This is a genomic window from Jiangella aurantiaca (genome assembly GCF_004349105.1).
GTDB lineage: Bacteria > Actinomycetota > Actinomycetes > Jiangellales > Jiangellaceae > Jiangella > Jiangella aurantiaca.
The window spans coordinates 113,660-169,300 of sequence record NZ_SMLB01000004.1 but is presented as its reverse complement, the minus strand read 5'-3'; the positions used below and the strand labels follow the sequence as shown (position 1 = coordinate 169,300).

General features: G+C 72.7%; 56 protein-coding genes (2 of these 56 only partly in view). 24 read left to right on the top strand and 32 right to left on the bottom strand.

What is annotated here, in order from left to right:
* Both guaB and E1262_RS04610 read right to left on the bottom strand, forming a co-directional pair.
* On the bottom strand, positions 1-1,271 hold the 5' portion of the coding sequence (gene guaB, locus E1262_RS04615) for an IMP dehydrogenase (protein ID WP_203453533.1). 244 nt of this gene lie to the left of the window's left edge; the window shows 1,271 of its 1,515 coding nt (coding positions 1-1,271); it begins with the start codon at positions 1,269-1,271; its stop codon lies beyond the left edge, outside the window.
* A 98-nt stretch (positions 1,272-1,369) separates the two neighbouring features.
* Positions 1,370-2,758 (bottom strand): FAD-binding oxidoreductase, encoded by a 1,389-nt coding sequence (locus tag E1262_RS04610; RefSeq protein ID WP_132101840.1) that lies wholly within the window; start codon positions 2,756-2,758, stop codon positions 1,370-1,372.
* Positions 2,759-3,029: 271 nt separating this feature from the next.
* On the opposite strand from E1262_RS04610, the gene E1262_RS04605 reads away from it, so the two are divergent.
* Positions 3,030-3,980: a hypothetical protein gene (locus tag E1262_RS04605; RefSeq protein WP_132101839.1), complete on the top strand. Its 951-nt coding sequence runs from the start codon at positions 3,030-3,032 to the stop codon at positions 3,978-3,980.
* Between the two features lie 73 nt (positions 3,981-4,053).
* Here E1262_RS04605 and E1262_RS04600 read toward each other — a convergent pair whose 3' ends face one another.
* Positions 4,054-4,596: an AMIN-like domain-containing (lipo)protein gene (locus E1262_RS04600; protein WP_132101838.1), complete on the bottom strand. Its 543-nt coding sequence runs from the start codon at positions 4,594-4,596 to the stop codon at positions 4,054-4,056.
* 264 nt (positions 4,597-4,860) lie between these two features.
* On the opposite strand from E1262_RS04600, the gene E1262_RS04595 reads away from it, so the two are divergent.
* Positions 4,861-5,400 (top strand): DUF2269 family protein, encoded by a 540-nt coding sequence (locus E1262_RS04595; protein WP_132101837.1) that lies wholly within the window; start codon positions 4,861-4,863, stop codon positions 5,398-5,400.
* Here E1262_RS04595 and E1262_RS04590 read toward each other — a convergent pair whose 3' ends face one another.
* The gene (locus tag E1262_RS04590; RefSeq protein ID WP_132101836.1) at positions 5,401-5,748 is read right to left on the bottom strand and encodes a VOC family protein; all 348 of its coding nucleotides are present in this window, start codon (positions 5,746-5,748) and stop codon (positions 5,401-5,403) included.
* A 54-nt stretch (positions 5,749-5,802) separates the two neighbouring features.
* On the opposite strand from E1262_RS04590, the gene E1262_RS04585 reads away from it, so the two are divergent.
* Positions 5,803-6,309 carry a TetR/AcrR family transcriptional regulator gene (locus E1262_RS04585; protein ID WP_132101835.1) on the top strand — a complete coding sequence of 169 codons (507 nt, stop codon included), beginning with the start codon at positions 5,803-5,805 and terminating at the stop codon, positions 6,307-6,309.
* A 10-nt stretch (positions 6,310-6,319) separates the two neighbouring features.
* Here E1262_RS04585 and E1262_RS04580 read toward each other — a convergent pair whose 3' ends face one another.
* Positions 6,320-7,462: a pyridoxal phosphate-dependent aminotransferase gene (locus tag E1262_RS04580; RefSeq protein ID WP_420810505.1), complete on the bottom strand. Its 1,143-nt coding sequence runs from the start codon at positions 7,460-7,462 to the stop codon at positions 6,320-6,322.
* Between E1262_RS04580 and E1262_RS31245 the strand changes: the two genes are divergently transcribed.
* The 4 genes from E1262_RS31245 (at position 7,449) to E1262_RS04560 (ending at position 11,464) form a co-directional block, all read left to right on the top strand.
* A complete protein-coding gene (locus tag E1262_RS31245) occupies positions 7,449-8,420 on the top strand; it encodes a nucleoside hydrolase (protein WP_162605770.1) in 972 nt (323 codons plus the stop codon). The two genes, E1262_RS04580 and E1262_RS31245, sit on opposite strands and share 14 nt — an antisense overlap.
* Before the next feature lie 160 nt (positions 8,421-8,580).
* Positions 8,581-9,594: a putative F420-0 ABC transporter substrate-binding protein gene (locus E1262_RS04570; RefSeq protein WP_203453532.1), complete on the top strand. Its 1,014-nt coding sequence runs from the start codon at positions 8,581-8,583 to the stop codon at positions 9,592-9,594.
* Positions 9,591-10,667 (top strand): putative F420-0 ABC transporter permease subunit, encoded by a 1,077-nt coding sequence (locus E1262_RS04565; RefSeq protein WP_132101832.1) that lies wholly within the window; start codon positions 9,591-9,593, stop codon positions 10,665-10,667. The genes E1262_RS04570 and E1262_RS04565 overlap by 4 nt, the downstream gene beginning before the upstream one ends.
* A complete protein-coding gene (locus E1262_RS04560) occupies positions 10,664-11,464 on the top strand; it encodes an ABC transporter ATP-binding protein (protein ID WP_132101831.1) in 801 nt (266 codons plus the stop codon). The genes E1262_RS04565 and E1262_RS04560 overlap by 4 nt, the downstream gene beginning before the upstream one ends.
* A gap of 37 nt (positions 11,465-11,501) precedes the next feature.
* On the opposite strand, the gene E1262_RS04555 is transcribed toward E1262_RS04560, so the two are convergent.
* On the bottom strand, positions 11,502-12,443 hold the full coding sequence (locus tag E1262_RS04555) for a LysR family transcriptional regulator (protein ID WP_162605769.1): 942 nt from the start codon (positions 12,441-12,443) through the stop codon (positions 11,502-11,504).
* Between the two features lie 70 nt (positions 12,444-12,513).
* Between E1262_RS04555 and E1262_RS04550 the strand changes: the two genes are divergently transcribed.
* Positions 12,514-12,978, top strand: coding sequence for a DoxX family protein (locus E1262_RS04550; RefSeq protein ID WP_203453531.1), 465 nt, complete (start codon positions 12,514-12,516; stop codon positions 12,976-12,978).
* Here the strand turns inward: E1262_RS04550 and E1262_RS04545 are convergent.
* Both E1262_RS04545 and E1262_RS04540 read right to left on the bottom strand, forming a co-directional pair.
* Complete coding sequence (locus E1262_RS04545; protein ID WP_132101830.1) at positions 12,968-13,957, bottom strand: TIGR03557 family F420-dependent LLM class oxidoreductase; 990 nt, start codon at positions 13,955-13,957, stop codon at positions 12,968-12,970. The two genes, E1262_RS04550 and E1262_RS04545, sit on opposite strands and share 11 nt — an antisense overlap.
* 61 nt (positions 13,958-14,018) lie before the next feature.
* The gene (locus E1262_RS04540; protein ID WP_132101829.1) at positions 14,019-15,863 is read right to left on the bottom strand and encodes a sialidase family protein; all 1,845 of its coding nucleotides are present in this window, start codon (positions 15,861-15,863) and stop codon (positions 14,019-14,021) included.
* A gap of 109 nt (positions 15,864-15,972) precedes the next feature.
* Here E1262_RS04540 and E1262_RS04535 point away from each other — a divergent pair, with 109 nt between their 5' ends.
* Entirely contained in the window at positions 15,973-17,199 is a 1,227-nt protein-coding gene (locus E1262_RS04535; protein ID WP_132101828.1) for a galactose oxidase, read from the top strand.
* A gap of 105 nt (positions 17,200-17,304) precedes the next feature.
* Here E1262_RS04535 and E1262_RS04530 read toward each other — a convergent pair whose 3' ends face one another.
* The 3 genes from E1262_RS04530 to groES all read right to left on the bottom strand — a co-directional run bounded on the left by E1262_RS04530 (position 17,305) and on the right by groES (position 19,976).
* Positions 17,305-17,889, bottom strand: coding sequence for a hypothetical protein (locus E1262_RS04530; RefSeq protein WP_132101827.1), 585 nt, complete (start codon positions 17,887-17,889; stop codon positions 17,305-17,307).
* 73 nt (positions 17,890-17,962) lie between these two features.
* Positions 17,963-19,576: a chaperonin GroEL gene (gene groL / locus E1262_RS04525; RefSeq protein ID WP_132101826.1), complete on the bottom strand. Its 1,614-nt coding sequence runs from the start codon at positions 19,574-19,576 to the stop codon at positions 17,963-17,965.
* A gap of 100 nt (positions 19,577-19,676) precedes the next feature.
* Entirely contained in the window at positions 19,677-19,976 is a 300-nt protein-coding gene (groES, locus tag E1262_RS04520) for a co-chaperone GroES (protein WP_046768987.1), read from the bottom strand.
* A gap of 182 nt (positions 19,977-20,158) precedes the next feature.
* Between groES and E1262_RS04515 the strand changes: the two genes are divergently transcribed.
* The gene (locus tag E1262_RS04515) at positions 20,159-21,337 is read left to right on the top strand and encodes a class I SAM-dependent methyltransferase (protein ID WP_132101825.1); all 1,179 of its coding nucleotides are present in this window, start codon (positions 20,159-20,161) and stop codon (positions 21,335-21,337) included.
* Between the two features lie 83 nt (positions 21,338-21,420).
* Positions 21,421-21,882 carry an NUDIX hydrolase gene (locus tag E1262_RS04510; protein WP_132101936.1) on the top strand — a complete coding sequence of 154 codons (462 nt, stop codon included), beginning with the start codon at positions 21,421-21,423 and terminating at the stop codon, positions 21,880-21,882.
* A gap of 239 nt (positions 21,883-22,121) precedes the next feature.
* On the opposite strand, the gene E1262_RS04505 is transcribed toward E1262_RS04510, so the two are convergent.
* Both E1262_RS04505 and E1262_RS04500 read right to left on the bottom strand, forming a co-directional pair.
* Positions 22,122-22,823: a glycerophosphodiester phosphodiesterase gene (locus E1262_RS04505; protein WP_132101824.1), complete on the bottom strand. Its 702-nt coding sequence runs from the start codon at positions 22,821-22,823 to the stop codon at positions 22,122-22,124.
* Positions 22,820-23,788 (bottom strand): NAD(P)H-dependent flavin oxidoreductase, encoded by a 969-nt coding sequence (locus tag E1262_RS04500; protein WP_275261622.1) that lies wholly within the window; start codon positions 23,786-23,788, stop codon positions 22,820-22,822. Before E1262_RS04500 ends, E1262_RS04505 begins: the two co-directional genes overlap by 4 nt.
* Before the next feature lie 322 nt (positions 23,789-24,110).
* Here E1262_RS04500 and E1262_RS04495 point away from each other — a divergent pair, with 322 nt between their 5' ends.
* The gene (locus tag E1262_RS04495; RefSeq protein ID WP_132101822.1) at positions 24,111-25,241 is read left to right on the top strand and encodes a glutamate--cysteine ligase; all 1,131 of its coding nucleotides are present in this window, start codon (positions 24,111-24,113) and stop codon (positions 25,239-25,241) included.
* A gap of 4 nt (positions 25,242-25,245) precedes the next feature.
* Positions 25,246-26,418: an amidohydrolase gene (locus tag E1262_RS04490; protein WP_238992828.1), complete on the top strand. Its 1,173-nt coding sequence runs from the start codon at positions 25,246-25,248 to the stop codon at positions 26,416-26,418.
* A 13-nt stretch (positions 26,419-26,431) separates the two neighbouring features.
* On the opposite strand, the gene E1262_RS04485 is transcribed toward E1262_RS04490, so the two are convergent.
* The gene (locus E1262_RS04485) at positions 26,432-28,069 is read right to left on the bottom strand and encodes a glycoside hydrolase family 3 protein (protein ID WP_203453529.1); all 1,638 of its coding nucleotides are present in this window, start codon (positions 28,067-28,069) and stop codon (positions 26,432-26,434) included.
* A gap of 82 nt (positions 28,070-28,151) precedes the next feature.
* On the opposite strand from E1262_RS04485, the gene E1262_RS04480 reads away from it, so the two are divergent.
* On the top strand, positions 28,152-29,444 hold the full coding sequence (locus tag E1262_RS04480) for a cytochrome P450 (protein WP_132101821.1): 1,293 nt from the start codon (positions 28,152-28,154) through the stop codon (positions 29,442-29,444).
* 10 nt (positions 29,445-29,454) lie between these two features.
* Positions 29,455-30,102: an HAD family hydrolase gene (locus tag E1262_RS04475; protein ID WP_132101820.1), complete on the top strand. Its 648-nt coding sequence runs from the start codon at positions 29,455-29,457 to the stop codon at positions 30,100-30,102.
* A gap of 116 nt (positions 30,103-30,218) precedes the next feature.
* On the opposite strand, the gene tsaD is transcribed toward E1262_RS04475, so the two are convergent.
* Genes tsaD through tsaB form a run of 3 tightly spaced genes read right to left on the bottom strand, consistent with a single transcriptional unit; the run spans position 30,219 to position 32,406 of the window.
* Positions 30,219-31,274: a tRNA (adenosine(37)-N6)-threonylcarbamoyltransferase complex transferase subunit TsaD gene (gene tsaD / locus E1262_RS04470; protein WP_132101933.1), complete on the bottom strand. Its 1,056-nt coding sequence runs from the start codon at positions 31,272-31,274 to the stop codon at positions 30,219-30,221.
* A 2-nt stretch (positions 31,275-31,276) separates the two neighbouring features.
* The gene (gene rimI, locus E1262_RS04465; RefSeq protein ID WP_238992827.1) at positions 31,277-31,759 is read right to left on the bottom strand and encodes a ribosomal protein S18-alanine N-acetyltransferase; all 483 of its coding nucleotides are present in this window, start codon (positions 31,757-31,759) and stop codon (positions 31,277-31,279) included.
* On the bottom strand, positions 31,756-32,406 hold the full coding sequence (gene tsaB, locus E1262_RS04460; RefSeq protein ID WP_132101819.1) for a tRNA (adenosine(37)-N6)-threonylcarbamoyltransferase complex dimerization subunit type 1 TsaB: 651 nt from the start codon (positions 32,404-32,406) through the stop codon (positions 31,756-31,758). Before tsaB ends, rimI begins: the two co-directional genes overlap by 4 nt.
* Before the next feature lie 82 nt (positions 32,407-32,488).
* On the opposite strand from tsaB, the gene E1262_RS04455 reads away from it, so the two are divergent.
* On the top strand, positions 32,489-32,725 hold the full coding sequence (locus E1262_RS04455) for a toxin-antitoxin system HicB family antitoxin (RefSeq protein ID WP_132101818.1): 237 nt from the start codon (positions 32,489-32,491) through the stop codon (positions 32,723-32,725).
* Positions 32,726-32,872: 147 nt separating this feature from the next.
* Positions 32,873-33,484 (top strand): Uma2 family endonuclease, encoded by a 612-nt coding sequence (locus E1262_RS04450; protein WP_132101817.1) that lies wholly within the window; start codon positions 32,873-32,875, stop codon positions 33,482-33,484.
* Between the two features lie 6 nt (positions 33,485-33,490).
* Here the strand turns inward: E1262_RS04450 and E1262_RS04445 are convergent, their stop codons facing one another.
* From E1262_RS04445 to E1262_RS04420, 6 genes are all read right to left on the bottom strand, one after another.
* A complete protein-coding gene (locus E1262_RS04445; protein ID WP_203453527.1) occupies positions 33,491-34,225 on the bottom strand; it encodes a pentapeptide repeat-containing protein in 735 nt (244 codons plus the stop codon).
* Complete coding sequence (gene tsaE, locus E1262_RS04440; protein ID WP_132101930.1) at positions 34,222-34,713, bottom strand: tRNA (adenosine(37)-N6)-threonylcarbamoyltransferase complex ATPase subunit type 1 TsaE; 492 nt, start codon at positions 34,711-34,713, stop codon at positions 34,222-34,224. The genes E1262_RS04445 and tsaE overlap by 4 nt, the downstream gene beginning before the upstream one ends.
* Positions 34,713-35,906, bottom strand: a complete 1,194-nt coding sequence (locus tag E1262_RS04435; protein WP_203453526.1) for an alpha/beta fold hydrolase — start codon at positions 35,904-35,906, stop codon at positions 34,713-34,715. Before E1262_RS04435 ends, tsaE begins: the two co-directional genes overlap by 1 nt.
* A complete protein-coding gene (gene alr / locus E1262_RS04430; RefSeq protein WP_238992825.1) occupies positions 35,903-37,084 on the bottom strand; it encodes an alanine racemase in 1,182 nt (393 codons plus the stop codon). The genes E1262_RS04435 and alr overlap by 4 nt, the downstream gene beginning before the upstream one ends.
* Positions 37,085-37,150: 66 nt before the next feature.
* Positions 37,151-38,599 carry an NAD(P)H-hydrate dehydratase gene (locus E1262_RS04425; protein ID WP_132101816.1) on the bottom strand — a complete coding sequence of 483 codons (1,449 nt, stop codon included), beginning with the start codon at positions 38,597-38,599 and terminating at the stop codon, positions 37,151-37,153.
* The gene (locus E1262_RS04420; RefSeq protein ID WP_132101927.1) at positions 38,596-38,955 is read right to left on the bottom strand and encodes a holo-ACP synthase; all 360 of its coding nucleotides are present in this window, start codon (positions 38,953-38,955) and stop codon (positions 38,596-38,598) included. Before E1262_RS04420 ends, E1262_RS04425 begins: the two co-directional genes overlap by 4 nt.
* Positions 38,956-39,089: 134 nt before the next feature.
* On the opposite strand from E1262_RS04420, the gene E1262_RS04415 reads away from it, so the two are divergent.
* The gene (locus E1262_RS04415; protein ID WP_132101815.1) at positions 39,090-39,581 is read left to right on the top strand and encodes a GNAT family N-acetyltransferase; all 492 of its coding nucleotides are present in this window, start codon (positions 39,090-39,092) and stop codon (positions 39,579-39,581) included.
* Here E1262_RS04415 and E1262_RS04410 read toward each other — a convergent pair.
* Together E1262_RS04410 and E1262_RS04405 are read right to left on the bottom strand one after the other, a co-directional pair.
* The gene (locus tag E1262_RS04410) at positions 39,494-40,381 is read right to left on the bottom strand and encodes a cytochrome c oxidase assembly protein (RefSeq protein WP_203453525.1); all 888 of its coding nucleotides are present in this window, start codon (positions 40,379-40,381) and stop codon (positions 39,494-39,496) included. The genes E1262_RS04415 and E1262_RS04410 overlap by 88 nt on opposite strands.
* Positions 40,378-40,863: a DUF2243 domain-containing protein gene (locus E1262_RS04405; protein ID WP_132101814.1), complete on the bottom strand. Its 486-nt coding sequence runs from the start codon at positions 40,861-40,863 to the stop codon at positions 40,378-40,380. Before E1262_RS04405 ends, E1262_RS04410 begins: the two co-directional genes overlap by 4 nt.
* A 109-nt stretch (positions 40,864-40,972) precedes the next feature.
* Here E1262_RS04405 and E1262_RS04400 point away from each other — a divergent pair, with 109 nt between their 5' ends.
* The 3 genes from E1262_RS04400 to ctaD all read left to right on the top strand — a co-directional run bounded on the left by E1262_RS04400 (position 40,973) and on the right by ctaD (position 44,297).
* Positions 40,973-41,578, top strand: coding sequence for a DUF2231 domain-containing protein (locus tag E1262_RS04400; protein WP_162605768.1), 606 nt, complete (start codon positions 40,973-40,975; stop codon positions 41,576-41,578).
* 188 nt (positions 41,579-41,766) lie between these two features.
* On the top strand, positions 41,767-42,555 hold the full coding sequence (gene ctaC / locus E1262_RS04395) for an aa3-type cytochrome oxidase subunit II (protein WP_203453524.1): 789 nt from the start codon (positions 41,767-41,769) through the stop codon (positions 42,553-42,555).
* Entirely contained in the window at positions 42,552-44,297 is a 1,746-nt protein-coding gene (ctaD, locus tag E1262_RS04390; protein ID WP_132101812.1) for an aa3-type cytochrome oxidase subunit I, read from the top strand. Before ctaC ends, ctaD begins: the two co-directional genes overlap by 4 nt.
* A gap of 25 nt (positions 44,298-44,322) precedes the next feature.
* Here ctaD and glmS read toward each other — a convergent pair whose 3' ends face one another.
* Positions 44,323-46,170, bottom strand: coding sequence for a glutamine--fructose-6-phosphate transaminase (isomerizing) (glmS, locus tag E1262_RS04385; protein ID WP_132101811.1), 1,848 nt, complete (start codon positions 46,168-46,170; stop codon positions 44,323-44,325).
* A 72-nt stretch (positions 46,171-46,242) separates the two neighbouring features.
* Between glmS and coaA the strand changes: the two genes are divergently transcribed.
* On the top strand, positions 46,243-47,190 hold the full coding sequence (gene coaA, locus E1262_RS04380; protein WP_238992823.1) for a type I pantothenate kinase: 948 nt from the start codon (positions 46,243-46,245) through the stop codon (positions 47,188-47,190).
* Between the two features lie 145 nt (positions 47,191-47,335).
* Here coaA and E1262_RS04375 read toward each other — a convergent pair whose 3' ends face one another.
* The 5 genes from E1262_RS04375 to E1262_RS30760 form a co-directional block, all read right to left on the bottom strand.
* Positions 47,336-48,313 (bottom strand): GNAT family N-acetyltransferase, encoded by a 978-nt coding sequence (locus tag E1262_RS04375; protein ID WP_203453523.1) that lies wholly within the window; start codon positions 48,311-48,313, stop codon positions 47,336-47,338.
* A 290-nt stretch (positions 48,314-48,603) separates the two neighbouring features.
* Positions 48,604-49,953, bottom strand: a complete 1,350-nt coding sequence (gene glmM, locus E1262_RS04370; protein WP_132101808.1) for a phosphoglucosamine mutase — start codon at positions 49,951-49,953, stop codon at positions 48,604-48,606.
* Between the two features lie 101 nt (positions 49,954-50,054).
* Positions 50,055-50,534, bottom strand: a complete 480-nt coding sequence (gene rpsI, locus E1262_RS04365; RefSeq protein WP_132101807.1) for a 30S ribosomal protein S9 — start codon at positions 50,532-50,534, stop codon at positions 50,055-50,057.
* Between the two features lie 8 nt (positions 50,535-50,542).
* On the bottom strand, positions 50,543-50,986 hold the full coding sequence (gene rplM, locus E1262_RS04360) for a 50S ribosomal protein L13 (protein WP_132101806.1): 444 nt from the start codon (positions 50,984-50,986) through the stop codon (positions 50,543-50,545).
* Between the two features lie 143 nt (positions 50,987-51,129).
* On the bottom strand, positions 51,130-52,011 hold the full coding sequence (locus E1262_RS30760; RefSeq protein ID WP_203453522.1) for a GNAT family N-acetyltransferase: 882 nt from the start codon (positions 52,009-52,011) through the stop codon (positions 51,130-51,132).
* 68 nt (positions 52,012-52,079) lie between these two features.
* Between E1262_RS30760 and E1262_RS31240 the strand changes: the two genes are divergently transcribed.
* A complete protein-coding gene (locus tag E1262_RS31240) occupies positions 52,080-53,714 on the top strand; it encodes a helix-turn-helix transcriptional regulator (RefSeq protein WP_132101805.1) in 1,635 nt (544 codons plus the stop codon).
* A 755-nt stretch (positions 53,715-54,469) separates the two neighbouring features.
* Positions 54,470-55,576 (top strand): flavin-containing monooxygenase, encoded by a 1,107-nt coding sequence (locus E1262_RS04345; RefSeq protein WP_132101804.1) that lies wholly within the window; start codon positions 54,470-54,472, stop codon positions 55,574-55,576.
* Positions 55,577-55,593: 17 nt separating this feature from the next.
* Here E1262_RS04345 and pulA read toward each other — a convergent pair whose 3' ends face one another.
* Positions 55,594-55,641: the end of a pullulanase-type alpha-1,6-glucosidase gene (pulA, locus tag E1262_RS04340; RefSeq protein ID WP_132101803.1), read on the bottom strand. 5,715 nt of this gene lie beyond the right edge of the window; 48 of the gene's 5,763 nt are visible here — the last part of the coding sequence; its start codon lies beyond the right edge, outside the window; its stop codon occupies positions 55,594-55,596.

The following is a 55,641-nucleotide window of genomic DNA, read 5'->3' as shown; positions in this document are numbered from 1 at the left end:
CTGGCGACGTCGGCCTGGAAGTACCGGTCGCGCGAGCCGGTGGTCTCGGCGCCACGCTTGCGCAGCGCGCCGAGCGAGCCCATGCCGCGGTAGGACTTGAACTGCTTGCCGTTGATGAAGATCAGCTCGCCCGGGCTCTCGGCGACGCCGGCCAGCAGCGAGCCGAGCATGACCGTGTCGGCGCCGGCCACCAGCGCCTTCGCGATGTCGCCGGAATACTGCAGGCCGCCGTCGCCGATGACCGGGATGCCGGCCGGCTTGGCCGCCAGCGACGCCTCGTGGATGGCGGTGACCTGCGGGACGCCGACGCCGGCGACGACCCGCGTGGTGCAGATGGAGCCGGGCCCGATGCCGACCTTGATGCCGTCGGCGCCGGCGTCGACCAGCGCCTGCGCACCCGCCCGCGTGGCGACGTTGCCGCCGATGACGTCGACGCCGCGGGCGGCGGGGTCGGCCTTGAGCCGGCGGACGACGTCGAGAAGCAGGCTGGTGTGCCCGTGCGCGGTGTCGACGACGAGCACGTCGACGCCGGCCTCGACCAGCGTCATGGCCCGCTCCCACGCGTCGCCGAAGAAGCCGACGGCGGCGGCCGCGACCAGCCGGCCCTCGGCGTCCTTGGTGGCGTTGGGGAACTCCTCGGACTTCACGAAGTCCTTGACGGTGATGAGCCCCTTGAGCCGGCCGGCGTCGTCGACCAGCGGCAGCTTCTCGATCTTGTGCTTGGCCAGCAGCGCGAACGCGTCGTCGGACTTGATGCCCACCGGGCCGGTGACCAGCGGCATCCGCGTCATGACCTCGCTGACCCGGCGCTCCTCGAACTCCGCCGACGGGATGAACCGGATGTCGCGGTTGGTGATGATGCCGAGCAGGACGCCGTCGTCGTCGGTGACCGGCAGCCCGGAGATGCGGTACTGCCCGCACATGCGGTCCATCTCGGCCAGCGTCGCCTCGGGGCCGATGGTGACGGGGTCGGTGACCATGCCCGACTCGGACCGCTTGACGAGGTCGACCTGGTGCGCCTGATCCTCGATGGACAGGCTGCGGTGCAGCACGCCCAGGCCGCCCTGCCGGGCCATGGCGATGGCCATGCGCGACTCGGTGACGGTGTCCATGGCGCTTGACAGCAACGGGATGCTGACGGAGACGTTCCGCGAGACCCGCGAGGTGGTGTCGACCTCGCTCGGGATGACGTCGGACTCACTCGGCAGCAGCAGGACGTCGTCGAAGGTCAGGGCGAGAGGCGCGAACGAGTCGGACAGGGCGGACTGCATGGGGTCCATCACACATTCCTGAGTCGGCGGTGGCGGTGCCTTCCATCGTATGGCCGACCGCGACCGCGGATCCACCGACTCGTTCGCTCCCGCGATCGCTACGCCGGCGGAATCGGGTGGTTGGCCACGAACAAGCCCTCCGGATCGACGGCCGACCGGACCGCTCGCAGTCGCGGCCATGCCGCCTCGTCATATCCCGTGCGAGTGTCGGTCGGGGTCTCGGTGAAGTTGAGGTACTTCGTTCTGGTCGCATACGGCGACATCGCGGTCGCCAGATTGCGCGCCTCCAGCGTGCCCTGCGCCTCCTGCTCGGGTGTCGCCGCGATGGTCACCCCGAACTGGAGGAACTGGCCGACGAGCATCGGCAGGGCACCCGCGTCCGGCTGTGGTCGAGACAGGGCGCCGCCCAGTTGCCGGAGCTCGGCCATGAGCAGCGACGAGCCGGAGTCCGGCCCCGCGGCGGCGAGGAAGGCGTCGACGCCCGCGGCGGGCAGGTCGGCCAGCAGCGAGCTGTCCGACACCGCCGGGGTGGGCCCTTCCGGGTCCATGTGCAGTCGCACCAGTGACGCGGACGGCACGGTCGCGAACGTGTCGAGTTCCGGTCCGAGATCGCGCAGCGGCTCGAGGATCGCGACCGCGCGCGCTTCGTCCGCGAGCACGGCCCCGTTGATCACGACGAGCTGCCTGCCCCTCACCGGCTCCGGGATCTCGGGGAACGGCGGCAACTGCAGAATGCGGAACGACGTCGTGACGGCGTCGGGCGCCGCGACGGCCCACTCCGCCCACCGGGGCAGCACACGCGCGGCATGCGTCCAGTCGAACACGAGCATGCCCGCGTACGCGGTGGGGATGGGATAGAGCCGGAACTCCAGCGCGGTGACGACGCCGAAGTTCCCGCCGCCGCCGCGAAGCGCCCAGAACAGCTCGGTCTCGTGGTCGGCGTCGGCGCGTACCTGTGACCCGTCCGCCGTCACCAGCTCGACCGCCGTGATGCTGTTGGCCTGCAGACCCAGTGCGCGTGCGTACCAGCCGAGCCCACCACCGAGGGAGTACCCGACGATGCCGACATCGGGCGAGGAACCGTGCAGCGTCGCCAAACCGTACGGGGCTGTGGCATCGACGGCATCGAGCCACAACGCGCCCGCACCTACCCGGACGGTCCGGGCGTCGGCGTCGACCGTCACGCCGGTCATTGCAGCCGTGCGCAGCAGGACGACGTCGTCGAGGTCATCGGCGAGCGCACCGGCGTTGTGGCCGGTGCCCTGGGGCGCGACGCGCAGGCCGGCGGCGGCCGCGGACCGGATGACGGACGCCACCTCGGACGCGTCGGCCGGGTACGCCACAGCCGCGGGCCGCTGGTCGAAGGCGACGTTCCATGGCATGCGGGCCACGTCGTAGCCGGGGTCGTCGGGCAGATGGACGGCTCCGCACGAGTCGCGCAGTGCCGACGCGTCGGCGAGCTTGGGTAGGGTCGAGTCGGAAGTCATGGAGTCCCCCCTGGTGAGTCGGGGTTCAGCCCCTCCATCGACCGCCCCCCTTGGCGACGATCCGCGACCGACGTGCCGCTGTGGTCGCGAGATCGCTCATTGGCATGCAACCGGACCGAGAGGCCGGAAGTCAATGGCGCGGATACGGCGCATGGCCGACCGCGACCACGGATCCACCGACTCCGTCGCTCCAGAATGCAACCCCACGCCCCGGCGCGGCGTCTGGGGTTCGGCGGCACACACGTGCCCCGTATACAGACAGGAGAACCACATGAGCAGGATCCGGGGGGCACTCGGTGCGCTGGGTGCCGTGGCGGCCGTCACGTCTGCGGTGCTGACGGCGGGCCCGGCCGCGGCGGGCGAGCCGACGCGGGTCGACGACGAGGTCACGTTCGCCTACCTCGAGGCGGCCGACGGCGACCGCGGCCTGGACATCTCGCTGGCCCGGTCGGCCATCGCCGGCACCGAGTCACGGGCCCGGCTCTGGGGCGGCCCGGAGGGCGAGCACCTCGCGGAGGGCAGCGCCACGAGCGATTGGACCGACTCGACGTTCCGGGCGACGATCGAGCTGTTCGACGACGCCGGCGCGCCCGCCGGCACGGTCACCGTCGCCGGCAGCTACACGCCGGCCGGTGACCCGCAGCAGGACGTGCAGAAGTTCAACGACGGCAACGTCCGCGTCCACATGGACCACACGACGACCGCTCTGGCGATCGCCGATGTCACGGTGGCGCTCGACGGCGTGCCGTGGGAGCTGCGGTTCGCCGACGGCTACCACGAGCTCGGCCACCTGTTCGTCGCCGACCCGGCGACGTACGTCGGCCGCGAGGAGTTCGTCGCCTTCGGCGAGCCGAAGACCGAGAACGCCACGGACTTCTTCCTCGACGGCACGCTGGACGATCTCGGCGTCACGTTCGCCTACGCCGATGCGCCGATCCACGCCGCCGCTGGGATCGACGTGGCCGACGGCAGCTGGGAGGGCACGATGCGGATGATGGACGAGAGCGGCGAGACGGTCGGCGAGGCAGCGGCCACGGCGACCCTCACACCGCTCGGCCGCACCACGCGGCTGTTCGACCAGGCCCACGGCGGTTTCGAGCGCTGGACCGCCACGCCGTACCTGCTGACCCTGACCGTCGCCGGCCCGGTCGCACCCGTGCGGGTGACGGTCGAGGTCACGCAGGTGCGGTACGCGCTGCACACCAGCCCGCTGGGCGGCTGATCCCTTAGAACGGCCCGCGACCGGTGCCCGCGGTGCCCGGACTCTCGCCTGTCCGGGCACCGCGGGCCGGCCGTCACCACCGGTGGGCGACGTCGATCACCAGACGGGACCCGTCGCCGGGACCGTCCAGCGTGAACGCCCGGAACGGCAGCCTCGCCCGCACGCCGAGCCCGATGGTCGTCTGACCCTCGAAGCTCCCGGCCCAGGCGACCTGTCGGAAGGTCCGCCAGCCGGACACGCTGACCAGCTCGCGCGGGTTGGCGGGACGGTAGGTGGACCTGCCGGCGTCGTCGTAGGCCGGCGCGATCGCAACCACCTCCAGGTAGGCGCCGCCACGCAGCGGCACCAGTTGCCCCGACCCGTCCATCCGGACCGCCGAGACGTAGCGGACGGAGTACCCGTCCGCGTCGCCGGCGAAGTCGAGGACCAGACGGTCGAAGCAGGTGTGCCGGCCCGCCCGGACGTCGACGAGCGGCGCGGTGTCGGTGGCGGCCGCCCGTTCGGGCAGCGACCCCCAGCGGATGCCGCAATACGGTGCGGCCGATGCGGTCGGCGCGACCGTGTAGGCCAGCACGGCGGCCAGCAGTGCGATCAGAACGGCGATGGTGCGTCTCATGACGATCCCCCTTGGTGCCCGATGGTGATGACCGTCATGACGCGCGGCCGGGCAGCCGGGTTGCCGGCACAGAAACCTTTACGAATGGTGCGACCTGCTGCTTCCGTGTACATCACCAGGATTCCTGCACCCTCGACACGATTGCAGGCGTGGTGATGCTCCAGCAAACGTCATGACGTGCCAGGCGCTACGCAGCCGGACGTAGCCGCGGATACGCAGCAGGGCCGACGACGGTGACGGCCTCGGCTCGCGAAGCTGAACGGCATGACGATCACGACGACCGCCGAGACCCGGACGACGACGCCGTGGCGGCTGTCCGGCCGTACCCGCAAGGCCGTACTGGTCACCCACATCCTGTCCGCCGGCACCTGGTTCGGCATGGACATCGTCATGGGCGTGCTCGTCTTCGCCGCGCTCGGCACGGACTCCGACGAGACGCGGGCGGTCACCTACCAGGCGCTGGAGCTGTTCGCGGTCTGGCCGATGGCGACGGCCGGGCTGGTCTGCCTGGCCAGCGGCGTGCTCCTGGGCCTGGGCAGCAAGTACGGCTTGGTGCGGTACTGGTGGGTCGCGGTGAAGCTGTTCCTCAACGTGCTGCTGTCCACCCTGGTGCTGCTGTCACTCCGGCCGGGCGTCCGCGACCTGGCCGAGCAGGGCCGGCTCCTCGGCGACGGCCTTGACGCGCTGCCGGCGCCCGGCGACCTGGTCTTCCCGCCGATCGTGTCGACCAGCCTGCTGTTGGTCGCGTTCCTCCTGTCGGTCTACAAGCCCTGGGGCCGGGTCCGCCGCCGGATCCGCCGCTGATCACTCCGGCGCGGATTGGTCGAAGACGTGCATGATGTTGCCGCCGGGGTCGCGGAACGAGGCCGACCGGCCACCGGGGATCTCGATCGGCTCACCGACCCAGGCGAAGCCGCTGTGCTGCGCCATGAACGCCGCGAGGTCGTCCACCTCGTAGAACGGGCCGGTGGACCAGTTCTCCCCGGAGTCCGGCGGCACGTCGACCATCAGCTGGATCGGCGAGTTCGGGAGCTGGAAGGCGACGGTCGACTCACCCTCGCGCCACGCTTCGTCGAGACCGAGTTCGTCCCGGTAGAAGGCGAGCGCCTCCTTCAGGTCCGGCACTGACACGTAGATGTAGGAGAGCTTCATGCGACAGACCGTAACGGCGTTATGCCGACCCGTCAACGTGTTACGGTGACGCGTATGCAGGAGTCGATCCCCGTTCCCGGGTCGGCGAAGGCCCGGCTGATCGAGGCCGCCATGCACCACTTCGAGCAGGCGGGCTTCGAGGCGGCCGCCGTCACCGAGCTGGCGTCGAAGGCCGGCGTCACCACCGGCTCGCTCTACCACCACTTCGGCTCGAAGCTCGGCCTCTACACCGTCGTCCGCGACGACCTCGAGAAGCGCATCACCGACCGCATGGAAGGAGCGGCCGAGGCGGTGGGCGGGCCGGGCCGGGCGGCCGCCCGGGCGGCGTTGCTGGTGGCGTTCGACGCGACGGTGCGGTTCGGCGTGTGCCGGCTGCTCGGCGAGACCGCACCGGACCCCGCGGCCGACCCGGTGCGCGACACGCTGGCGGCGCTGCTGCCCGCCGACGTGCGCGTCGCCGCGGTGCCGCTGGTCGCGGCCTGGCGGGCGGCGCTGCTCGAGGTCGCCGACGGCGCGCCAGCCGCCGGCGTACGGTCGGCGCTGGAGTTCGTGCTGGCGTGAGCCGACGCCGTCAGACCAGCGATGACAGCCGGCTCAGCCGCTCGACGGCGTCGTGCAGCACCTCCTCGCGCTTGCAGAACGCGAACCGGACCAGCGACGGCGCCGCCTTCGGGTCGTCGTAGAACACCGACACCGGGACGGCTGCGACGCCGACCAGCTCAGGCAGCCGCTGGCAGAGCTCCACGCCGTCGGCGAACCCGAGCCGCGCGGCGTCCGCTACGACGAAGTAGGTCCCGCGCGGCACCGACACCGCGAACCCGGCCGCACGCAGGCCGTCGACCAGCAGGTCGCGCTTGGCCTGGAGCCCGCTCGCGAGCCCGGCGTAGAAGTCGTCGCCGAGGCCGAGGCCGGTCGCGACGGCGGGCTGCAGCGGCCCGGCGCTGACGAACGTGAGGAACTGCTTGACGGCGCGCGCTGCGGCCACCAGCTCGGCCGGCCCGTGCAGCCAACCGACCTTCCAGCCGGTGACGGAGAACGTCTTGCCGGCCGACGAGACGGTGACGGTCTGGTCGGCCAGGCCCGTCAGCGTCGCGACCGGGACATGGACGGCGTCGTCGTAGACCTGGTGCTCGTAGACCTCGTCGGTGACGACGACCGCGTCGTGGTCGAGGGCCAGCGAGCCGATCAGCTCCAGCTCGGCCCGGTCGAACACCTTGCCGGTCGGGTTGTGAGGCGTGTTGACCAGCACGACGCGGGTGCGCGCCGTGAACGCCGCCCGCAGGTCCGCCTCGTCGAGCCCGAAGTCCGGCCAGCGCAGCGTGACGGTGCGCTTGACGGCACCGGCCAGCGCGATGGAGGCCGCGTAGGAGTCGTACACCGGGTCGAACGTGATCACCTCGTCGCCCGGCTCGCACAGCGCCAGGATCGTCGCCGCGATCGCCTCGGTGGCGCCGGCGGTGACCAGCACCTCGGTGTCGGGGTCGACGTCGAGGCCGTAGAACCGCCGCTGGTGCTGGGCGATCGCCTCGCGCAGCACCGGCATCCCGGGGCCGGGCGGGTACTGGTTCAGCCCACCGTGAATGGCCGCGCCGGCCGCGTCGAGGATGGCGGCCGGGCCGTCGGTGTCAGGGAAGCCCTGCCCGAGGTTGATCGCGCCGGTGCGGGTCGCGAGCGCCGTGATCTCGGCGAAGATGGTCGACGTGAACGGGCGCATCCGCTCGACGAGCGCGGGTCGGCGTGCAGGCACGAGTTCACCGTACTCGCGCGCCGACCGGCCGATCGCGGCCCGGCCACAGGGCGAGACCCGGCACGTCGTCGTCGACACCGACTGCGGCATCGATGATGCGTTGGCCCTGCTCTACCTGGCCGGACGGCGCCCGGAGTGCGAGCTGGCCGCCGTCACGACGGTGCACGGCAACGCGCCGGTCGGCGCCGTCGTGGCGAACGTCGGGCATGTGCTGGGACTGGCCGCGCGACCGGAGTGGCCGGCGGACGTGCCCGTCGCTGTCGGCGCGGCGGGGCCGCTCGACGGCGCGCCGGTGCGGGCGGCGTCTGGCACGCACGGCTCCGACGGCCTGGGCGACCTGGTCGCAGTGAAGACCCCGCCGCGGACCGTCGTCGACCTATCGGCCGCCGAGTACCTGGCCGCACTCGCCCGCGAGCGGCCCGGGCACTACGACCTGCTGACGCTCGGCCCGCTGACCAACGTCGCGCTGGCGCTGGAACTGGAGCCGTCGCTGCTGACGCTGTTCCGGTCGGTGATGGTCATGGGCGGGCTGACCGGCGTCCTCGAGCCGGGCGACACCAACGTCCGGCGCGACCCCGTGGCGGCCGGCCGGGTCCTGCACGCGCCACGGAACCGGCTGGTCAGCGTCGGGGTCGACGTCACCGCGACCGTCGTCGTCGACGAGGACGGCGTGCGGCGGTTGCGCGCCTCCGGGACCCCGCGGGCCGAGTTCGCCGCCGCGCTCGTCGAGCGGTACGCCGAGCGTCAGCAGCAGGTGCGGGGGCGCCGGGTCGCGCCGGTGCATGACGCGCTCGCCGCGGCGCTGCTGCTGCGGCCGGACTGGATCATCGCCAGAAGGACCGGTCCGGCGACCGTCGTGACCGACGTGGACCGGGCGGCCTTCCTTGCGGACCTCCTCGACGGGCTCGCCATGGATTTTGGATAAAATTCGGCTCGGAGGGATGATTTCCGCGGGTTCGCCTGCTTAAGATGGCAGAGCCCCGGAGCACCGCTTGTGCTCTGTAGCGTCTGCCCGGTCAGTGGGCAGCTGGTTCGGCGGTCGCCTTGCACCGTCTCCAACGACCCTGCCCCCGTGCGGAGACCCAGTGGCGCTGACCCTTTCCCGATCCCTTCGTGCTGCCCTGATCGTCGCGGCGGCCGGCGCGGTCGCACTGACCGGCTGCGGCTCGTCCGGCGACGACGGCGACGCGGCCGAGGCGGCGTCGACGGCCGGCTCCGGCGACTTCACGCCGGTCACCGTCGACAACTGCGGCTTCGAGGTGACCATCGACAGCCCGCCAGAACGCGTCGTCACGATCAAGTCGACGTCGACGGAGATGATGCTCGCCCTCAGCCTCGCCGACCGCCTCGTCGGCACGGCGTTCGCCGACGGCCCGGTGCCCGACGAGTACGCCGGCGACCTCGACGACGTCCCCGTGCTGTCCGACAACGTGCCCGGCCAGGAGGCGCTGCTCGACGTGGAGCCAGACTTCGTCTACGGCGGCTGGGAGAGCAACTTCGGCGCCGACACCGCCGGCGAGCGGCCGTCGCTGGCCGACTTCGGCATCGCGACGTACGTGTCGCCGGCGGCCTGCCAGGAGCCGGAGTACCAGCCCGATCCGATGACGTTCGACGAGCTATTCGCCGAGATCCGCGAGCTCGCCTCGTTCTTCGGCGTCACCGACCGCGCCGACGCGCTGATCGCGGAGCAGCAGGCGCTGCTCGACCAGGTCGAGGCGCCCGGCGACGGGCTGACGGCGCTCTGGTACTCCTCCGGCGAGGACGCACCGTTCGTCGGCGGCGACATCGGCGCGCCGGCGATGATGATGCGCGAGCTCGGCCTGGAGAACATCTTCGCCGACGTCCACGCCACCTGGTCCAACGTCAGCTGGGAGCAGGTCATCGACCGCAACCCGGACGTGATCGTCCTGGTCGACGCGGCCTGGAACACCGCCGACAGCAAGATCGAACGGCTGGAGGGCAACCCGGCGACCGCCGCGCTGCCCGCCGTCGCCGAGCAGCGGTACCTGCGGCTCCCGTTCCCCGCGGCCGAAGCCGGCGTCCGCAACGCCCCGGCCGTCGTCGACCTCGCCGCCCAGCTGGAGGAGCTGGGCCTATGACCGCGACCGCGGCGTCGACCGCACCCGCGCCGGCCGGTGCTCCGGCGCCGGCGGTGCGGCGGTCCGGGGCGCGCACCTCCGCCTGGATCGCCGTCATGGCGGTCGTGCTGGCCGCGTCGGTGACCCTGGCGGTGACGATCGGCTCGGCCGACCTGCACCCGCTGGACGTGTGGCGCTCGATCGGCGACCACCTGGGGCTGTCCTCGTCGTCGCTGTCGCAGCTGCGCGACGGCATCGTGTGGGAGCTGCGGCTGCCGCGGGTGCTGACGGCGGCCGCGGTGGGCGCCGCGCTGGCCCTCTGCGGCGCCGTCATGCAGACGCTGACGCGCAACCCGCTGGCCGACCCCTACCTGCTCGGGCTGTCGTCGGGCGCGTCGGTCGGTGCGGTGGCGGTGCTGATCCTGGGCATCGGCCGGCTGGGGCTGCCGGTGGCGGCGTTCGCCGGCGCACTGCTCGCGCTGGTCGTGACGTTCGCACTGGCCAACCGGCGCGGCGAACTGGCGCCGACGCGGACCGTGCTGGCCGGGCTGGCGGTGTCGTACCTGTGCTCCGCGGCGACGTCCTTCATCATCTTCTGGTCCGCGACCGGCGACTCGTACCGCGAGATCCTCAGCTGGCTGCTCGGCTCGCTCGGCGCGGCGTCGTGGACCGACGCGGGCATCGCGTCGTCCGCCGTCGTCGTGGTCGGGGCGGTGCTGGTGTCGCGGGCCCGGACGCTCGACGCGTTCGCGTTCGGCGACAGCACCGCGTCGACGCTGGGCATCAACGTCAACGCGACCCGGTGGACGCTGCTCACGCTGGTCGCGCTGCTCACCGGCGCCGCCGTCGCCGTCAGTGGCGCCATCGGGTTCGTCGGGCTGATGCTGCCGCACGCCGTCCGGTTCGTCGTCGGCTCCGGGCACCGGCGGGTGCTGCCGCTGGCCGCGCTGGCCGGGGCGAGCTTCATGATCTGGGCCGACACGCTGGCCCGTACCCTGTTCGATCCGCGCGAGCTGCCGGTGGGCGTCGTGACCGCCTTCCTCGGCGCGCCCGCGTTCGCCGTCCTGTTGCGCCGCCGGAGGGTAGGCCGATGACCGTTCTCGACACTCCCGTCGTCCGCCCGTCGGTGGCGTCCGACGCGCCGCCGCTGGAGGTCGCCGACGTCTCGTGGTCCGCCGACGGCCGGCTCATCGTCGACGGTGTCGGGCTGTCCGTACCGCCGGGGACGATGACCGGGCTGCTCGGGCCGAACGGCTCCGGCAAGTCGAGCCTGCTGCGCACGGTGGCCGGCACGTACCGTCCCGACGGCGGCCGGGTGCTCCTGGGCGGGGACGATCTCGGCGCCATGCGCCGCCGCGACCGCGCCCGCCGCGTCGCCGTCGTCGAACAGGAGTCGACGACGGACGTCCCGCTGCAGGTCCTCGACGTCGTGCTGCTCGGCCGCACCCCGCACCGCGCCTCCGCCGCCGACGAGGCGCTGGCACTGGCCGGCCTCGAGACGGTCGGCATGCGCGACCTCGCCGGCCGCGACTGGCACACGCTCTCCGGTGGCGAGCGGCAGCGGGTGCACCTGGCGCGGGCGATCACCCAGCAGCCGGAGCTGCTGCTGCTCGACGAGCCGACCAACCACCTGGACATCCACTACCAGCTGGCGCTGCTGACGTTCGTGCGGTCGCTGGGCGTGACGACGCTGGCCGCGCTGCACGACCTCAACCTCGCCGCCGCCTACTGCGACCAGGTGGTGGTGCTCGCGGGCGGCCGGGTGGCCGCCGCCGGGGCGCCCTCCGAGGTGCTGGTGCCCGACGTCGTCCGCTCCGTCTTCGGCGTCGACGCCGACATCCACGTCAACCCGCGCACCGGCCGGCCGGTTCTGACGTTCTCGCCGCTCTGATCGGACAGGGAGTGACGGCGTCGCCCCACGACGACCGTCATGAGGCCAGGTGGTGTGCGGCGACCACCGCGTCGGAGCCGCTGCCGTAGAGGTCGGTGGCCGTGCGGACGAGCCGGGCGATGTGCGGCGAGCGGGAGTTCTCCGGCCAGACGGCGGCGATGGTGTAGGGGGTCGCATCCGCGACCGGACGGTAGGCGACGTCGGCGCGCGGGTGCTGTTCGGCGAGCGACCGAGGGATCAGCGCGACCGCCTGGCCGAGCGCGACCACCTCGATCAGCTGGGCCGGATCGTGGACCTCCGGACCGGCCGGCGCAAGCTCGTCGCCGCGACGGAACGCGCCGGCCTGATCCTGGCCGGTCCAGTAGGCGCGTTCGGCGACGGAGGCGCCCGGCCACCGGGGTATCGGCTCGCCCCGCAGGTCGGCGCAGGTCAGCTGCGCCTGGGCGGCCAGTCGGTGCCCGGCCGGCAGCGCGGCCACGCGTCGTTCGACGGTGAGCGGCTCGCTGTCCAGGCCGCGAGCGTCGAAGAACGAGCTGAGCAGCGCGACGTCGGCCCGTCCGTCCCGGACCATGGCGGCCTGCTCCCGGTAGCCGCTGACGACGGTGGTCACCCGGATCGCGCCAGGCAGTGCGGCGTACGCGTCGACGATGCGGCGCGCCATGCCGGTCGCGATGCCCGGCTTGGCGGTGACCACCAGCGTCGGCACGGCCTGGGCCGCGCGGTGGGCGCGGCGGGAGACGCCGGCGAGCACGTCGAGCGCGTGACGCGCGTCGTCCAGCACGCTCGCTCCGAGCTCCGTCAGCGCGACCGTCCGGGTGTCGCGATGGAAAAGCGGCGCACCCAGGCGACGCTCCAGCTGGCGGATGGCCCGCGACAGCGGCGGCTGGGCGATGCCGAGGCGACCGGCCGCCCTGGAGAAGTTCAGCTCTTCCGCCACCGCGACGAAGTAACGCAGGTCCCGAACGTCCAGCGAATCCATACCCCCAGAGTATGAGTCCGGATCGCATCGGTCCTTCTCGCAGCACGCCCGACGATGATGCGGTGAAGGCATGACGAAGGACACCATGACCAACCGGCTGAGCCGGTTCACGCTCGACGAGGACACCCGACGCACCGGTACCGACCTCGGCCTGCTCGTCCTGCGGGTCGCGGTCGGGACAGTATTCGTCACCCACGGCTGGGGCGACGCGACGCAACCGGGTGGGGCCGGCGCGAACGTCGAGAACTACCGCGGCGCGGGCATCCCGCTCCCGGAGCTGAGCGCCTGGTACGGCGCCTACCTGCAGCTCATCGGCGGCGCCGTGCTGATTCTGGGTGGCCTGACCCGGCTGGTCGGGCTGGGTCTCGTCTCCGTCATGGCCGGCGCGCTCATCTGGGTCCACCGGGGCGAGCCGCTGGTCATGGGCCAGGACGGCTCCGGTTCCGGCTTCGCGTTCATCATGCTCGCCGCCTCGCTCGCCCTGGTCGGCACCGGCGCCGGCCGGTACAGCATCGACGGCGCGCTCAGGCGGTGAGCTTGGGCAGGACCTCGCGGCCGAACACGTCGATCCAGGTGCGCTGGTCGGGGCCGGCGTCGTGCAGGTACACGTGGGTGGCGCCGACGTCCAGGTAGCGCTGGATCTCCTGCCGATGCACGTCGAGCTCGTCGGAGATGGTGACCCGGCCCTCGAAGTCCTCCACCCGGACCATGCGGGCGATCTGGTCGAAGTCGTACGGCGAGCGGATGTCGGCCTTCGAGAACCGCATGGCGCCGTTCGGCCACTCACGCAGCGCCTGGGCGGCGGCCTCGGCGGGGTCCGGCGCCCACGACAGGTGCACCTGCACGATCTTGGCCAGCGTCGACGGGTCCTTGCCTGCCGCGCGGGCACCCTCGTCGAACCGGCCGAACAGGGCGGCGACCTTGTCCGGCGTGCTGGCGACGGTGATCATCCCGTCGCAGGAGCCGCCGGCCCGGCGGGCGGTGATCGGCCCGGACGTCGCGATGTAGACCGGCGGCGGCGTTTCAGGCATGGTCCACAGCCGGGTCCGTTCGAGCGTGAAGAACCGGCCGTCGTGGCGGACGTCGCGGCCGGTGAAGAGCTTCTGGATGATCTCGACCGCCTCGAACATGCGGGCGATCCGCTGCGGCGCCTCGGGCCAGTACCCGCCGACGACGTGCTCGCTGATCGCCTCGCCGGACCCGATGCCCAGCCAGTGCCGGCCCGGGTACAGCTGCTCCAGCGTCGCCGCCGCCTGCGCGACGACGGCCGGGTGCCAGCGGAACGACGGGCAGGTCGCGCCGACGCCGACCGAGCCGCGGGTGCGCTCGGCCATCGCCGTCATGACGTTCCAGACGAACCCGGCCTGCCCCTGCTGCGGCGTCCATGGCTGGAAGTGGTCGTCGGCCATGACGCCGTCGAACCCGGCCGCCTCGGCCGCCACCGCCAGTTGCACCACCTCGGACGGCGCGAACCGCTCCAGCATGGCCGCGTAACCGACCCGCGCACGGCTCATCGCCTCGCCTCTCGCATGGTGTCCCATCCTCCTCGGCGTCAGGGACACTCAGCGTAAGAGGTCAGCCGCGCAGTTCCTCCAGCGGCAGGTGCACGAGCGGGTCGCCGACGGGGTCACCGGCGGCCAGCGCGGCGATCTCGGCCGCCGACGCCGCGCGGCCGAGCAGCCAGACGTCGTCGAGGTCGCCCAGTAGCTGGTTGGCGGCGTCCGGCCGCTGGCCGAGGTGCAGGCCGATGGTCGCGTCAGTGGTGACGGACCCGGCCACCGGCCCGCCCGACGCGGCCGGCACGCCGTCGACGTAGAGGGCGATGCCGTCCGCGCCGCGAGTCAGCGCGACGTGGTGCCACGCGCCGTCGGCGAACGAGCCCGCCGCGACCAGCGTGCCCGCGCCCAGGTCGGTGTCGACGAAGGCGCGGATCCGGTCGCTGCCGGGTTCCAGCCGGATCCACCACTGCGACCGCCCGCTGCCGGAGTTGTACGCCCACAGCAGCGCCTGGTCGGCGGCAACGCCGCTGCGGAACCAGCCGGCCGCGGTGAACGGGCCGTCGCCGACGTCGAGCCGCGTGCTCCGGGGCACCGCGACGTGATCGCCCGCGGCCGCGAACCGCAACGCGCCGCCGACGGCGCCGTCCGGCACCACGACCGGCGCGCCCCCGACCACGCCGTCCTGGCCGCCACCCGACACGTCGGGCGTCGTCACGACCGGCGGCAGCCCGTGGTCGAGCAGCGCCTGCGGAACCCGGGCGAAGGTGATCCGCTCGTAGGTGCCGGTGTCGCCGTTCTCGTACAGCACGCCGAGCGTCCGGCCGCCGGCCTGGACGAGGTCGGAGTACGCGGCCGGCCCCTCGTGCAGGACCAGGCCGCCGGTCCACGTCGCCCCTGCGTCGAAGCTGTACCGCAGCTGCAGCGTCCGCCGCGCCGCCGGGTTCGACGGTCCGGCGTAGACGAGCCGGTCGCCGGCGCGCGGCAGCCGCAGCACCGACCCCTGCACCACCGGCGTGACGATCGCCGGCTGCAACTCGAACGGTGCATCGAACGTCTCGCCGCCGTCGCTGCTCGTGGTCGACGCACGGGTCCCCATGCCGGTGCCGTTCTGGTCGCGGGCGTTGAAGTACAGCGTGCCGTCGGCCAGCTCGGTGACGGTGTTCTCGTTCGGGTTCACGACGCCGGTCAGCGGCGTGTCGACATCGCCGAGCTGCCAGGTCAGGCCGCCGTCGTCGCTGTAGAGGGAGTGCGCGCCGTAGTACTTCGCCTCCTGCCCGGTGTCGGACGATCCGGGCGGCGGGCTGGTCGAGTGGTTGGCCGGCGCGACCAGCCGGCCGCGGTGCTCGCCGTGCTCGAGCGCGATCGCGTGCACCGGACCGGTCGCGTACCAGCGCCACTGCGGCAGCTTGGTGGCCGCGGTGATGTCCCGCGCGGCCGACCAGGTGGCGCCGTCGTCGGTGCTGCGCTGGACGAACACCCGGCGGCTCTGCTCGGGCGTGACCTCGCCGCGCATGATCTCCGCCTCGGTGGCGTCGCCGGCGTTGTGGGTGCTGAGCAGGACGATGTCGCCGGTCGCGGGGTCGACCACGGGCGTAGGGTTGCCGAAGACGTTCAGTCCGTTGTCGCCGACCACCTGCAACGGGCCCCAGGTGCGGCCGTCGTCGTGCGAGCGGCGCAGCACCAGGTCGATGTCGCCGGTGTCGCCACCGCCGCCGACCCGGCCCTCGGCGAACGCCAGCAGCGTCCCGGCCTCGGAGCGGACGATCGCGGGGATGCGGAACGTGTCGTAGCCCTCGGTGCCGGACTCGAAGACGACCGTCTGCTGGACGGCGGCCGGCGTTGCGGCCTGCGCGGGCTCGTGAGCAGCCAGGACGCCGGCAGGCAGAGCGAGTGCGAGGGCGAGGACGACGGGCGGGCGCATACGGTCCTCCTTCGTCGGGGAAGATCCATCCCACATCACATATCGGATATGTGTCAAGAAGGTGTCGAAACCATTGACGAGCGGTCGATCGACTTGTTCCATATCCGACATGACGGACCTCACGCGGCGAGCGGCGCTCGCCCTGGCAGCGGCGGCCGGCCCGGTCGCCTGGACGGCGAGCTCAGCGACGACGACAGCGGCCGGGTCGACGGCGGACAGCGGGGCGACCTGGCGCCGGCTGCCCGACGTCCCGGCGAACACGACCGACTGGCACGACGCGATCCCGGTCGGCGAGCCCTTCTGGACCCAGCTCGGGCTGGCCGGGCCGATCGCCGGCGCACACGTCGACCACCTGATCGTCGCCGGCGGGGCCAACTTCCCGGAGCCGGCGCTGACCGCCACCAGGGCGAACACGCTCGGCAAGGTGTACTGGAACGACGCCTTCGTCTACGACCGCCGCACGCAGCGCTGGCGCGACGCCGGGCGGCTGCCCGACGCCGTCGGCTATACAGCGACACTGAGCACCGGCGACGGCGTGCTGGTGATCGGCGGAGAGGGCTACCGCGGCGGTCCCAGCGGCACGCTGCAGCGCCCGGCCGAGAAGTTCGCCGACGTCTACCACTTGCGCTGGGACGCCCGCCGCGAGCGCCTGGACCGCACCGACCTGCCGCCGCTCCCCCGCCCGATGTCGTACGCCGTCGCGGGCATCGTCGACGGGGTCGTGTACGTCGCCGAGGGCGCGGACTTCGTCGCGCTCGACCTGGACCGCCCGGACCGCGGCTGGACGGCGCTGCCGCGCTGGCCGGGCGACCCGCGCACCGTCGCCGTCGGCGCTGCTCAGGACGGCCGGTTCTTCCTGCTCAGCGGCCGGGCGCAGCACGCGGACAAGTCGTGGACGTTCTATCGGGACGCGTACGCGTACAGCCCGCGCCATCGGGCCTGGGAGCGGATCGCCGACCTGCCCTGGTGCGTCACCGCCGGCCTCGCCCACGCCGTCGGCCGGACCGGGCTGGTCGTCGCCGGCGGCGACAAGGACATCGACCGCTGGAACCTCATCGAGCACCACGTCGCGCTGCGCAACGCCGCCCCGCCAGGATCAGCCGAGTGGCAGCGGCACAACGACGTCGTCACCTGGATCTACGACCACCACACCGGGTTCAACGGCGAACTGCTGCGCTACGACACGCGACGCGACCGCTGGACCGTCGACGGCTGGTTTCCCGGCCCGCCACCGGCCACCACGCCGGCCGTGAACTGGGACGGCGACCTGGTCGTCGCCAGCGGCGAGGTCGGCCCCGGCATCCGCACGCCGCGCGTCTGGCAGGCGAGCTTCTGAGATCACGCAGGACGCCCCGAACGCTTGTTGATCATGGAGAACTCCCCCTTCGGAGCGGCGGGAAAGGGGCGTTGCTCCATGATCAACGTCCGGGCCGAGCGGTCGCTATCCGGCCGCCCCGGACCCGCCACTGTCGACCGGTGCGCCGTCGCCCGCCGGCGGCAGGTCGCCACGCTCGACCGGCGCGCCGCCGCCGTCCGGGACCTGCTCGAACAGCGCGGCCAGCTCGTCCGCCGACGGCGGGTGTGCACCGGCCACCGCCGAGCGCAGCGTGTCCTCGTCGACCGCTTCCACGGGCGCTTCCAGCGCGACCGCGACGCCGTCATGGAGGGCTACGTACTCGTGCTGGTCGCCGCTGACGCGGTACCAGCCGTCGCCGTCCGGGGTGCACCCGTCGGCGGCCCGGCAGTCGGCGTCGGTCATGCCGCGCGGGTCGGTGGTGAGCATCGCCATGCCACCGTCGGACGAGGCGTACGCGACGCCGAACCCGGCCTCGCCGTACACCCCGACGGACTGCGAGACCGGCTCGAACCCGTCCAGCGAGACCGCGTAGACGACCTCGGGGTCGACGCCGACGGACGCGGCCCGGTCGGCCAGCTCGTCCGCGTCGGCGGGCCCGGACGCGCACGCGGCCAGCGACACCGCCGGCGGGAGCAGCAGCACGAGGACCCAGCGGCGCGACGGCTTCACGCCGCACATCGTCTCAAAGCGACGGCCCGGGACCCCGCGCAGGGGACCCGGGCCGTCGTCCGGTCGATGAGCCTCAGTGGCCGTGACCGTGGCCGTGGCCACCCACGGGCTCCGGCTCCTCGGGCTTGTCGACCACGAGGACCTCGGTGGTGAGCAGCAGGCTGGCGATCGACGCCGCGTTGGCGACCGCGGAGCGGGTCACCTTGACGGGGTCGAGGACGCCCTGGGCGATGAGGTCGCCGTACTCGCCGGTGGCGGCGTTGTAGCCGTGGCCCGGCGTGCCGTTCTCGACGTTGGCCACGATGACGTAGCCGTTCTCGCCGGCGTTCTCGGCGATCCACCGCAGCGGCTCGACCAGCGCGCCGCGCACGATGGCGGCACCGGTGGCCTCGTCGCCGGTGAGGTCGAGCTCGTCGATCGCCGACCGGGCGTGCACCAGGGCTGCGCCGCCGCCGGAGACGATGCCCTCCTCGATGGCCGCGCGCGTCGCCGACACGGCGTCCTCGATGCGGTGCTTGCGCTCCTTCAGCTCGACCTCGGTGGCCGCGCCGACCTTGATGACGCCGACGCCGCCGGCCAGCTTGGCCAGCCGCTCCTGCAGCTTCTCGCGGTCCCAGTCGGAGTCGGTGTTCTCGATCTCCGCGCGGATCTGGCCGACCCGGCCGTCGATGTCGGCCTGCGAGCCGCCGCCGTCGACCACCGTCGTGTCGTCCTTGGTGACGACGATGCGGCGTGCCGAGCCGAGTACGTCCAGCCCGACCTGGTCGAGCTTGAGACCCACCTCCTCGGCGACGACCTGGCCGCCGGTGAGGACGGCGAGGTCCTGCAGAATCGCCTTGCGGCGGTCGCCGAAGCCCGGCGCCTTGACGGCGACCGAGGTGAACGTGCCGCGGATCTTGTTGACGACGAGGGTCGACAGCGCCTCGCCGTCGACGTCCTCGGCGACGATCAGCAGCGGCTTGCCGGCCTGGACGACCTTCTCCAGCAGCGGCAGCAGGTCGCTGACCGACGAGATCTTGTTCTGGTGGATCAGGATGTAGGCGTCCTCGAGGACGGCCTCCTGACGCTCCACGTCGGTGACGAAGTACGGGCTGAGGTAGCCCTTGTCGAACTGCATGCCCTCGGTGAACTCGAGCTCGGTACCGAAGGTCTGCGACTCGTCGACCGTGATGACGCCGTCCTTGCCGACCTTGTCGAACGCGTCGGCGATGACCTCGCCGATGGAGGGATCCTGTGCGGAGATGGCGGCGACCGAAGCGATATCGGACTTCTCGTCGACGGGGCGCGCGGACTCGACCAGCCGGGCGCGGACCGCCTCGACGGCCGCGTCGATGCCGCGCTTGATGCCCATCGGGTTGGCACCTGCGGCGACGGACTTCAGGCCGCGGTGCACCATGGCCTGCGCGAGCACCGTCGCCGTGGTGGTGCCGTCACCGGCGACGTCGTTGGTCTTGGTGGCGACTTCCTTGGCGAGCTGAGCGCCGAGGTTCTCGTACGGGTCCTCCAGCTCCACCTCGCGGGCGATGGTGACGCCGTCGTTGGTGATGGTGGGAGAACCGAACTTCTTGTCGAGGACGACGTTGCGGCCCCTGGGGCCGAGCGTCACCTTGACGGTGTTCGCGAGGGCGTCGACACCGCGCTCCAGGCGCCGGCGGGCGTCCTCGTCGAACTCGAGGATCTTGGGCATGGGGAACCGGTCCCTTTCGATGTCTTGCTGTGCGGAACGTGGGAACGCCCCGGCCCGAACCGGCAGCCGGGTCGGGTCGGGGCGTCAGGACGTCAGCGCGTCACTTCTGGACGATCGCCAGCACGTCGCGGCCGGAGAGGATGAGCAGCTCGTCGCCGCCGTACTTCACCTCGGTGCCGCCGTACTTCGAGTAGAGCACCACGTCGCCGACCTTGACGTCGAGCGGGATGCGCTTCTCGCCCTCGTCGTCCCAACGGCCCTCACCGACGGCGACGACCTCGCCCTCCTGGGGCTTCTCCTTGGCGGTGTCAGGGATGACGAGCCCGGACGCCGTGGTCTGCTCCGCTTCCAGCGGCTTGACCACGATACGGTCCTCGAGTGGCTTGATGGAGACCGACACTTGTCTGACCTCCCCTTTCGCGGGATGTCACGAATGCTTGCTGGTGGACCGGCCGCATGCCGCCGTCGTCGCGGGTGCCGGCGACCTCGACCGTTGGCACTCTCATGGTGAGGGTGCCAGTCCTCAAGTTAGCACTCGGTCGAGATGAGTGCTAGTCCGCTCGGGGTGAGAGGCTGACCGCCGTGCAGCCGACCACGTTCGACGAGCTCCGGAGCGCCGCCGGCGCCGCGCTGCTGGCGCAGGCCACGGCGGCGTACGGGCGCGAGGACGAGTTCGCGCTGGGCACCCGGCTGCGGCGATCGCACGACCCGGACCTGGTCGCCGCCGCGCTGACGCAGGCGCGGCTGCGGGCGCGCGCCGTCGACAAGTTCGAGCCGGCCGACGCGGAACGGATGTTCTTCACAGTGGACGGCTACGAGCAGGCGACCCGGGTCGCCGTCGCCCGGCACCGGGCCGAGCGGCTGGCCGCGACGCTCGGGCCGGGCGCGGCCGCCGCGGACCTGTGCTGCGGCATCGGTGGCGACCTCGTCGAGCTGGCCCGGGCCGGCCTGACGGTGACCGGCGTCGAGGCGGACCCACTGACCGCGGCCGTCGCGGCGGCCAACGTCGATGCGCTCGGGCTGTCCGGGACCGCGCGGGTCGAGTGCGCCGACGCGACGACGGTGGACCGGACGGCGTTCGCGGCGGTCGTCTGCGACCCGGCCCGCCGCGGCGGCCGCGGCCGGGTGTTCGACCCGGACGCATACCGGCCGCCGTGGTCGTTCGTGCTGGACCTGCTGGCCGCGACGGCGTGCGTCAAGGTCGCGCCCGGCCTGCCGCACGAGCGGATCCCCGGCAGCGTCGAGGCGGAGTGGGTGTCCGAGCGCGGCGAGGTGAAGGAGGCGGCGCTGTGGTCCGGCGCGCTGGCGGCGGACGGCGTCCGGCGGCGGGCGACGCTGCTGCCGTCGGGCGCGACGCTCACCGACCGCGACGACCCCGGACCGGCCGTCCGCCCGCTGGGCGGGTTCCTCTACGAGCCGGACGGCGCCGTGATCCGGGCCGGCCTGGTGACGGCCGCGGCCGCGCGGGTCGGCGGCGGCCTGCTGGACCCGTCCATCGCCTACGTGACCGTCGACACCGCCGTCGACACCCCGTTCGCCCGCGGCTACCGCGTCCTCGACAGGCTGCCGTACGACGTGAAGGCGCTGCGCCGGTACGTGCGCGAGCAGGACATCGGCGTGCTGACGGTGAAGAAGCGCGGCGTCGGCGTCGAGCCGGAGAAACTGCGGGCGGCGGTCCGGCCGCGTGGCGACCGGGCGGCGACGTTCGTCGTCACCCGGGTGGCCGGCGCGGCGACCGTGCTCGTCGCCGACCCGCTCTGACGCCGCTGGGTCGCCTCTCCCTTGTGGGACTCGCCGCGGCCTGGGACCTCGCGGTCGGCTTCGGGCTGGCACACTCGGGCGTCATGGCGGGCAAGCAGAGCGCGGGAATCCTGCTCCACCGGAGCGGGCCGGACGGCGTCGAGGTGCTGCTCGGGCACATGGGCGGGCCGTTCTGGGCGAAGAAGGACGCCGGCGCGTGGTCGCTGCCGAAGGGCGAGTACGAACCGGACGAGCTGCCGGAGGCCGCGGCCCGGCGCGAGTTCACCGAAGAGCTGGGCCTCCCGGTGCCCGACGGCGAGCTGGTCGAGCTGGGGACGGTGAAGCAGTCCGGCGGCAAGACGGTGACGGCGTGGGCGCTGCGCGGCGACCTCGACCCGTCCGCCGTCGTCCCCGGCACGTTCGAGCTGGAGTGGCCGCCGCGGTCCGGCCGGATCCAGGAGTTCCCCGAGGTCGACCGGGTCGAGTGGTTCCCGCTCGACGCTGCCCGCGAGAAGATCGTCAAGGCGCAGGCCGCCTTCCTCGACCGCCTGCCCGACGCGCTTTGAAGGAGGCTCCTCGACCCGTCCCGCGGGTCCAGGGTGTGAGATCTGCCGGCGTTGCGGGGGCCATCATGAGGTGTTCTGGTGCGTCACCAGGCCTGCGGTCGTAGTGATGCTACGAAGATCCTGGTGATGTAGGCGATCGTTGATGATCATCGCTGTCCACGAGCAGCAACGGCACACCGAACCACGCCACGTGACCCGGGTGGACCCGGGAGGACGGCTGCGGACATCGAGATGTGCGCTCATTCCAGGGCGGGATCGCGGTGGGCGACTGCGGCGACGAGGCGGTCGACGTGGTTGCCGTAGACGGCGTCGACGCCGGTGGCGAGGAGGCGGTCGATGGCCGAGCGGCTTTGCGCGTCCCAGCCGAACGCGTGCACGCCGGCCTGGTGGAACAGGTCGACGTAGATCGGGGTCCAGTCCAGCCGGTGCAGGTTCACCGCGTCGATGCCGCGCGCCGCGAGCATGCGGGCCCGGCCGCGGACGCCGTCCTGCAGGCGGCTCACCCGGGTGGAGTCGACCAGCCGGACGTCGGACGCGAGCGCCCGCCAGCCGGTCACGACGTCCAGCGACGGGTGGCACAACCAGGTCCGCTCCGGCACGCCGGCCGCCCGGACCGCCGCGACCACCGGCTCGAACGCGGCCGGGTCCTTGACGTCCAACGACAGCTCGAAGTCGGTTCCGCAGGCGGCGTACAGCTCTTCCAGCGACGGCACGTGCGCCGGCAGCTCCGACCGCCGCAGCGACGACAGCGGCTGGCGCCGGAACCGTGGCCCCACGACGCCGTCGTGATCGAGCACGACGACGCCGTCGGCGGTCACCCAGGCGTCGCTCTCGAGGCCGGTCGCGCCCATGCGCAGCGCCAGTTCGAACGCCGGCAGCGTGTTCTCGCGCTCCCGCGCCATGGCGCCGCGGTGCGCGAACGTGACGGGCGGCGTCCTCATCGCGGCAGCCGCCGCAAAGCGCCCTCCAGAGCCTCGCCGGCCTCCGCCATGATCCGCTCGACGATCTCACGCGCCGGCAGGACGTCGTGGACCAGGGCGGCGGACTGGCCGGTGAACGGCAGGTACTCGTGCAGCCGGCCAGCCGCGATGGCGTCGACGATCTCGGCCCGGAGCCGGACGGACTCGGCGGCGGCACCGCCGGGGTCGGCGTTCCAGCGGTCGACGAACGGGGTGCGCAGCACTCGCGGCGTCGCCGGGTGCCCGCCGGGCGACAGCGGCGGCAGCACCGCGTCGACGAAGGCGATCTTGACGGTGTCCTGCGGCGCGGCGTCGACGATCGCCTGCTTCCAGCCGGGGGCGACGGCCGCCTCCGTGCTGGCGAGGAACCGGGTCCCGAGCACGACGCCCTGAGCGCCGAGGGCCAGCGCGGCCGCGAGCCCGCGGCCGTCGGCGATGCCACCCGCCGCGGCCACCGGGATGTCCCCGGCGATGTCGACGACGGCCGGCACCATCACCATCGTGGAGATCTGCCCGCCGTTGCCGCCGGCCTCACCGCCCTGCGCCACGATCACGTCGACGCCGAGCTCCACGGCACGGCGGGCCTGATCGAGGTCGAACACCTGCTGGACCCACCGGATGCCGGCCTCGTGCGCTCGCGCGACCAGATCGCCCGGGTCGCCGATGTGGAACGAGATGACGGCCGGGCGTTCCGCCAGCGTCGCTTCGAAGGCCTCGGGGTCGAACGGGCGCATCGTGTGGTTGACGGCGAACGGACGGTCGGTGAGCCGGCGCAGCCGGGCCCACTGGGCGCGCGCCTCCGGCAGCGGAGTCACCGCCGTCCCGACGCTGCCCAGCCCGCCGGCCTCGCACACCGCGGCGGCCAGCTCGACCTGCTCCCACGGCCCGAACGGCGCGCAGATGATCGGGACCTCGATCCCGAGCACGTCACACAACGGAGTCCGCATCATCGAGTCCCCCTTCCCGCCGGTGCGATCGTCGCGCAACCGATCCGCGGCGGCAAGGCCGGCCGCCGGCCGAAGGTGGACGACATCTTGCGACGGCGCCGGTGGGCTGCGAAAATTGGATCTTGAGCCAGCCCGCTCACCGCTTGTCCACGCCCGACGCTGGCCGCGCCGGGTGCGAGTCGTCCCAGCCGGGCGAAACGCCCGTGACTCGCACTCGTCGGCGAAGCGATGCCTCTTGTCAATCAGTCCAGCGGTTTCACGGCACAAAAGGCGTGAGACTGGGCATTCCGTAATTACCGGAAGGCGTGTAACACTTCCGGACATGCAGATCCCATTCGCGCCGTCCGACCTCAGCAGCCTGGGCGTGGAATGGGAACTGCAACTGGTCGACCCAGAGACCCGCGAGCTGACCTCCGGCGCCGTCGAGATCCTCGACGAGATCCGCCCGGCCGGCGCCGCGGAGCATCCCAAGGCCAAGCACGAGTTGCTGCAGTCGACCATCGAGGTGGTCACCGGGGTGTGCCAGACGGTCGGCGAGGCCCGCGCCGACCTCGCCGAGACGGTGCGGACGGTGGCCAAGGCCGCTGACCGCCGCGGGCTGGCGCTCATGTGCGCCGGCACCCACCCGATCACCAACTGGAACAGCCAGAAGATCAGCCCGAAACCGCGCTACGAGCAACTCGTCGAGAACCTGCAGTGGCTGGCCCGCCGGCTGCAGATCTTCGGCGTCCACGTCCACGTCGGCGTGCGGTCGCCGGAGAAAGTCATCCCCATTGTCAACGCCCTGACGTCGTACGTTCCGCACTTCCTGGCGCTGTCCGCGTCGTCGCCGTACTGGGTGGGCCACGACACCGGCCTGGCCTCGGCGCGCAGCAAGGTGTTCGAGGCGCTGCCGACGGCCGGGTTGCCGTACCAGCTGTCCGGCTGGGACCAGTTCGAGAGCTACATGGGGACGCTGATCTCCACCCGCACCATCGACTCCGTCCGCGAGGTGTGGTGGGACATCCGCCCGCACCCCGACTTCGGCACCGTCGAGCTGCGCATCTGCGACGGCCTGCCCACGCTGGACGAGGTGTGCACCATCGCCGCTCTGGCCCAGTGCCTCGTCGAGCGGCTGGACCGTGAGATCGACCGCGGCTACCGGCTGCCGTCGCCGAAGAACTGGGTGGTCCGCGAGAACAAGTGGCGCGCGGCCCGGTTCGGCCTGGACGCCGAGATCATCGTGGACGACCAGGACACCGTCGTGCCCGTGCGCAGGGCATTGCTCGATTTGGCCGACGAACTCATGCCCATTGCCCGTAGACTGTCCTGCACCGCCGAGCTCGCCGGCATCGAACGCATTGTCGCGCAGGGTGCGAGCTATCAGCGGCAACGGACAATTGCAGAGGCGAACGGCGGTGATTTGACCAAGGTCGTCGACAGCCTCTTGGAAGAGATGGCTACGGGGTTGTGACCGAGTGACCTACGACTGGCTTGCGAGCTGGCTCGATCTTCATACCGACGAACTCACCGCGCTGCGCCGCATGGTTCACGCGCGGCCCGAGCTCGGCCTGAAGGAGTACCAGACCACCGATCTCCTCGTCCGGCAGCTGAGAATGTCCGGTCTCGAGCCGCGGGTGCTCCCGCGCGGCACCGGCGTGGTCGTCGACATCGGCACCGGCTCGCGCACCATCGCGCTGCGCGCCGACATCGACGCCCTGCCACTCCCAGACCTCAAGGACGTCCCCTACCGCTCCACCGTCGACGGCGTCTGCCATGCCTGCGGCCACGACGCGCACACCGTCATGGCGCTCGGCGCGGCCATGGCGCTGGCGAAGGTGCCGCAGCTGCCCGGCCGGGTGCGGGTCATCTTCCAGCCCGGCGAGGAGATCATGGCCGGCGCCCGCGAGGTCGTCGCCGCCGGCGTGCTCGAGGGCGTCGAGCGGGCGTTCGCACTGCATTGCGACCCGCGGCTGCCGGTCGGCCAGGTCGGCATACGGCCCGGGCCCATCACGGCGGCCTGCGACCTCGTCGAGGTGCGGGTCTCCGGTCCCGGCGGCCACACCGCCCGGCCGCAGCTGACGGTCGACCTCGTCGACGCCATCTCGCGCATCGCCACCGACGCCCCGGCCATCCTGGCCCGGCAGATCGACATCCGCGCCGGGTTCTCGCTGGTGTGGGGTTCGGTCCAGGCCGGCGGCCCGCCCAACGCCATCCCGTCCGTAGGGGTGCTGCGCGGCACCGTCCGGGTGCTCGACCACGCGGCCTGGGCCGACGCGGAGAAGTACGTCCGCGCCGTCGTCCGCGACATCGCCCACCCCAGCGGTGCCCGGGTCGAGATCGACTACGAGCGCGGTGTGCCGCCGGTGGTGAACGACGAAGCCAGCGTCACGTTGATGCGCCAGGCCGTCGCCGCCGAGCTCGGCCTGCACGCCGTCACCGGTACCTCGACCAGCATGGGCGGCGAGGACTTCGCCTGGTACGGCGAGCACGTGCCGCTCGCGCTGGCCCGCATCGGGGTGCACGGCAGCGCACTGCCGAAGATGGGCGACCTCCATCAGGGAGACTTCGACATCGACGAGAAGGCGCTGGCCTACGGCGTCCGGGTGTTCGTCAGCACGGCGCTGGCGGCGCTCACGGCGTCGCGCTGACGCCGCTCGCGCGTCAGCCGGCCGGGCAGCCCTGCCGCTCGACGCCATCGACCGGCACCGGCAGGGTGCCGCGGGCCGGCAACGTGCCGGCCAGCACCTCGGCCAGCGCGCGGAACGCCCCCGGCGTCCGCCCGTACAGCGCGATCTTCACCGGTGCGTCGCTGGCGCCCAGCGGGTACGGACGGTCCAGCGCCACCACGACGTCGCCGGCGCTGGGCTCCGTCCCGCCCAGCAGCCGCACCGTGGTCGGCGCGTTCACGTCGGTCGTGAGCCCGGCGGCCGCGGCAGCCTCGTCGAACCGGACCCGGTCGGCCTCCTCGCCGCCGACGACCCGGATGACGCCCTCGACCAGCGGCCCCTCGCAGGCGCCCGCGACGACCGTCACCCCGCCCAGCGACTCCGCGTAGGACAGGTCCTCGTGCGAGCCTACGGCGGCGGGGTCGGGCGCCGGGCCGGACGCCTCGTGCAGCATCAGCGCGACACCGCGGGTGGCCGCCTCGGCCAGTCGCTCGGGGGGCAGCTCGCCGCTCGCGACGGCGTCGACGATGGCCGTGTGCGCCGCCTCGACGTCGGCCGGCATCAGGACGATGTCCGCGCCGGCGGCCAGCGCCCGCACCGCTGCCGTGCCAGAGCCGTAGCCCTGGCTGATCGCGGCCATGTCCAGCGCGTCGGTGATGACGGCGCCCTCGAACCCGAGCTCGTTCCGCAGCAGCCCGATGACTTCAGGCGACAGCGACGCCGGCAAACCTGACTCGACGGCATCTACTTCTATGTGTGCGACCATGATCGCCTCGGCGCCGGCCTCGACCGCCGCCCGGAACGGGACGAAGTCGCGGGCGCGCAATTCGTCGAGGCTCGCCACCTGGACCGGCAGCTCCTCGTGGCTGTCGGCCGGCACCGACCCGTGCCCGGGGAAATGCTTGGACACCGCGACGATGCCGGACTCCGCGTAGCCCCGCAGCGACGCCTGGACGGTCTCGGCGACGACCTGCGGGTCGGACGACGCCGACCGGGTGCCGATGGTGGGGTCGTCCGGACCGGTGGTGACGTCGGCGTCGGGCGCGAACACCATGGTCAGCCCCATGGCCCGCAGCTCCTCGCCGCTGGCCTGCGCGACGTCGGCGGCCATCTCGGTGTCGCGGGACGCGCCCAGCGTCATGTAGGCGGGGAACTCCGTCGCCGGCTCCTTGATCCGCGCGACCGTCCCGCCCTCCTGGTCGATGCCGATGATGACGGGGTAGCCGCGGTCGCCGCCGGCCTGCTGGATCGCCGCGGTCGCGTGGGTGACCTGCTCCGGCGACTCGACGTTGTCGCCCATGAGGATGACGCCGCCGAGCCCGAGTTCCTCGATCTGGCCGACCGGCGGTTCCAGGCCGGCGTACCGGGCGACGATGACCTGGCCGGCCTGCCGCTCCACCGGCATGTCGGCGACCAGCGCGGCGGCCCGGTCGTACTCGTCCTGCGTGGGTCCCCAGGCCAGCGGCGCGGTGGTGGGAGTGGGCGACGGGGTCGGCGTCGGGCTGGTGGTCGGTACGCCTGAGGGCGTCGCCGGGGAGTCGCCGTCGCCGATGCCGCCGGCCTCGCCGTCGCCGCCGGATCCGCAGGAGGCCAGCATCAGCGCGCCGGCGAGGAGGAAGAGCAGTCGCCGCATTTCCGCCAGTCTGCCACGCCGGCCGTCCGGCCCGTGAGCGAACGGGTGGCGGGCGCGGCGGCGCGCCCGTAGCGTCGGGAGTATGCGCCGCCCGCTGCCGGTCGTCGGCGATCTGCTCGCGTTCCAGTCCGATCGGCTCCGCTTCGTCACCTCGATGCACCGCGACCAGGGCGACGTCGCCCGGTTCCGGCTCGGCCCGTTCCCGGTGTGGCAGCTGGCGCACCCCGACCTCGTCCGGCAGGTGCTGGTGACCGACGCGGCCGGGTTCCGCAAGGGCATGGTGCTGCAGCGCGCCCGCGTCGTGCTGGGCGACGGCCTGCTCACCGCCGAGGGCGACGTGCACCGCCACCACCGCGACCTCGTGCAGCCGGCGTTCCACTCGCGCCGGATCGCCGGCTATGCGTCCGTGATGATCGACCGCGCGTCGGGGGTGTCGTCGTCGTGGCCGGCGCGGGAGCCGCTGGACGTGCACGCCGCGACGGTCCGGATGACGCTGGAGACGGCCGGTACGACGCTGCTCGGCACGTCCGTCGACGTCGGGGCCGTCGAGGGCGCGCTGGCCGACCTGCTGAGCGCGTACAAGCTGGCGTTCCTGCCGTTCAGCGAGCGGCTGCAGGGGCTGCCGGTCGGGCCGATGCGGCGGCTGCAGCGGGGTCGGCGGCAGCTGCACGGCCTGGTCGACTCGGTCGTGGTGGAGCGCGCGACCTCCGGGCACGACGGCGGCGACCTGCTGTCCGCGCTGGTCCTGGGAATTGAGCGGCTCTCGGACGAGGAGCTGCGCGACGAGGCGACGACGCTGCTGCTGGCCGGCCACGAGACGACGGCCAACACGCTCGCGTTCGCCCTGCACCTGCTGGCCGTGCACCCGTCGGTGCAGGCGTCCGTGCAGGACGAGGTCGACGCGGTCGGCGTCCCAGGCCCTTCTGACGTCGACCGGCTGCCGCTGTGCCGCGCCGTCGTGTCCGAGGCGCTGCGCCTCTACCCGCCGTCGTGGATGATGGGCCGCCAGGCGCTGGTGGAGCACCCCGTCGGCGACCACCTCATCGAGCCGGGCGACCTCGTCGTCCTGCCGCAGTGGGTCGTCCACCACGATCCGCGCTGGTGGCCGCAGCCGTTCTCGTTCGACCCGTCGCGCTGGCTGGACGGCGGCGGTGCCGCCGGCCGGGACCGGCCGCGGTGGGCGTTCTTCCCGTTCGGCGCCGGGCTGCGCCGCTGCATCGGCGAGAGCTTCGCCTGGACCGAGGCCGTGCTGGGCCTGGCCACCGTCGTGCGGCGCTGGCGGCTCCGCCCCGTCCCCGGCCGGCCGCTGCGGCTGGACCCGCTGATCACCCTCCGCCCCCGCGGTGGCCTCTGGCTCATCCCCGAGCCCCGATAACGTGGCGGGCATGGATGCGGTGGTCTTCGACCTCGACGGCGTGCTGGTCGACTCCGAGCGGGCGTGGGACGAGGTGCGCCGGGCGGTCGTCGCCGAGCACGGGGGCGAGTGGACGGATGCGGCGACCCGGGCGATGCAGGGAATGAGCACGCCGGAGTGGGCCGCCTACCTGGTCGGCGAGTTGGGCGCGGCGCTCACGCCCAACGAGGCCGCCCGGACCGTCGTCGACGAGATGGCCCGCCGCTACGCCGACGCGCCGCCGGTCATCGACGGCGCCGTCGACGCCGTCCGCGCCGTCGCCGCGCGCCTGCCCGTCGCTATCGCCAGTTCGTCGCCGCCGGTGCTGATCTCGTCGTTCCTGTCGTTCGCCGGACTGACCGACCTGGTGCCGGTCGTCGTGTCCAGCGAGGAGGTCGCCGCCGGCAAGCCGGCCCCGGACGTCTACCTCGAGGCCGCCCGCCGCCTGGACGTCGATCCGCGCCGCAGCGCCGCCGTCGAAGACTCCACCAACGGGCTGCGCTCGGCCCACGCAGCGGGAATGACGGTCGTCGCCGTGCCGAACCCGCACTTCCCGCCCGACCCGGCCGTCCTGGCCGCGACCGCCAGCGCCGTGCTCGACGACATCGCCACCCTCCCGGCGACCCTCGAGCGGCTCTAGCCTGTGGGCACCGCAGCCGGGCCGGACAAGCAGTTGCCGACGCCAGTCCGATGATCATCCAGGATCCACCACACCATAGGGGGCCGAATCCTTGATGATCATGGAGATCCACCCCTTCAGCCGACCAGCACCTGGGTGACGGGGAGCGAGGAGTCGGAGGCGAAATCGAGCGACGACGGGGGCAGGCCGCGCTCCACCACGGCGGCGCCCAGTGCCGCGATCATGGCGCCGTTGTCGGTACACAGCGAGAAGCGCGGCTGGCGCAGTTCGATGCCGGCCGCGGCACAGCGCTCACGGGTCAGGTCGCGCAGCCGGGCGTTCGCCGCCACGCCGCCGGCCAGCACCATGGTCGAGACGCCCCGCTCCTGGCAGGCCAGGACCGCCTTGCGGGTGAGCACGTCGGCGACCGCCTCCTGGAAACCGGCTGCGACGTCGGCCACCGGGACGGCCTCACCGGCTCGTTCGGCGGTCTCGACCCAGCGCGCGACGGCGGTCTTCAGGCCGGAGAAGGAGAAGTCGTAGCGATGCCGTTCCAGGTCTCGCTGGCTGGTGAGGCCGCGCGGGAACCGGATCGCCGCCGGGTCGCCGTCGGCCGCGGCGCGCTGGATGTTCGGTCCGCCCGGGTACTTCAGCCCGATGAGCCGGGCGACCTTGTCGAACGCCTCACCGGCGGCGTCGTCGAGGGTCTGGCCGAGCAGTGTCGCCGACGTCGCGATGTCCTCGACCAGGAGGATCTCGGTGTGCCCGCCGGACACCAGCAACGCGACGACGGGCTCGGTGAGCGGGCCGTTCTCCAGTTGCTCGGCCGCCACGTGTCCGACCAGATGGTTGACGCCGTAGAGGGGCTTGTCCAGCGCGACGGCGAGAGCCTTGCCGGCGGACACACCGACCATCAGCGCGCCGGCCAGGCCCGGGCCCGCGGTGACGGCGACGGCGTCGACGTCGGCCAGTCCCACGCCGGCCTCGTCGAGCGCCCGACGCAACGTCGGCACGATCGCCTCGAGGTGGGCACGGCTGGCCACCTCGGGGACGACGCCGCCGAAGCGGACGTGCTCGTCGACGGAGCTGGCGACGGCGTTGGCGAGCAGCGTGGTGCCGCGCACCAGGCCGACGCCGGTCTCGTCGCACGACGTCTCGATGCCGAGGATCAGGGGCTGGTCACTCACGCTGATGATTATCGCTCCGCCTCCGCCGCGGTCCGCAGCCACTTCCGCAGGACCAGTCCGTCTCGTCCGCCGCCGTAGTACCTGCGCCGCACGGCGATGCGCTCGAAGCCGTGCCGCTTGTAGAACGTCTTCGCCGGCACGTTGTCGGCCCGCACCTCCAGCAGCAGCTCGCCGGCGCCGCGGCGGCGCGCCTCCGCCTCGAGCGCCGTCATCAGCAGCGTGCCGACGCCGCCGCGCTGGTGAGCGGGGGCGACGGCGATGGTCATGACGTCCGCGGGGTCGCCGGGGAGGGCCGGCGCCTGCAGGCCCGCGTACCCGACGACCACACCGCCGGCCTCCGCGACGACGTACCAGCGGGTGTCCGGCACACCGGCCAGCTCGGAGCGGAACTGATCGGCCGACCACGGAGGGTCGCCGGCGAACAGCTCCTGCTCCAGCGGCACGACGGCGTCGAGGTCCGCCGTGCTCATCGGCCGCAGCGCGACCGTCACCGCGTGAGGACGCTCTTACGCGCGCTCGGCGGCGTGGCGTCGGGGCGGCGCAGGTAGAGCGGGTCGGGCGAGAGGATCTCGACCGCCTGCGCGACGACGGCGGCGGCGAGGTGCGCGGCCGACGGGTACTCGGGGTCGAGCGCGCGGGCGAACGCGTCGGGGTAGAGGCGGGCTCCGGCGCCGGCGGCCGGACGGCCGTGCGCGCCGATGTCGCCGGCCGGGCCGACGTCGGGGCCGCCGGCGCGGGCGCCATCAGAGTCGTACCTGGCCCAATACACCTCGCGGCGGCGCGCATCGGTGGCGACGGCGAACGGCTCGCCCGGCGGGTCGGCCGCGAGCACGCCGTACGCGAGCACGTCGAGGCTGCAGACGCCGCGGACCGGCAGGTCGAGGACGGCGCCCATGGTGCGCGCCGCGGCCAGACCGACCCGCAGGCCGGTGAACGGCCCCGGCCCGACGCCGACGGCCAGCTCGGTGAGGTCGCGGCGGCCGGCACCGGCCCGCGCGAGAACGTCGGTGACCAGCGGCATCAGCAGCTCGGTGTGGCGGCGCGGGTCGACGTTGGTCGCCTCGGCCAGCACCCGCTCGCCGTCATGGAGAGCGACGGTCACCGCGGGCGTCGACGTGTCCAGGGCTAGCAACAGCACCCGCCCACCCTACGTCCGCGTCCGCTTCCGGCGAAGTCGGCACGGATCCTGTGCAGCACGTCTTCTGTGCGGAGGAGGCGCGATGGTGAACCTGACCCTGAAGATCGACGACGAGCTGCTCCGGCGGGCCCGCATCCGGGCTCTCGAGCAGGGCACGTCGGTCAACGCCGTCGTCCGCCGCCACCTCGAGGAGTTCACCGGCGGCGATCCGCGCGACCAGGGCCTGCGCCGCTTCCTCGACCTGGCCGGCGAAACCCGGACCGGCAGTGGCCCTGAGGGGCGCGCGTGGCGCCGCGACGACCTCTATGACCGCTGCTGACGGAGGACCTGCACAGCGGTGCGGACTTCGACGGCCTTCGCGTGGTCAACCCGTTCGATCCCGCCTGACGTGCCATGACGCGACAGGCGTCGCGTCCCGTTGATACGCTCGAAGCGGCGAGGGGCCAGTCGGAAGGAGGTGTTGCCGATGGTCGCCGAGACGCTGTCCGCGCCGGTCGCGGAGCCGGTGCCGTCCTGGGTGTACCCACCCGGCGGGTTCACCGCGGAGAAGTTCCTGAAGCTGAAGGGGCTGCCGAAGCACACCCAGTTGATCGACGGGAGCCTCGTCTTCGTGAGCCCGCAGCAACTCTGGCACAGCAAGGTCATCGAACTGCTCGTTCGCGAGCTGGACCGGCAGGCGCCTGAGCACCTGCGCGCAGTCCGCGAGATGGCGGTTCGGCTCGGTGACCGGCAGGTGCCCGAGCCCGACGTCGCGGTCATCACGGCCGAGGCGTATGAGCGCAACCGCAAGGCCACCCACTTCTTCGGTGACGACGTCGTCCTCGCGGTCGAGGTCGTGTCGCCCGACTCGGTCGAGCGCGACCGCGACACCAAGCCGCACAAGTACGCGCTGGCCGGCATCGAGCACTTCTGGCGCATCGAGGACGACGGCGGCCAGCCTGTCGTGTACACCTACGCGCTCGTCGCGAGCATCCAGGAGTACCGGCTCACCGGGATCCATCGCGACCAGCTACAGGACAAGGTGCCGTACGACATCGAGATCGACCTGACGAAGGTGGGTGCCCGGCCGCCGCGCTGACCACCGTCAGTCGACGACGATGCCGAGCTGACCGAGCAGCTTCGACGCCTGCTCGCCGGAGATGGTCGCGCCGGACAGCAGGTGCGCCTCCTGCCAGGAGAAGTCGCCGAGATCGGCGCCGCGCAGGTCGGCGCCGTCCAGTTCGGCCGCACGAAGCACGGCACCGCGCAGCCGCGAATCGGTCCAAACGGTGTCGCGCAGGTCGGCGCCGGCCAGCACGGCGTCGTCCATGCGCAGGCCGTCGAGCTCCTGGCCACGCAGGCTGATGCCGGACATCCCGGCCAGCATGAGGTTGCAGCGCCGGAACGTCGCGCCGAGGCCGCGGGACTCGTCCAGTCGGGCGCCGACCATGCGGCAGCCGACGAAAGACGCGCCGGCGATCAGGGTGTCGCGCCAGACGGTGTTGGCGAGGTCGACGCCGTCGAAGTCGGCATCGGAGACGTCGGCCCGGGAGAAGTCCGCCTTCGGCGCCGAGCCGCCCTTCCACACCGAGCCGTCGAGGTCGGCGCGGCCGAACCCGGCGCCCTCCACGGTGCAGGACTCGAACGTCGCCCCGATCAGCGCGGCCCGGGCCAGCCGCGCCTCGGTGAGATCGCAGCGGCGGAACACGCGCGGAGCCGGACCGGGCAGCTCCAGCAGCTCGGTGAGGTCGCGCCCGGCGAGGTCGGCGTCCTCGACATCGGCGCCGCCGGCGAGCAGCGCGGCCAGCTCGTGGTCCGACAGCGGCCGGCGCTCCGTCACGGCAGCACCACCGCGGCCAGCGCATCCTCGTCCCAGCGGCCGCCGACGGCGCGGACGTGGACGTGCCGGACCTCCGGACCCGCCGGATCCGGTCCGTCGCCTCCGTGCGAGCGGTCGATGTGAATCTCCAGCCGGTCACCGGCCAGGCCCTCGGCGACGCCCTCACCCCACTCCACCAGCGTGACGGCTTCGTCGAGGGTCGCCTCGAGGTCGATGTCCTCGAGCTCGTTCCAGCCACCCAGCCGGAAGGCGTCGACGTGCACCAGCGGCGGGCCCTCGACCAGCGACGGGTGCACACGCGCGATGACGAACGTCGGCGACGTGACGGGGCCGCGCACGCCGAGACCGGCGCCGACCCCCTGCACGAGCGTCGTCTTGCCGGCCCCCAGGTCGCCGCCGAGCAGCACGAGGTCGCCGGCCCGCAGCACCCCCGCGAGCCGTTCCCCCAGCGCCGTCATGGACTCGGCGTCGGGGACGTCGAAATCGATCACCGCTTGTCCTGCTCCCCTCTTCCCTTGTCGGACCCATCGCCGCCTGGGACCTCGCGGTCGGCGCTCGGTCCGACCGTGCGCCGCCGGCGGACGGACGCGATGCGGCTGCTCAGCCGCCGCGGGCGGCCGCGGCGGTGGGTCCGGTCGATCAGTGTGCGCAGCGCGTCGGTGACCACCTCGTGCCGTTCCAGCAGCACCATGTGACCGGCGTCGGTGGCCTCGATGTACTCGACATCGACCAGCGCGTCCGCGAGGTCGCGGCTGTGCTGGACCGGCGTCATCTGGTCGTGCTCACCGCCGACGACGAGCACCGGGAGCTTCGCCAGGACGGGGATCGCCCCGGCGGCGTCGAGCTCGCCGAAGAGCGGGAAGAACTTCGCGACGACGTCGATGGGGACGGCGGCGTTCATGATGGCGGTGAACTCGACCAGCTTCGGCGAGCCGCCCTCGGCGAACGCATAGCGCCGGGTCAGCACGTAGGCGAGGTCGCTGCCCATCTTGCGGCCGCGCTCGACCAGCTCGGGTTTGCGGGCCAGGATCGAGACGGCGACCGGTGCGGCGCGCCCGGCCAGCTTGCCGACGTAACCGGGCAGACCGAGCCCGGAGACGTCGAGCTTCTGCCCGCTGGTCGCGATCAGCGCCGTGCCGACCACCCGCTTGCCGAACAGCTCCGGCCGGACCTCGGCCAGCGCCTGCACCGTCATGCCGCCCATCGAGTGCCCGACCAGCACGATCGGCCCCTTCGGCACCACCTCGTCGAGCACCTGGCCGAGGTCGGTGCCGAGCCGCCGGAACGACAGCTCGCCGTCGTCGGGCAGCGGACCGGACCGGCCGTGCCCGCGCTGGTCCCAGAACACGAGGCGGGCGCTGCCGCGCAGGTCGCGACGCTGGAAGTGCCAGGCGTCCACGGTGAGGGCGAAGCCGTGGCAGAACACCAGCGTCGGGGAATCGGACCCGTCGGCAGCCGCATCGATCTCCACGTGCAGAGCAACGCCGTCGTCGGTGGTGACAGTGCGCGCGGCGCCGCGCAGCGAGCCGAACGGCTCGTCCGCGTACGGGTCGTCCTTCTTCAGCGACCGGCCCATGGCGTAGCGCTCGGCGGCGAACCCGACCGCGGCGCCCGCGGTGGCCACGCCGACCCAGGCGCCGATCAGGCCGGCCGTACGTCCGGCAGCGACCAGCCTGCTCACAGCTCTCCGTTGACATAGACGCGGGGCAGCCGTGGGGCGAACCGGGCGACGATCTCATACGAGATGGTGCCGCAGGCGTCGGCCCAGTCCTGCGCCGTCGGCTCGCCGGCCGCGGCGTCGCCGAACAGCACCACCTCGTCGCCCGCCCGGGCGTCGTCGTCGCGCAGGTCGACGACGAACTGGTCCATACAGACCCGGCCGGCGATACGCCGGGTAACGCCGCCGATCAGCACCGGCGCGCCCGGCCCCGCGGAGCCGCCGGACGCGTGCCGCGGGACGCCGTCGGCGTAGCCGAGCGGGACCAGCCCCAGAGTGGACTCGCGGTCGGTGACGTAGAGGTGCCCGTACGACACGCCATGGCCGGCCGGCACCCGCTTGACCAGCGCCAACCGGGCCCGCACCGACATGGCCGGACGGAGCCCGACGTCGCCCGGTGCGGCCTGCTGCGGCACCGGCGAGAGCCCGTACGTGGCCAGGCCCGGCCGGACGAGGTCGAAGTGCGCGTCGCGCATGGTCAGCGTGGCGGCGGAATTGGCGAGGTGCCGGACCTCGGGCCGGACGCCGCGCGACTCGGCCAGCGCGGCGGCGTCGCGGAACGCGGCCAGCTGCTGGGCGTTGGCCGCGTGCCCGGGCTCGTCGGCGCAGGCCAGGTGCGACCACAGGCCCACGACCTCGACCAGCCCCTCGGCCCGGGCCTTCAGCGCGTCGTCGACCAGCGTGGGCCAGTCGGCCAGCGGCGAGCCGGACCGGCCCATGCCGGTGTCGGCCTTGAGGTGCAACCGCGCGGTGCGGCCGGTCTCGCGCGCCGCAGCGGCGATCTCGGCGACCACCCACGGCGCCGAGGCGGACACGTCGACGTCGGCGGCCAGCGCGTCGGCCCACCGCTCGCCGGGCGCGGACAGCCAGGCCATGACGCGCCCGCCGACCCCGGCGGCCCGCAGCGCCAGCGCCTCGGCCAGCGTGGCGGTGCCCAGCCAGGCGGCGCCCCCGGCCTGCGCCGCGCGCGCCGACGGGACCAGCCCGTGACCGTACGCATCGCCCTTGACCACAGCCATGACCTGCGCGGGAGCGGCACGCACGGCGAGCTCGGCGACGTTGTCGCGGATGGCGGCCAGGTCGACCCGCACCTCCGCGTGCGGCACGGGCCCGGGGCCGTAGCTGTTCAGCTCGGTCACCACGTCCCCGATTGTGTCAGCAGCCGCCGACAGTGGGGGTACTGGTCGGTCACCACGTCCCCGATTGTGTCAGCCGCCGCCGACAACGCCGCGCAGGGACCGCACCACGCCGGGCAGTTCGGCCAGCGCGTCGCCGGCGCTCGGATACCCGGACGAGGCTGCCGCCCGCCGCCCGGCCAGCCCGTGCAGGTACGCGCCGACGCTTCCCGCGTCGAACGGCGACAGCCCGCCGGCCAGCAGCGAGCCGGCCAGCCCCGCCAGCACGTCGCCGGTCCCGGCGGAGGCCAGCGCCGACGTCCCGGTCGGGTTGACCCGGACCCTGCCGTCCGGCGCCGCCACGACCGTCGTCGACCCCTTGAGCAGGACGACGGCGTTCCACCGCTGCGCCGCCTGGCGCGCGTGGTGCAACCGGCGCGCCTCGACCTCGGCCCGTTCGACGCCGAGCAGCCGGGCGAGCTCGCCGGCGTGCGGCGTCAACACCGCGGGGCCGGTGAACCGCTCCGGCAGCCAGCGCAGCCCGTCGGCGTCGACCAGCACCGGCAGCCCGGCGCCCAGGGCCGCGTGGACGTCGTCGCCGCGCCCGTCGCCCAGCCCGGACCCGACGGTCCACGCCTGCACCCGCCCGACGGCGTCAGGCGACAGCCCGGCGATCGCCTCGGGCCAGCGCGCCCGCACCTCGGTGGCGACGGACTCGGGCCCGGCGTAGCGGACCATGCCGGCGCCGCCGTGCAGCGCGCCGCCGACCGCCAGCACCGCGGCGCCGGGGAACTGCCCGGAGCCGGCCAGCACTCCGACGACGCCGCGGGAGTACTTGTCCGACTCGCGCCCGGGATCGGGCAGCAGCACGGCGACGTCGGCGTCGTCGAGCACCGTCAGCCGCGGCTCCGGCAGGTACGGCTCGAGTCCGATGTCGACCGGGTGCAGGACGCCGGCGGCGGCGGCCGCGGGGTCGACGACCAGCGCGGCCTTGCCGGTGCCGAACGTGACGGTGTGGTCGGCGATGACGTGGGCGCCAGGGGTCTCGCCGGTGTCCGGGTCGACGCCGCTGGGCAGGTCGACGGCGACGACGGCGCCCGCAGTGCGGCCCGCACGCAGCAACCCCGCCAACAAGGCCGCGTCGCCGCGCAGGCCGCCGCGCCCGCCGATGCCGAGGATGCCGTCGAGCACCAGGTCGGCCTCGGCCAGCGCATCGGCGGCACCGGCCGGCTCCACCAGCCGTCCGCCGGCCGCACGGAACGCCGCCAGTCCCTCCGCATGTGCCTTCTCTGGCGCGAGCAGGAAGGCCTGCGCGTGCGCGCCGCGCCGGGCAAGCCGGGCGGCGGCCCAGAGCGCGTCGCCGCCGTTGCTGCCGGCGCCGGCCAGGACGACCACCCGCGCCCCGTACACCCCGTCGAGCAGCCGGGCGCACACCGTCACCAGCCCCGCGACGGCCCGCTGCATGAGCGCGCCGGCGGGCAGCTGGGCCATCAGCGCCTTCTCTGCGGCGCGGATCTCCTCGACCGTGTGGACGGCGATCACCGGGTGGCACCTTCCAGGATCACGATGGCCGAGGCGACCCCGGCGTCGTGCGACAGCGACAGGTGCACCGTCTCGACGTGCAGCAGCTCGCAGCGGTCCTTGACCGACCCGCGCACCTCGAACCAGGGCCGGCCGTCGTCGTCGCTGACCACCTCGGCGTCGTGCCAGAGCAGGCCTTCCGGTGCGCCGAGCGCCTTGGCCAGCGCCTCCTTGGCGGCGAACCGGGCGGCCTGCGACGCGATGGAGCGGGCCCGCTCGGCGGGGGTGAACACGCGTACCGCCAGCGCCGGCGTCCGCTCCAGCGTCTCGGCGAACCGCCGCACGTCGACGACGTCGATTCCCACGCCCACGATCACCTGCACCACCCTAGTTTCCTTTCCCTCGTGGGACTCGCTGCCGCCTGCGACCTCGCGGTCGGCATATGGCTAGACGCCCCCGGCGCCGGGCGTTCCGCATGCCGATACGCCGTGCTCGACCTACACTCGCGGCTATGGGCGAATTGGCACTCGTGGGCGGATTGGCCGGCGAGCACGTCGTCCTGCGCCCTGTCGCCGCCGATGACGTGCCCATGCTGCTGCACATCATCAGCACCCCCGAGGTCAAGCAGTGGTGGGATCCGGACGGCCTCGGCGATGGCTGGCTGCTCGAGGACAGCTCGACGACGCGGTACACGATCCTGGCCGGGCGGCGCATCGCCGGGCTGATCCAGTACTGGGAGGTCGACAACCCGCGCGACCGCCACGCCGGCATCGAGATCCTGCTCGACCCCGACCTCCACGGCCGCGGCCTGGGCCGCGACGCCGTCGGCACGCTGGCCCGGCACCTGTTCGACGCCTGCGACCACCACCGCATCGTCGTCGAGACCGCCGCGACGAACGAGGTGGCGATCCGCTGCTACGCCGCAGTGGGCTTCCGCCCGGTCGGCATTCTCACCGGCCGCGACGGCTTCGTCATGGACCTGCTCTCCAGCGACTTCGGCTGACTGCTGTGGCCGCCCCGGCGGGCTCGCCTGACGGTGAACAGCGCGATGGCGAGGAGCAGTTCGGCCCCGTCCCCGCCGTAGTACATCAGCTGTGCGGCCTGCCGGATCTCCTCCCGATCGTGCCCTGCCACCGTCGGCCAGGTGGCGGCCCGGGCGTACAGCGTCTTGGCGAGGTAGGCGTGTGCCCCGGCCACCCCGACGAGGACGCCGATACGCAGTCGCAGGCCCGGGCGGGCCGGCGCTGGATCCGGGCCGGCGACCGACCAGGCGAGGACGCAGCCGGTCATCAGCACGTGGAGGTGCAGCGCGGAACCGACGACCGGGTCGTGCACACTCGCTGCGTACAGCGGGGTGAAGTACAGGGCGTACATGCCGGCGACGGTCACCAGGCCGGCGGTGACCGGATGGGTCAGGACCCGCGCCGGGCGGCTGCGCAGTACGGAGGTCACACCGCGGGCGGCCCGCGCCGGCAGCGCCGCGAGCAGCGGCGTCATCGGGGCGGCGAGGACGAGCGCCACTGGCGCGTACATCCCCAGGAGCAGGTGCTGGAGCACGTGGCCGCGCGGGTCCGCCGCCGCGAGGGCGTGGACCGGCGGAGCGATGCCCAGCGCGATCAGCGCCGAGCCGCTGGCGAAGGCGGCCGTCCTCGCTGCCGGCCAGGCCCGCAGCGTGCGCCGCGTGAACCGGCCGACGGCGACCAGGTAGCTCATGACCAGGACGCAGGCGAGCAGAAGGCCGGGCAACCAGCCGACCAAGGCGACGTCGGGGTCGTGCCCACCGTGGGCGAGTACGCCGATCACTGCGCCCGGCTTCTGTCGCCGCCACGTGCCGCATCGCGGCGATGACGCCAGGCCAGCACCGCCCCGGCCACGACCAGCACCGCCCCGGCGGCGTTCCAGGCCAGGTCGTACGGCAGCAGATCGACGCCGTACCGCACCTGGTGCACCCGCATGACCTTGTGATCGACCAGTCCGTCCCACAGCTGGAAGAGCCCGGACCCCAGCAGCACACCGGCCCAGGCCGGGCCGCGGACGAGCTCGCGCCGGTGCCGGAGGTCGGCCAGGAGGGTGAAGCCGGCCACGAGCAGCACGAGCTCGGCGGCATGGAGCACACCGTCGGACAGCAGCGCGACGTCGCTCGACGACCGGTCGTAGAAGTGATGCCAGCCGAGCAGCTGGTGGAAGACGATCTCGTCCACCGCCGCCATCACGGCCGCGCCGATGATGGCGCCGACGACCAGCGATCGGCGCGGTGCGCGCTGCGTCGCGTCGGCTGGGCTCATGGCGTCGCTCTACCCAGCCCGCAGGCCGGCACGCACGCCGGCGCCGCGGCAGCACGAGCGCGGTGTCGCGACGACCGGTGACGATCACGGAAACGGGTACGCGACCACGATGACCGACACTGCTCTCACTCCCCAGCCCGACGATGCGGTCCGTGGTGGATCGTCCCCGTGGGCGGTCCGGATCGCCCAGCGCCTCGAGGACAGCCCCGTCGCCGACCGGTACGACGGGCCATTGCGAGCCGTCGCCGGCGCGCTGATCTCCTCCCCCATGAGCCGGCGCCTCCTTCACGGCCACTGGCTGGGCCACGCCGTTCATCCGTTGCTCACCGACGTGCCCGTCGGCGCGTGGACGTCGGCGGCCCTGCTCGACCTCTCGGGACGGCGCGAGCTGCGTCCGGCCGCGCGGTTCCTCGTCGGGGCCGGACTCGTCGCGGCGGTGCCCACCGCTGTGACCGGCCTCGCCGAGTGGGGCCGGACGGAAGGGGCCGCCCGCCGGGTCGGCGTGCTCCACGCCGCGAGCAACACGGCCGCGCTGGCCCTCTACTCCAGCTCGTTCGCCGCACGACGTGCGGGGCGCCACCGGCTCGGCGTGCTGCTCGGCCTGGGCGGGGCCGCTGCCGCCGGCGCCGGCGGCTTCCTGGGCGGTCACCTTGTCATCGCTCGCAAGGTCGGCAGCCGCCACCCGGTGTTCGACCGGCCGGCGGACGCCGCCTGACCCGGCCCGCCGACATTCCGGCCGGCCCGGAGGAGTGAAGGCAACGCCGGTGGGTATCGAGCCCGCCAGGCCGCGGGAGCGTTCGCGGGTGTGGCATCAGTAGCAGTCCCCGGGGGGTTCGAGACATGGCACATCCGACCCGTGCACGCGGCCGGTCTCTGATACCGGTACGCATCACGGCCGTACTCATGGGTGCGCTGGCGGCACCGGCGGGGTGCTCGGCCGAGCAGCGCGACGACTGGTCGCGCCTGGCGCTGCCCGAGCCGGCCACGGAGGAGGCGCCGCTGATCGGTGACTTGTGGGTCGGCGCCTGGATCGCCGCGTTGGCGGTCGGCGTGCTGGTGTGGGGCCTGATCATCTGGGCGGTCATCGCCTACCGCCGCCGCGGCGACGAACTGCCGAAGCAGACGCGGTTCAACATCCCGATCGAGTTCCTCTACACGCTCGCACCGCTGTTCGTCATCGTGCCGCTGTTCTGGCACACCATCGACAACCAGGACAAGATCACCGACATACGCACCGAACCGGATCTCACCGTCGACGTCGTCGGCTACCAGTGGTCGTGGACGTTCAACTACGTGGACGAGGACGTGCACGAGATCGGCACCATCAACGACCGGCCGACGCTGTACCTGCCCGTCGGTCAGATGGTCCGGTTCAACCTGGGCTCACCGGACGTCATCCACTCGTTCTGGATCCCGGAGTTCTACATGAAGCAGGACGTGTTCCCAGGTCAGCCGAACGCCTACCAGGTCACGCCCGACCGCGAGGGCACCTTCGAAGGGCGGTGCGCGGAGTTCTGCGGCCCGTTCCATCAGTCGATGCGGTTCAACGTCGAGGTGGTGCCCGAGCAGGAGTTCGACGCGAAGATGGACGCCCTCCGGGAGGCGGGCCAGACGGGGCTGGTGGATCCGCCGATCCGGGGCGCCTACGACGACGAGCCGCTGGACCCGGACGACCCCGGAGGCGACCGATGACCACCTTCCTGGAGCGGACCGCGGCCGCGCGCGCCGGTGTGACGCGGCCGAAGCGGAAGGGCAACGCGGTCGTCCGCTGGGCCACGTCGACCGACCACAAGATCATCGGCTATATGTACCTGATCGCGTCGTTCGGGTTCTTCCTGTTCGGCGGCGTGCTGGCGCTGTTCATCCGGGCCGAGCTGTTCTCTCCCGGCCGCCAGGTGGTCAGCGACGAGATGTACAGCCAGCTGTTCACCATGCACGGCACGATCATGCTGCTGCTGTTCGCGACGCCGCTGTTCATCGGCTTCGGCAACGTCATCGTGCCGCTGCAGATCGGCGCGCCCGACGTCGCGTTCCCGCGGCTGAACATGTTCAGCTTCTACCTGTTCGTGTTCGGCGGGCTGATCGTCTGCGCCGGCTTCATCACACCGAGCGGCGCGGCCGACTTCGGCTGGACCGCCTACGCGCCGCTGCACAACACCGTCTACAGCCCGACGGCGGGTGGCGACCTCTGGGTCGCCGGCCTGGCGATGAGCGGTTTCGGCACCATCTTCGGCGCCGTCAACTTCATCACGACCATCGTCGGCATGCGGGCACCCGGGATGACGATGTTCCGGATGCCGATCTTCACGTGGAACATCCTCGCGACGAGCATCCTGGTGCTGATCGCGTTCCCGCTGCTGGCCGCCGCGCTGTTCGCGCTGTTCGCCGACCGGAACCTCGACACCCACATCTTCGACCCGACCGCCGCCGGACCGATCCTCTGGCAGCACCTGTTCTGGTTCTTCGGCCATCCCGAGGTCTACATCATCGCGTTGCCGTTCTTCGGCATCATCACCGAGGTCATCCCGGTGTTCAGCCGCAAACCGCTGTTCGGCTACAAGGGCCTGATCTTCGCCACCCTCGCGATCGTCGGACTCTCGGTGGCGGTGTGGGCGCACCACATGTTCCCCACCGGCGCCGTGAACCTGCCGTTCTTCTCGGCCATGACCATGCTCATCGCCATCCCGACCGGGCTGAAGTTCTTCGCCTGGATCGGCACCATGTGGCGCGGATCGATCACGTTCGAGACACCGATGCTGTTCGCCATCGGCTTCCTCGTGACGTTCCTGTTCGGCGGCCTGACCGGCATCATCCTGGCCTCGCCGCCGCTGGACTTCCACGTGCACGACAGCTACTTCGTGGTGGCGCACTTCCACTACGTGGTCTTCGGCACGGTCGTGTTCGCGATGTTCTCCGGGTTCTACTTCTGGTGGCCCAAGTTCACCGGCCGGATGCTGCACGAAGGCCTCGGTAGGGTGCACTTCTGGCTGCTGTTCATCGGCTTCCACGGCACCTTCATGGTGCACCACTGGCTGGGCGTCGAGGGCTTCCCGCGTCGCTACTCCGACTACGAGGCCGACGACGGGTTCACCTTCCTCAATCAGTTCTCGTCGGTGTTCGCCTTCGTGCTGGCCGCGTCGACGCTGCCGTTCCTGTGGAACGTCTGGCAGAGCCGCCTCGCACCGAAGGTCCAGGCCGACGACCCGTGGGGCTTCGCGAACTCACTGGAGTGGGCCACCTCGTGCCCGCCGCCGCGGCACAACTTCACGTCACTGCCGCGGGTGCGCAGTGAGCGGCCCGCGTTCGACCTCAAGTACCCCGAGATCGCTGCGACGGCGGAGGGCAAGCCGGCCGAGGCCGGGCCACTGACGGAGGCCCTCGGCCCGCCCGACATCGGCGAGTCCGCCCGCGACGACGGTGACCGCGAGTCCTGAACGAGCCGGGCGGCCGGCAGGCGAGCTACTCGACCGTGACGCTCTTCGCCAGGTTCCGCGGCTGGTCGACGTCGAAGCCGCGGGCACTGGCCATCTCGCAGGCGAACACCTGCAGCGGCACCGTCGAGACGACCGGCTGCAGCAGCACCGGGCACTCCGGCACCCGGATGAGGTGGTCGGCGTACGGCACGACGTCCTCGTCGCCCTCCTCGGCGATGACGATGGTGCGGGCGCCGCGGGCGCGGACCTCCTGGATGTTGCTGACGATCTTGTCGTGCAGCACCGAGCGGCCCTTGGGCGACGGCACGACGACGATGATCGGCACGCCCTCCTCGACCAGCGCGATGGGGCCGTGCTTCAGCTCGCCGGCGGCGAACCCCTCGGCGTGCATGTAGGCGAGCTCCTTGAGCTTGAGCGCGCCCTCCAGCGCCACCGGGTAGCCGACGTGGCGGCCGAGGAACAGCACCGACGTCGAGTTCGACAGCAGCCGGGCGAGCTCGCGGACCGGCTCCATCGTCTCGAGGACGAGATCGACCTTGGCCGGCAGGTCGGAGAGGTCGCGGACGACGGAGCGGATCTCGTCGCCCCACTTGGTGCCGCGGACCTGGCCGAGGTAGAGCCCGACCAGGAAGCAGGCGATCATCTGGGTGAGGAACGCCTTCGTCGACGCGACGGCGACCTCGGGGCCGGCGTGGGTGTACAGGACGGCGTCGGACTCGCGCGGGATGGTGGCGCCGTTGGTGTTGCAGATGGCCAGCACCCGGGCGCCCTGCTCGCGGGCGTACCGCAGCGCCATCAGGGTGTCCATCGTCTCGCCGGACTGGCTGATCGCGATCACCAGCGTCTGCCGGTCGACGACGGGGTCGCGGTAGCGGAACTCGCTGGCCAGCTCGACCTCGCAGGGCAGCCGGGTCCAGTGCTCGATGGCGTACTTGGCGACCATGCCCGCGTGGTAGGCGGTGCCGCAGGCCACGACGACGACCTTGTCGACCTCGCGCAGCTCGTCGTCGGACAGCCGCATCTCGTCCAGCGACAGCAGGCCGTCCTTGCCGATGCGCCCGAGCAGGGTGTTGGCGACCGCCTTCGGCTGCTCGGCGATCTCCTTGAGCATGAAGTAGTCGTAGCCGTCCTTCTCGGCGGCCGAGGCGTCCCAGTCGACGTGGAAGCGCTTCTCCTCGACGGCGTTGCCGTGGAAGTCGGTGAGCGTGACGTCATCGGGCGTGATCTCGACGACCTGGCCGTCGCCGATCTCGAGCGCCTCGCGGGTGTACGCGATGAACGCGGAGACGTCTGAGGCGAGGAAGTTCTCGCCCTCACCGACGCCGATGACCAGCGGCGAGTTGCGGCGGGCGGCGACGACGCGGTCTGGAGTGTCGGCGTGCACGGCGAGCAGCGTGAAGGCGCCGTCGAGGCGGCGGCAGACCGCGCGCATGGCGTCGGCCAGCTCCGAGCCCGCGGCGACCTCGGCGGCCAGCAGGTGCGCGACGACCTCGGTGTCGGTCTCAGACGCGAACCGGACGCCGCCGTCCTCCAGCTCGGCGCGCAGTCGCGCGAAGTTCTCGATGATGCCGTTGTGGATGACCGCCACCCGCCCGGACTCGTCCAGGTGCGGGTGCGCGTTGCGGTCGGTCGGCGAGCCGTGCGTCGCCCAGCGCGTGTGGCCGAGCCCGGTGCTCGACACCGGCAGCGGCAACTCCTCGAGCGCCTTCTCGAGGTTCACCAGCTTCCCGGCCCGCTTGGCCGAGGCCAGGGCGCCGTCGGCGACGACCGCCACACCCGCGGAGTCGTACCCGCGGTACTCGAGCCGGCGCAGCCCCCCGACGACGACGTCGAGCGCTGCGCGATGTCCTGTGTATCCCACGATCCCGCACACGGCGGTCACTGTAACCGCAGTCGGCCCCGGATCGCGCATCGCCAGGACGAGTCGGCCAGAATGAGGGCCATCATGACTGTTGTCCGCGACTCCTCACCGTTCGTCGACCTGTCCCGCGCGGACTGGGCGCGGCTGCGCGACGAGACGCCGTTGTCGCTGACGGCGGCCGAGCTCGACGAGCTGCGCGGCCTCGGCGACGCCGTCGACCTGGACGAGGTGCGCGACGTCTACCTGCCGCTGTCGCGCCTGCTCAATCTGCGGTTCCGGGCCACAGCGCGGCTGCACGAGGCGACGACGACGTTCCTCGGCGGGTTCGCCGCGCGCACCCCGTTCGTCATCGGCATCGCCGGCTCCGTCGCGGTCGGGAAGTCGACGACGGCGCGGCTGCTGCGGGTGCTGCTGGCCCGGTGGTCCGAACATCCGCGGGTGTCGTTGGTCACGACAGATGGCTTCCTGCTGCCCAACGCCGAGCTGCAGCGACGGGGCCTCATGCAGCGCAAGGGCTTCCCGGAGTCCTACGACCGGCGGGCGCTGCTGCGGTTCGTGTCGGCGGTGAAGTCCGGTGAGCCGGTGGTGACGGCGCCGGTGTACTCGCACCTGACCTACGACATCGTCGAAGGTGAGCACATCACCGTCGAGCAGCCCGACATCCTGCTGATCGAGGGCCTGAACGTGCTGCAGCCGGCCCGCCCGCGCCCAGACGGCGTCTCCGGCCTGACGGTCAGCGACTTCTTCGACTTCTCGTTGTACGTCGACGCCTCGCCGAAGGACATCCGCCGCTGGTACGTCGAGCGGTTCCTGCGGCTGCGTGAGACGGCGTTCCAGCGGCCGGAGTCGTACTTCCGCCGCTACGGCGACCTCACCCACGAGGCCGCCGTCATGCAGGCCGAGCAGCTCTGGGACACCATCAACGGCCCCAACCTCGCGCAGAACATCCTGCCGACCCGCGGCCGGGCCACACTGACGCTGGCGAAGGGCCCGGACCACTCGGTGCAGCGGATCAAGCTGCGCAAGATCTGACGGCGGCCGGGCCGCCGCCCGGCACTCAGGCCCTCTCGATTTCGGATCGGCCGAGATGATCTCGCGCTCTCCAGCAGCGTCACGGTCTGGACCGGTGGCTCGGGGGGGCCTCCGGCCCCCGTCACCGCCGGTGCTCGGCCGATCCTCAGAGGCTGCGCTGGTAGGCGGCCGACCAGCCGGCGACCTGGTAGCCGAGCGTCTCGTTGATCGCGATCATGTGCGTGTTGGAGTCGGCGTTCCACGTCCACACCGTCTGCACGCCGGGCCGGTCGGCCAGCAGCTGGCGCAGGTTCGCGGCCTTGAGCAGCAGGCCGAGCCGGTGGCCGCGGTGCCGAGGGTCGACGATGGTGGCGTCCTGTAAGCCGGTGTCGTCACTGTCGCGGGAGACGGAGATCACGGTGACGCCGGCCATGGTGCCGTCGGGCGCGAGGGCCGCGGCGACCCACGTCGCGCGGCGCATCCGCTCGCGTCGTTGCTCACCGGTGCGGATGCGGGCGGCGTCCCACGTCTCGGGCTCGTAGTCGAGCTCGCCGAGCGGCGCGTCGGTGCTCATGCGGCCCTCGAGCCGGGCGTACTCGTCGACGTACTCGTCCGGTGCGCGGTCACGCCAGGTGACGATGCGGTAGCCCGCGGCGTGCGGCCGGGCCTCCTCCTCGGCGCGCGCGATGCCGTCGAGGTCGAACGGCGGCCGCTGCACCCGGCTGATCTCGGTCATGCGGCGGGTGAAGCCGTACTTCTCGGCGAACACCGTGCCCGAGGTGTGGCCGGTGCCGGTGGGACCCTCGATGTAGAGCAGCTGGCTGGTGCGGCCCGCGGCCTTCGACGCCTCATCGAGGGTGGCCAGCAGCGCGCTGCCGATGCCCCGGCGCGACTCCTCGGGCCGGACGAACACCTCAGGCTCGGCCAGCGTGAGGTTGTCGCGCAGCGGAAGCCCCAGCACGGCCGCGCCGACGGCCTTGCCGCCGTCCTCGGCCAGCCACAGCTGGGCGGCGTGGTGCTCGGTGCCCTCGTATACGACCTTCAGCTCGGGTTCGAGCCACTGCGGGCCGGTGGGGTGGTCGGCAAGGCGCGCGCTGATGTGCACCTCGTACCAGGCGGCGAAGTCGGCATCGGAGGCGGACATCTGTCGGATCTGCACACGTCGAGCCTCGCTCGCGCCGCCCGGGCGCCGCAACGGGTTTTCGGGCCCTCCGACCCGATCCGTGGCTCCATCTCGCCACGTTTTCTGGAGCATCACCACGCCTGCAATCGTATTGAGGCTCGGCAAATCCTGGTGATGTAGGCGATCCTTGATGATCACGGCTATCCACAGACCACACGTGCATGCCACGGCACATCGAGGCGTGCCCAGACTCGGCCCGCCCCCGGACCCCACGGCCCGACCCACGGATCGGGGGCGGAGAGCCGTTTTCGTCAGAGCGCGAGCTCGGCCTGGACGGTGGCGGCCAGACGGCGGGCGACGGTCTCGGCCTGCTCGGGGGTGGCGGCCTCGACCATGACCCGGACCAGCGGCTCGGTGCCCGACGGGCGGAGGAGGACGCGGCCGGTGTCGCCGAGCTCGGCCTCGGCCTCGGCGACGGCGGTCTTGACGCCTTCGTCGACGGTGACCCGGCTCTTGTCGACGCCCTTGACATTGACCAGGACCTGCGGCAGCCGCTGCACGACGCCGGCCAGCTCCGCCAGCGAGGTGCCGGTGGAGGCCACTTGCGCGAGCAGGTGGACGGCGGTGAGCACGCCGTCGCCGGTAGTGCCGTGGTCGAGCATGACCACGTGGCCGGACTGCTCGCCGCCGAGGTTGTAGCCGCCGGCCTTCATGGCTTCGAGGACATAGCGGTCGCCGACGGCGGTGTCGATGACGTTGACGCCGGCCGAGCGCATGGCCAGCCGGAAGCCCTCGTTGGACATGACGGTGGCGACGACGGAATCGCGGCGCAGCGTCCCCTGGGCGCGCATGGCCAGCGCGAGGATGGCCAGGATCTGGTCACCGTCGACGATCTCGCCGGTGGCGTCGACCGCCAGGCACCGGTCGGCATCGCCGTCGTGGGCGATGCCGAGGTCGGCGCCGGACGCGATCACCTGGGCCGCGACGACGTCGAGGTGGGTGGAGCCGCAGTTGTGGTTGATATTCAGGCCGTCGGGCTCGGCGCAGACGGTGACGACGTCGGCGCCCAGGCGGCGCAGCGCCTCGGGGGCGGCGCGATAGGCGGCGCCGTGCGCGCAGTCGACGACGACCCGCAGGCCGTCGAGGCGGGCCGGCGCGGTGCCCACGATGTGCGAGATGTAGGTCTCGAGGCCCTGCGGGTGCTCGTGCACGCGGCCGACCTCGGCGCCGGTGGGCCGGTTCCACGGCTCGCGCAGCCGGGCCTCGATGGCGTCCTCGATGGCGTCCTCGAGCTTCTGGCCGCCCTTGGCGAAGAACTTGATGCCGTTGTCGGGCATCGGGTTGTGGCTGGCCGACAGCATGACGCCGAGGTCGGCGTCGAGCATGCCGGTGAGGAACGCGACGGCAGGCGTGGGCAGCACGCCGACCTTGAGGACGTCGGCGCCGGCGCTGGCGAGGCCGGCCACGACGGCGGCCTCGAGGAACTCACCGGACGCCCGCGGGTCGCGGCCGACGACGGCGACCGGGCGACGACCGGAGCCGAACGCGCCGATCTCGCCCAGCACGTGGGCGGCGGCGACGGAGAGGTCGAGAGCGAGCTCGGCCGTGAGATCGGAGTTCGCCAGGCCGCGAACGCCATCGGTGCCGAAGAGACGAGCCACTGAAGGTGCTCCTAGTGAGGCCGGGAGGAGTCGTAACGCGAACGGCCCCGGAGTTGGTGCACCCCCGGGGCCGTTCGCGGAATTCGCGCAGGTGCGCGAAATCAGCGCTTGCTGTACTGCGGAGCCTTGCGGGCCTTCTTGAGACCGGCCTTCTTCCGCTCCGTGACGCGGGCGTCGCGGGTGAGGAAGCCGGCCTTCTTCAGCGCCGGCCGGTTGTTCTCGGTGTCGGCGGCGTTCAGCGCACGGGCGATGCCCAGCCGGAGCGCGCCGGCCTGACCGGTGACGCCACCGCCGTCGATGCGGGCGACGATGTCGTAGCGGTCGGTGAGCTCGAGCTCGACCAGCGGCGAGCTGACCAGCTGCTGGTGCACCTTGTTCGGGAAGTAGGTGTCGAGCGTGCGGCCGTTGATGGTCCACTGCCCGGTGCCCGGCGTGATGCGGACGCGAGCGATGGCCTGCTTGCGTCGGCCAGTGGCCGCGGCGGCCTCGATGTTCGAGAAGCGCGACGGCGCCGACTCGGAGGTGTAGCTCTCGATGGGAGCGTCGTCGGTGTCGATCTCGTCGACGGTGGTCTCAGTCATGTCCTCACTCACTGCGCGACCTGGCCGATCTCGTACGGCACGGGCTGCTGGGCCTGGTGCGGGTGCTCCGGGCCCGCGTACACCTTCAGCTTGGACAGCATCTGCCGGCCCAGGCTGTTGTGCGGGAGCATCCCCTTGACGGCCTTCTCGATGGCCCGGCGGGGGTTCTTCTCGAGGAGGTCGCGGTAGTTGGTGGAGCGCAGACCGCCCGGCCGGCCGGAGTGCCGGTGGTCGAGCTTCTGCACCAGCTTGCTGCCGGTGAGCGCGACCTTCTCGGCGTTCACGACGATGACGAAGTCGCCGGTGTCGACGTGCGGCGCGTAGACGGGCTTGTGCTTGCCGCGCAGCAGGGTCGCGGTCTGGCTGGCGAGCCTGCCGAGGACGATGTCGGTGGCGTCGATGACGTGCCACTGGCGCTGGACATCGCCGGGCTTGGGGCTGTACGTGCGCACGGTCGTAGGCCTTCGCTTTGGTCGAGAGGATGGATCTGGTCGGTGGCTGGCGTGCCGCGCTCCGGTACGCACAACGACACGACAGAATACCTGTGCAGGCGCCGCATGGTCAAAACGGTCGGGAATCCCCCACCGGACGCCGGTCACACGTTCGCGTGCACCATCTCATACTGGGCCAGCTCCTCGCGAACCCAGCCGGTCGCACGGAAGAACTCGGCCCCGTCTTCCTCCGGCACCAGAGGCGGCACCGTCCACCGCCGTCCCGGGAACGACTCGCGCAGCGCGGCCAGCAGCGCCCGCCCGTGACCCCGCCGGCGGGCGGCCGGCTCGGTGTGCACGGCGCCCAGCACCGCGGTGGTCTCGGTGACGCTCACCAGCGCCGCGGCCGGGCCCAGCGCGTACGCCCGACGCGGCGGCACGGAGGCGGCCAGCGTCTCCGGCGCTAGCTGCCAGGGCGGCTCGTCCGACCCGCTCAGTCCGGCGGCCACCCCGCGGGCGAACCGCGCCGGGTCGATCGGCGCCGGCACGGACGGCGGCACCGGCCCGGCCGCCTCCGGCCGCTCCCAGCGGTAGCCGACGAGCGTCCGCGTGGTCCGGAAGCCGAGCCGCTCGTACAGCCGCACGGCCGCGGCGTTGCTGGTGATGACCTCGAGCGTGATCCTGGTCGCGCCGGCCTCTGTGCAGCGGGCGACCGCCCGCTCCATCAGCGCCCGGCCCACGCCGACGCCACGGTAGGCCGGCGTGCAGGCGAACCCGCCGATCCGCGCCGTCGTGCCACGCCGGGCGATCAGGCAGATGCCCGCGAGGTCGTCGCCCGCGGCGTACACCTCGCTGAGGTAGCGGTCGAGGTGCTCGGCGCCGAACCGCCGCTCGAACCCCGGCCCGTCGACCGACACCGGCACGACGTAGCCCTCGAACGCCCGCGTCATCGCCTCGGCGGCCCGCTCCGACGTCAGCGCGGCGACCGGGCGCGCCGTCAGCCCGCCGGCCGCGGTGGGGATCTCGTCAGCAGCGGCATCGACCACAGCACGATTGTCCCCCGGCCCCAGGAGTAGCGTGGCGGCAGGACGGTGTGCGGGCGCTGGGGGGGCGCATGACCACAACCGAGGCGCTGGACCGGGGCCGCGCCGCCTTCGAGCGGCGGGCCTGGGCCGAGGCGCATGCGCAGCTCGCGGGCGCCGACGCCGCGTCGCCGTTGTCCACCGCCGATCTGGAGCTGCTGGCCGTCTCGGCGTACCTGGCCGGTCACGACGACGAGAGCGCGGCCCTGCAGGAACGGCTCTACGGTGAGCTGCTGCGCGCGGGCCGGGCGCACTCGGCCGCCCGGTGCGCCGTCTGGCTGGCGTTCCTCCTGTTCAACCGCGGTGAGCAGGCGCAGGCCGGTGGCTGGCTGGCCCGGGCCGACCGCCTCCTCGACGAGGTCGGGCGCGACTGCGCCGAGAGCGGCTACCTGCTCGTGGCCCGAGCCCGGCAGATGCTGGCCGTCGGTGACGAAGCGGTGGCTGCGGAGATGTTCGCCGAGGTCGGCGCCATCGGCCAGCGCCACCGCGACGTCGACCTGGTGGTCCTCGGCCGGATGGGCCAGGGCCGGGCGCTGGTCGGGCTGGGCAAGGTCACGGAGGGTATCGCGCTGCTCGACGAGGTGATGGTCGCGGTCACTTCCGGCGAGGTCGGGCCGGTGCTCACCGGCATCGTCTACTGCACCGTCCTCGACGCCTGCCGGGCGACGTTCGACCTGCGCCGGGCTCGCGAGTGGACGACGGCGCTCAGCCGCTGGTGCGAGGCTCAGCCGGACCTCGTGCCGTACCGCGGCGAGTGCCAGGTGCACCGCGCTCACGTGCTGCGCGACCAGGGGGCCTGGCAGGACGCGTTGGCCGTGGCCGGAGACGCCTGCCGCCGGCTGTCCGACCCGCCGGGCCAGCCGGCCGTGGGCGACGCCCACTACGAACGGGCCGAACTGCACCGGCTGCGCGGCGAGGTGGCGGCCGCGGAGGACGCCTACCGGCTGGCCGGCCTGAGCGGGCGAGACCCGCAGCCCGGTCTGGCCCTGCTCCGGCTGGACCAGGGCCGGGTGGCGGCCTCGGTCGCCGGGCTGCGCCGTGCGCTCGACGAGATCCCGAGCCCGATCGAGCGCCCGGCCCTGCTCGCGGCGCTGGTCGAGGCGCTGCTGGCGGCCGGCGACGCCGACGGTGCCGATACGGCCGCGGCCGAGCTGGCCGAGCTGGCCGGCGCCGCCCAGGTGCCGATGCTGGCCGCGATGTCCGCGTACGCGACGGCGTCGGTGCGGCTCTCGCGTGGTGACCCGGCCGGCGCGCTGGCCGCGGCGCGGCGGTCATGGGCCGGCTTCCATGACGTGGCGACGCCGTACGAGGCCGCCCGTGCCCGGGTCCTGGTCGGGCTGGCCTGCCGCGAGCTCGGCGACGCCGACGCCGCCGCGGTGGAGTTCGACGCGGCGGCGCGGACGTTCCGGCGGCTCTCCGCCGGACCCGACCTCGACCGGCTGCGGACGCTGACGGACGGCGGCCCGGCGGGGGGCGGCGGGCTGACGCCCCGGGAGCTGGAGGTCCTGCGGCTGGTCGCCGCCGGGCGGAGCAACCGGGCGATCGCGGACGCGCTGGTGCTCAGCGACAAGACGGTCGCGCGGCACGTGAGCAACATCTTCACCAAGATCGGCGTCTCGTCGCGCGCCGCGGCGACCGCGTTCGCCTACGAGCACGACCTCGTGTGAGGTGGCCACGGAAGTGCACGTTGGGCCGTCCCCCTGCTGCCCGATTGTCTTGGCCGCGTGCGTGCGCCTCAAGTCCGCGGCCTCTGACTGTGTGCTGTTCTCAGTGGTTAGGGGCCTTGGACTTGACCCGCGCGCACGCGGCTAAGAACGGGCAGCTATCAGGGGGACGGGGGGAGTGTGGCGACGGCGCCGGGGCGTGGGGCCCGCTTCGGTGTGGCGTTGATGTCGTTCGGCGTCCACCTGGTGAGATATGCCGGCGTTTCGGGGGCCATCACGAGGATTACCCGAGCATCGACACGGCTGCAATCGTGTTGATGCTCGGGTAATCCTCGTGATGTAGGCGATCCTTGATGATCATGTCGGTCGACAGGCCCACAGCGGACCCGAACGTCGGCTGCGGACCCCGAGTCGTGCCCAGACTCGCCCCGTCCCCCTGATAGCTGCCCGTTCTTGGCCGCGGAGCCGCGGGTCAAGTCCGCCCCGTCGTCGCGAAGCGACCCCATGGCGGACTTGAGGCGCGGTTGTGCGGCCAAGAGAATGGGCAGCAGGGGGACGGCCAACGTTGCAGCACAGGCGCACGTGAACCCCGCGGACCCGACGCCGACCCAACTCCCACCTGACGCGGGCGCCCGCCATCTACACAGAACTACCCATCCCCGGCCGGCCGCGAAGATGCATGGTTAGCCCGACGCGCCCGCCGCGGCGCCGCTCCTACCGTCGAGGCCTGACCTGCCGGAACGTACGGGGAGGGCGTCATGGATCAGCACATCGAGACGATCGTCGTCGGGGGTGGACAGGCGGGGTTGAGCGTCGGCTACCACCTCGCCAAGCGGCGTCGGCCGTTCCTCATCCTGGACGAGCAGCGCCGCACGGGCGACAACTGGCGCCGCCACTGGGACTCGCTGCGGCTCTACAGCCCGGCGCGCTACGACGGGCTGCCGGGGATGCGCTTCCCCGGCCCCGGCCGGGCGTTCCCGACGAAGGACGAGGTCGCCGACTACCTGGAGGCCTACGCGGCCCGCTTCGAGCTGCCGGTCGAGCACGGCGTCCGCGTCGAGACCCTGACGGAGAGCGACGACGGCGCCGGATACGTCCTCGACTGCGGGGACCGGCGGCTCACGGCGGACAACGTCGTCGTGGCGACGGGGACGTTCGGGACGCGCGCGTACGCGCCGCCGTTCGCGGCCGAGCTGGACCCGGCCATCGCGCAACTGCACTCCAGCCAGTACCGGCGGCCGGACCAGCTCGCACCTGGCCCCGTCCTGGTCGTCGGGGCGTCGCACTCGGGGGCGGACATCGCGGTCGAAACCGCCCGCGAGCACCATACGATCCTGTGCGGCCACTCGAGAGGCCAGCTCCCGGTCCCGCTGGAGTCGCGGCGCGCGCAGGCGGCGTTCCCGGTGCTCTGGTTCCTGGCCCGGCACGTGTTCACGCTGCGCACGCCGATCGGACGCAAGATGCGCCCGGAGATCCGCACTCACGGCGGCCCGCTGCTGCGGGTCCAGGCGGACGACCTCGCCGCGGCCGGCGTCGAGTGGATCCCCGAGCGGGTCACCGGCGTGCGGGAGGGGAACCCGGTGCTCGACGGCGGCCGGGTGCTGGACATTGGGACGGTGGTCTGGTGCACCGGGTTCCGGCAAGACTTCACCTGGATCCGGTTGCCGGTCCTGGGCGACGACGGCTGGCCCCTGGAGGAGCGCGGCGTCGTGCCGTCGTCGCCCGGCCTCTACTTCACCGGCCTGGCCTTCCAGAGCGCATTCAGCTCCATGCTGGTCGGCGGCGCAGGGCGGGACGCCGAGTACGTGGCGCGGCACATCGCCCGCCGGCCGCGCGCCGGCCGGCCCGCGGCCGTCGCCGCGTAGCCGGCCGGCACCCCCCGTCAGCGCTGCTCGAACACCGCGACCGTCCGCGCCGGGACGGTGAGGCC

Bases quoted from the DNA above. Each gene is read 5' to 3' on its own strand.
- E1262_RS04610 (WP_132101840.1), bottom strand. From the start codon at position 2,758: ATGACTTCCGACTCGACCCTACCCAAGCTCGCCGACGCGTCGGCACTG.
- E1262_RS04605 (WP_132101839.1), top strand. From the start codon at position 3,030: ATGAGCAGGATCCGGGGGGCACTCGGTGCGCTGGGTGCCGTGGCGGCC.
- E1262_RS04600 (WP_132101838.1), bottom strand. From the start codon at position 4,596: ATGAGACGCACCATCGCCGTTCTGATCGCACTGCTGGCCGCCGTGCTG.
- E1262_RS04595 (WP_132101837.1), top strand. From the start codon at position 4,861: ATGACGATCACGACGACCGCCGAGACCCGGACGACGACGCCGTGGCGG.
- E1262_RS04590 (WP_132101836.1), bottom strand. From the start codon at position 5,748: ATGAAGCTCTCCTACATCTACGTGTCAGTGCCGGACCTGAAGGAGGCG.
- E1262_RS04585 (WP_132101835.1), top strand. From the start codon at position 5,803: ATGCAGGAGTCGATCCCCGTTCCCGGGTCGGCGAAGGCCCGGCTGATC.
- E1262_RS04580 (WP_420810505.1), bottom strand. From the start codon at position 7,462: ATGCGCCCGTTCACGTCGACCATCTTCGCCGAGATCACGGCGCTCGCG.
- E1262_RS04565 (WP_132101832.1), top strand. From the start codon at position 9,591: ATGACCGCGACCGCGGCGTCGACCGCACCCGCGCCGGCCGGTGCTCCG.
- E1262_RS04560 (WP_132101831.1), top strand. From the start codon at position 10,664: ATGACCGTTCTCGACACTCCCGTCGTCCGCCCGTCGGTGGCGTCCGAC.
- E1262_RS04555 (WP_162605769.1), bottom strand. From the start codon at position 12,443: ATGGATTCGCTGGACGTTCGGGACCTGCGTTACTTCGTCGCGGTGGCG.
- E1262_RS04550 (WP_203453531.1), top strand. From the start codon at position 12,514: ATGACGAAGGACACCATGACCAACCGGCTGAGCCGGTTCACGCTCGAC.
- E1262_RS04545 (WP_132101830.1), bottom strand. From the start codon at position 13,957: ATGAGCCGTGCGCGGGTCGGTTACGCGGCCATGCTGGAGCGGTTCGCG.
- E1262_RS04540 (WP_132101829.1), bottom strand. From the start codon at position 15,863: ATGCGCCCGCCCGTCGTCCTCGCCCTCGCACTCGCTCTGCCTGCCGGC.
- E1262_RS04535 (WP_132101828.1), top strand. From the start codon at position 15,973: ATGACGGACCTCACGCGGCGAGCGGCGCTCGCCCTGGCAGCGGCGGCC.
- groL (WP_132101826.1), bottom strand. From the start codon at position 19,576: ATGCCCAAGATCCTCGAGTTCGACGAGGACGCCCGCCGGCGCCTGGAG.
- E1262_RS04510 (WP_132101936.1), top strand. From the start codon at position 21,421: ATGGCGGGCAAGCAGAGCGCGGGAATCCTGCTCCACCGGAGCGGGCCG.
- E1262_RS04505 (WP_132101824.1), bottom strand. From the start codon at position 22,823: ATGAGGACGCCGCCCGTCACGTTCGCGCACCGCGGCGCCATGGCGCGG.
- E1262_RS04500 (WP_275261622.1), bottom strand. From the start codon at position 23,788: ATGCGGACTCCGTTGTGTGACGTGCTCGGGATCGAGGTCCCGATCATC.
- E1262_RS04495 (WP_132101822.1), top strand. From the start codon at position 24,111: ATGCAGATCCCATTCGCGCCGTCCGACCTCAGCAGCCTGGGCGTGGAA.
- E1262_RS04485 (WP_203453529.1), bottom strand. From the start codon at position 28,069: ATGCGGCGACTGCTCTTCCTCCTCGCCGGCGCGCTGATGCTGGCCTCC.
- E1262_RS04480 (WP_132101821.1), top strand. From the start codon at position 28,152: ATGCGCCGCCCGCTGCCGGTCGTCGGCGATCTGCTCGCGTTCCAGTCC.
- E1262_RS04475 (WP_132101820.1), top strand. From the start codon at position 29,455: ATGGATGCGGTGGTCTTCGACCTCGACGGCGTGCTGGTCGACTCCGAG.
- E1262_RS04455 (WP_132101818.1), top strand. From the start codon at position 32,489: ATGGTGAACCTGACCCTGAAGATCGACGACGAGCTGCTCCGGCGGGCC.
- E1262_RS04450 (WP_132101817.1), top strand. From the start codon at position 32,873: ATGGTCGCCGAGACGCTGTCCGCGCCGGTCGCGGAGCCGGTGCCGTCC.
- E1262_RS04415 (WP_132101815.1), top strand. From the start codon at position 39,090: ATGGGCGAATTGGCACTCGTGGGCGGATTGGCCGGCGAGCACGTCGTC.
- E1262_RS04405 (WP_132101814.1), bottom strand. From the start codon at position 40,863: ATGAGCCCAGCCGACGCGACGCAGCGCGCACCGCGCCGATCGCTGGTC.
- E1262_RS04400 (WP_162605768.1), top strand. From the start codon at position 40,973: ATGACCGACACTGCTCTCACTCCCCAGCCCGACGATGCGGTCCGTGGT.
- ctaC (WP_203453524.1), top strand. From the start codon at position 41,767: ATGGGTGCGCTGGCGGCACCGGCGGGGTGCTCGGCCGAGCAGCGCGAC.
- ctaD (WP_132101812.1), top strand. From the start codon at position 42,552: ATGACCACCTTCCTGGAGCGGACCGCGGCCGCGCGCGCCGGTGTGACG.
- coaA (WP_238992823.1), top strand. From the start codon at position 46,243: ATGACTGTTGTCCGCGACTCCTCACCGTTCGTCGACCTGTCCCGCGCG.
- E1262_RS04375 (WP_203453523.1), bottom strand. From the start codon at position 48,313: ATGTCCGCCTCCGATGCCGACTTCGCCGCCTGGTACGAGGTGCACATC.
- rpsI (WP_132101807.1), bottom strand. From the start codon at position 50,534: ATGACTGAGACCACCGTCGACGAGATCGACACCGACGACGCTCCCATC.
- E1262_RS31240 (WP_132101805.1), top strand. From the start codon at position 52,080: ATGACCACAACCGAGGCGCTGGACCGGGGCCGCGCCGCCTTCGAGCGG.
- E1262_RS04345 (WP_132101804.1), top strand. From the start codon at position 54,470: ATGGATCAGCACATCGAGACGATCGTCGTCGGGGGTGGACAGGCGGGG.